Here is a 56,171-nt window from a genome sequence, read left to right as displayed (position 1 = left end):
CCCTGATGCGCCAGCGCCGCCCCGGCGCACGCGAGTCCGGCCTGCTGTTCATCGACCTGGACCGCTTCAAGCTGATCAACGACAGCCTCGGCCACGCCGTCGGTGACCGCGTACTGGTGGAAGTCTCCCAGCGCCTGCTGCGCTGTCTGCGGCCGGGCGATCACCTGGCGCGCTTCGGCGGCGACGAGTTCGTCGTGCTGCTGGACGACCTGGCCAGCCTGGTCGACGCCGAGCAGGTCGCGCAACGCATGCTCGACTGCCTGCGCCAGCCGCTGCACGTGGATGGCCGCACACTGGTGGTCAGCGCCAGCATCGGCATCACCGGGCTGATGACCGACGGCCAGGCCATCGACACCCTGCAGGCCGCGGACCTTGCGCTGTACCGCGCCAAGGAAGCCGGCAAGGCACAGTACGCGCGTTTCAGCCTGGAGCTGCAGGCCGAGGCGCAGCGCCGGCTGGACCTGGAAAGCGCACTGGCCCAGGCACTGCGCCGCGAGGAATTCAGCCTGCACTATCAGCCCATCGTCCGCCTCGACCGCGACTCGCCACACTGGGAAGCGGTGGAGGTGCTGCTGCGCTGGAAGCACAACGGCCAGTCGATCTCGCCGCTGGACTTCATCCCGGCGCTGGAGGAGTCCGGCGAGATCGTCCCGGTCGGCGACTGGGTGCTGCGCCAGGCTTGCCGGCAGACGGCGCTGTGGCAGAGCCAGGGGCATCGCAGCCTGTACTGCTCGGTCAATCTGTCGAGCCGGCAACTGCAGCAGCCGGGATTCGCCGCGCGGGTGCAGCAGATTCTCGCGGAGAGCGGCCTGTCGCCGCGCAGCCTGGTGCTGGAAATCACTGAAAGCCTGCTGATGCAGGACGGCGCGGAAACCCTCGCCTGCCTGCGCGAACTGGCCGCCGAGGGCGTGCGCCTGGCGCTGGACGACTTCGGCACCGGCTATTCCTCGCTGGGCTATCTCAAGCGCTACCCGCTGCACATCCTCAAGGTCGACCGCAGCTTCATCACCCGCGTGCCGGACGACCCAGAGCTCAGCGCCATCTGCCGGGCAATCATCGGCCTGGGCCACAGCCTCGGCCTGGAAGTGGTGGCCGAGGGCGTGGAGCGCCAGGAGCACCTGGACTTCCTGCGCGCCGAAGGCTGCCGCCACGCCCAGGGCTTCCTGTTCAGCAAGCCGCTGGCGCCGGAGCAACTCTTCCAGACCCGCCTGGAGCACCAGCGATGAAGCTCAACATGCCCGTCACCGGGCGCCAGGTAGACGTGCCGGTCAATGCCAACATCCTCTCCACTACCGACCTCAAGGGCGCGGTCACCCATGTGAACCCGGACTTCATTCAGGTCAGCGGCTTCGAGGCCGAGGAGCTGGTGGGCTTCAACCACAACCGCGTGCGCCATCCGGACATGCCACCCGCCGCCTTCGCCCACCTCTGGCAGACCTTGCAGGCCGGGCGCAGCTGGATGGGCCTGGTGAAGAACCGCTGCAAGAACGGCGACCACTATTGGGTCAGCGCCTTCGTCACGCCGATCCGCCATGGCGGCAAGGTCGTGGAGTACCAGTCGGTGCGCACCCGTCCCGGTGCCGAGCAGATCGACGCGGCGGAGCGCCTTTATGCGCGCATGCGCCAGGGCAGGACATTGCGTCGCCCGCGCGTGCCGCTGGTGCTCCAGTTGCTGCTCGGCCTGTTGCTGGCGCAGGCCGGCGGCGCTCTTCTCGCGCTGCTGCTGCCCAAGCTGACTGCACTGGCCTTCCTGTTGGCGCTGGGCGCATCAGGCACTTGGCTGGTACTGCGCCTGCAACCGCTGGGCGCGCTGCTCGGGCGCGCACGGAAGATTGCCGACAACCCGCTGAGCCAGCAGCTCTATTCGGGCCGCGCGGACGAATTCGGCGAGCTGGATTTCGCCTTGCGCATGCTGGAGGCGGAGACCGCCGCGGTGGTCGGGCGCATGGCCGACGCATCCCTGCAGCTGGCCGAGCACTCCGCCGCACTGGCCGACGCCATGGCCGGTGGCAGCGCCGCTTCTCAGTTGCAGCAGCGCGAGACCGAGCAGGTCGCCATCGCCATGCAGCAGTTGGCGCAGAGCGTCCAGGAAGTGGCCCGTCACGCGCAGCACAGCGCGGTGGCGGCGCAGTGCAGCGAGCGCATCACCCAGTCAGGGCATCAGGATGTGCACGGCACGCGCGGGCAACTCGCTGCGCTGGAAGCCGGCGTGCGCGCGGCCAGTGCCGCGGTGGAGCAACAGAAGGAACACAGCGAGGCGATCTCGCGGATGCTCGAGGTGATCCGCGATGTCGCCGGGCAGACCAACCTGCTGGCGCTGAACGCCGCCATCGAGGCAGCGCGCGCCGGGGAAAGCGGACGCGGTTTCGCGGTGGTCGCCGACGAGGTTCGCGCGCTGGCTTCGCGCACGGAGCATTCCGCGCGGGACATCCAGTCGCTGGTCGGCAACCTTCAGCAGGGCGCCGAGGATTCGGTGCGGGCGCTATGGCATTGCTGCGACCAGGCGGTGGCCAGCCTGGCCCAGGCAGGCCAGGCGGCAGGAACGCTGGAACGCATCAGCGAGCAGGTTTCGGCGATCCAGCGGATGAGCCTGGAGATCGCCGAAGCCATCGAGGAACAGGGCGCTGCCAGCGAGGACGTGCAGCGCAGCCTGCACGCCATTCGCGGCTCGGCCGACAGCAACGCGGCGAAGGTCGGCACCTGCCAGCGCAGCGCAGCGCGCATGGCGGAACTGTCGGCGGAGCTGCGGATGCTGGCGGAGCATTTCTGGGAGGGCAGCCGGGCGGGTTAGCGCTTGGCGATGATGTACACGGCGTGGACGATGCCGGGGATGTAGCCGAGCAGCGTCAGCAGGATGTTGAGCCAGAACGCTCCGCCGAAACCGACCTGGAGGAACACGCCCAGCGGCGGCAGAAGGATGGCGATGAGGATGCGGATGAGGTCCATGCGGTGGCTCCTTGTGAGATTGCCTCTTGCATGGAATGGACCGCCGGGCAGCGGAGCGGGTTCAGAGAATCTGGTGCTCCCTGCAGGAGCGGGCCATGCCCGCGATCGCATCCATGGAACGCTCCTACAGGTGGAGTCCGTGCGTGAGCCACCCTCACCCCAGCCCTCTCCCAGAGGGAGAGGGAGCCGTTCGGCATGGCGCCGGGATCAGCGTTCGCCGGGGACCTCGGCTCGCTCCTACAAAGTCCGAAGATCAATGTTGGCCTCGGGCTCTCAGAGGAACCAGCGGTACTCCCGCGCGCTGACTTCGTTCATGAAATCCAGGTGGTCGTGGCGTTTGTTCTCGCAGTAGACGAAGACGAACTCGCTGCCCAGGCCTTCCTTGACCACCGGGTGGTCTTCCATCTCGGCGACGGCGCCGAGCATGTCGCGGGGGAAATCGATGCCGCTGGCGCGGTCTTCGTTCAGCGGCGGGATCGGCTCCTGGCGGGATTCCAGCCCGTGCTCCATGCCGGTGAGGATCGCCGCGAGCACCAGGTAGGGGTTGGCGTCGGCGCCGGCCAGGCGGTGCTCGATGCGCAGGTTCCTGCCATCGGATTCGGGAATGCGGATGCATGCATCGCGGTCCTCGAAGCCCCAGCTGGCCTTGCTCGCGGCGTTCACGCGGGAGCCATAGCGGCGGTAGGCGTTGTGGTTGGCGGCGAAGATCGGCATGCAGTGCGGCAGCAGTTCCAGGCAGCCGGCCACGGCGTGGCGCAGGGCCTGCTGGTTGTCGCGGTCGAGCAGGTTGTTGCCGTCACGGTCGTACAGGCTGACGTGTACGTGCATGCCGCTGCCCGGCGCATGCAGGTAAGGCTTGCTCATGAAGCTGGCGCGGTAGCCGTGCTTGAGCGCCACGCCACGGGTCGCGCGGGTGAACAGCGCAGCCTGGTCGGCGGCGTGCAGGCCATCGTCGCAGTGGGCGAAGTTGATCTCGAACTGCCCCGGACCGATCTCGGCAGTGATGACGTTGGCGTCCACGCCCTGCTCGCGGGAGGCTTCGACGATCTCATGGAGCACATCCGAGAAGCGCGACAGGCGCTCGATGTGCATGTTTGGCTGGTCGTCCTCGTCGTCGCTCAGCGGGTCGCGCGGGTACTGCGGCAGGCCGGCATCCAGCTTCTTGTCGAACAGGTAGAACTCCAGCTCGAAGGCCACCACCGGGCGAATGCCCTTGGACTCCAGGCGCTGCATGACGCGGGCGAGCACTTCGCGCGGCTCGAATTCGATGGGTGCCTCGGTGCCGTCGGAGCTGATCAGCATCTGCCCCAGCGGCTGGTTCTCCCAGCGCACCGGCTTGAGCGAGCCGGGGATCAGGCGGCGCGGCGCATCCGGGTCGCCGTCGTTGAAGCAGTAGTCGCCGATGGGGTGCAGGCCACCTTGCACGCCCAGCAGCACGCAGTTCTGCGGCAGTTTCAGCGGGCTGCCGGCGGCGACTTTTTCCAGCATGTCCACGGGGTAGCGCTTGCCGTAGAAGTGGCCGGGAATGTCCAGGCAGATCAGGTCGACGTAGCGGATGTCCGGGTATTGCTGGCGGAAGGCGCGGACTTCGCTGAGCAGGTCGGGATGCATCGGGCGGTTCATGATGTTCTCTGGGGCCTTTGTGCGGGAGCGGCCGGATCGTTTTCCCAAGCCAACCCTCGCGGGCTGGCTTGGGAAATCAGGTGAAGATCCACAGCACCCGGGTTGGTTTGTCGGTGAGGTTGCCGTAGCGGAACTGGCTGTGCGGCGGCAGCTGGAAACTGTCGTTGGGGTACAGGGTGACGGTGTCGTCCTCGTACCAGAGGGTCAGCTCGCCTTCGAGGACGAAGCCGCCCTGCTCCGAGCTGTCGTCCAGGTGGCCTTCGCCGCTGGTGGCGCCGGGGGCGAGGATGCTGTCGAGCAGGGAGAAGCCGCCGGACATGTTCGGCGAGGCGAGGATGTCGGTGACGCCGCCGGCGTAGTACAGGGTGCGGCGGTCGTTTGGCCGGGTCACCCAGTCGCGCTCGCGGCGGGTGTCGCCGGCGTAGAAGTAGGTGGTCGGTACGCCCAGGGCTTCGCTGATGGCGGTGAGGTCGGCGACGGTTGGTTGCGACAGGCCACGCTCGACCTGGGACAGGAAGCCCACCGAGCGGCCGATCTGCTCGGCCAGCTCGCCCAGGGTGAGGTTCTTGTGCTTGCGCAGGTCGCGGATCAGCGTGGCAAGGTGTTCGTTGGCAACCGTCTGGGTCATGTCAGGGGTCCGGATCAGATGAAATCCCGTAATCGATACCAGGCCTTGCCGACGGCTTCCAGTGGCGCGGCGAAGCGCTGGCCGCCGGGGAACCCGGGATTGCGGATGCGTTGATAGAGGTCAAGCTCGTCGCTGCGGCCGCCCATGGCTTCGCTCACGGCGTGGGCCGCGGCCAGGCTCGGCAGCACGCCGTGGCCGGAATAGCCCTGCAGCCAGTAGAGGTCGCCGCGCCGGCCGATGTCCGGGGTGCGCCGCATGCTGCAGTCGATGTGCCCGCCCCAGGCGTATTCCAGCTCCACACCCTTGAGCTGCGGGAACACCCGCTCGACATAGGGGCGCGTGGCAGCGCGAATGTCCGAAGGCATGCCGCCCAGGTAGGTGCAGCCGCCGCCGAACAGCAGGCGATGATCGGGGGTCAGGCGGAAGTAGTCGAGGACGAACTGGTTGTCGGTGACGCAGCAGTTCTTCGGCAGCAGCGAGCGGGCCAGTTCCTCGCCCAGCGGCGCGGTGGCGACCTGGTAGGTGCCCACCGGCAGGATGCGTTCGGAGACGTCGCGGTCCAACCCGTCGATGTAGGCGTTGCAGGCCAGCACCAGGGAGGCGCAGCGCACGCTGCCATGCTCGGTGGTCACTTCGTAGCCATTGCCGCTCTCGCGGAAGCTCAGCGCGCGGGTCTGCTCGAAGATGCGGCCACCGGCGCGCTCGATGGCGCCTGCCAGGCCGTAGGCCAGTTTCAGCGGGTTGAGGTGCGCGGAATTCGGGTCATACAGGCCGGCCTGGTAGCGGTCGCTGGCGATCCACTGCGGCAGGTCTTCACGGGGAATGAACTGCAGGCCTTCGTAGCCCCAGCGGCGATTGGCTTCGGCCTGCCAGTCGTAGAGCGAACCAACCCGGCGCGGCAGCACGGCGGTCCACAGGTGGCCGATGCGGTAGTCGCAGTCGAAGCCATGGCGTTGCGGCAGGTCGCGCAGTTCGTGGGCAGCCCAGAGCATGCCCTGCCAGAGACGCAGCGCGCCTTCGTGGCCGAGGTCGTCCTCGATGGGGCCCAGGTCGCTGGACCAGCCCGGCAATGCCTGCCCGCCGTTGCGTCCGGAGGCGGCCCAGGCGATGCGGCTGGCCTCGATCATGCAGACCTGGCGGCCGCCTTCGACCAGTTGCAGCGCCGTGTGCAGGCCGCTGAAACCGGCACCGATCACCAGGACTTCGCACTCCAGCGGCTCGCGAAGGGCTTCGCGGGGCTGGATCAGCTCGGGGTTGGCGCCGGCGTAGTAGGTGCCGACCGGTTCGGGCGAACGCAGGAACATCGCTACCTCGTGAAATTGTTCTGATTATTTTTCATGAAAAATAACAGAACAAATTTCACAAGGCTAGCCCGTCGCACTTTTGCGGACGGGGTGCGTTTCAGATCATCAGGAAGACAGCACCGCAGCGCTGCCCTGCTCCTCGCGCTTCTGCCGCACGCTGACCACCACCACCAGCGCCACCAGGATGGCGGCGAGGATGGCCGAGGAGCCGATGGTGCCGAAGTCCAGACCGCCCTTCTCGTGGGACTTGGTCAGCACGTCGCCCAGGGTCGCGCCGAACGGACGGGTCAGCACGAAGGCCACCCAGAACAGCAGCACCGAGGACAACCTGGTGAAGTAGTGCAGCGCCACCACCACGGCGATCAGGCTACCGATCAGCAACGCGCCGCCGGCGAAGCCCAGGCCGGAGTCGTCGGCGAGGAAGTCGCCCAGCGCGGTGCCCAGGGTGTTGGAGAAGAGAATGGCGATCCAGTAGAACATCTCGCCCTTGAAGCTGCGGATGTTGTCCACCGACAGCGAGGTGCCGCTGAAGCGCCAGGCCGCGAAGATCGCCACCAGGATGCTGATGAGGATCGCCGAGCCGGTGGCGTAGCCCAGGCCCAGCGTGCGGTCCATGAAGTCCGACATGGTGGTGCCGGCGGTGCTGGTGGAAAGGATCACCAGCCAATACAGCCAGGGCACGTAGCGCTTGCTGGCAAGCTGGCCGACCAGGGTGACGAGGAACAGGCTGATGAGGATCAGCGAACTGATCGCATAGCCGACATTGAGGGTCATCGACAGCAGGTCGCCGGCGGTTTCCCCCAGGGTGGTGGCGCAGATCTTCATCACCCAGAAGGCCAGGGTGATCTGTGGCAGTTTGTTGTTCACGGGTTTGTCTCCGGAAATGAGCGGGATCGACGCGCGTCGGTCACGTCGCTGCACCCGGAGTTGACGGTCTCCCCCGATACCCCCTGGCGCATGGTCGTGGAGACTGAGGGCGGCGCGGTGAAGAAAGGGTCAAGCCGGTATGAAAAAACCATTGGCCATCGTCGTTTCGGGCCAACCGACGGATGACAGATCACATTGAGTTGCTATGGTTTTACGTGGGGGCGATGCGCCCGAGGACCGCTTCACTTCGCGCGCGGCGCATGGGGACAGGAATGAATCAGATGATCAAACCGCAACCGTACTGCAAGAACTGCCGGCTGGCGCCGCCGACCCTGAGCGACGACAAGGTCATGGAGCTTGAGGCGATCATCAAGCCGGGGCACCTGCTGCACAAAGGGGACTTCGTATTCCGCCAGGGCGACCCGTTCCACAGCGTGTACCTGGTGCGCTCCGGTTCGATCAAGACCTTCACCACCAACGAACAGGGGCTGGAGAAGATCACCGGCTTCTACTTCGCCACCGAGATTTTCGGCTTCTCCGGGATGGGCGAAGGCAGCTACCCGGTGTCCGCGCAGGCGCTGGAAAGCACGCTGTGCAGCGAGATTCCGTTCAGCCAGCTGGAGGAGCTGTCGCTGCAGATTCCGGGGCTGTCGCACCAGATCATGCTGATGATGAGCCGCAAGATTCGCGAGGATCAGCAGATGAAGCTGCTGCTCTCGCGGCTGAACTCCGACTCACGCATCGCCGCCTTCCTGCTGAACATTTCCGCGCACTTCCGCGAGCGCGGCTTCTCCGCCACGCGATTCCGCCTGAGCATGTCGCGCAACGAGATCGGCGATTACCTGGGGCTGGCAGTGGAGACGGTTTCGCGCAGCTTCACCCGCCTGCAGAAGCACGGGTTGATCCGGGTGGATGGGCGGGAGACGGAGATCGTCGACTTCACCGAGCTGTGCGCGCTGGCCGGGGGTGAGGTCGAGCTTTGAGTTTCCACGTGGGGACGGGGTTCGCGAGCAAGCTCGCTCCTGCGAAGATCAATTTGGTGCCAGACCTGTAGGAAAGGCGGGGCGCCTGGCCCATACCCGCGACCAGCCCTGCGCCATGTCTTTCAGGCCGGCGCAGGGCAGATTCCGGCCTGCCGGCCGGTTCGCGGGCATGGCCCGCTCCTACAAGGGAGCACTCGCCATCAGGTACCGATCACACCGCCATCATCCTTGGTGATTACCAGCGTCGTGGAACGCGGGATGCTCTTGCCGTCGCTGGCCGGGAAGCTCAGGGTCGGGTGCTGGATGTTCACCCACAGTGTCTTGCCGTCCGGGGTCTGGGTGATGCCGGTCAGCTCGCAGCCGCGCGGGCCGACCAGGAAGCGCCGCACTTCGCGGCTGTGCGGGTCGGCGCAGAGCAACTGGTTGCAGCCCATGGCCTGCATCGCCGGGACGTCATCGTCGTAGTCGGTTTCGATCCACAGGCGCCCGGCGGTGTCGAAGTACAGGCCATCCGGCGAGGAGAAGATGTCGCCGTTGATGGTACCGATCAGGTTCTCCGGCGCGCTGGCGCCCTGGTGCTCGCCGGCCAGCAGGAAGATTTCCCACTGGAAGCGGGTGGCGGTCGGATCGCCGCCGGCTTCGTTCCAGCGCAGGATCTGCCCGTGGAGGTTTTCCTTGCGCGGGTTGGCGGCGTCCACCGGCTGCTTCTTGCCGCGGGCATCGTTGTTGGTGAGGCTGACGTAGACCTCGCGGGTGGTCTGCTGCACCGCGACCCACTCGGGGCGGTCCATCGGCGTGGCGCCCAGCTTGTCGGCGGCGGCGCGGGCGTTGACCAGCACCTCGGCCTGGCTGGCGAAGCCGTTCTCGGCGCTCAGGCCATTCTGCCCGTGCACCAGCGGCAGCCACTGGCCGCTGCCATCGGCATTGAAGCGGGCCACGTAGAGGGTGCCTTCGTCGAGCAGGTCGACGTTCGCCGCGCGGTTGTTCGCGTCGTATCGGCCGGCCGGGACGAATTTGTAGATGTACTCGCCCTTGGTGTCGTCGCCGTAATAGAACGCCATGCGGTTGTCGGCGCCCAGCGAGAGGGTCGAACACTCACGGCAGAAACGGCCGACGGCGGTGCGTTTCTTCGGCGTGGAGGTCGGATCGAACGGGTCGATCTCCACCACCCAACCGAAGCGGTTCGGTTCGTTGACATGGCCGCCGTGGGGCTGGTCAGCCTTGGGCGTGGCGTCGAAGCGCGCATCCACCGCTTCCCAGGCGTAGTAGTTGCTGAACTGGCCGTTGGACAGGCCGTAGCGCTTGTGCGAGACGCGCTTGGCGTAGTCGTCCTTGTCGCGGTTGACGAAGTACTGGTGCCAGTTCTCTTCGCAGGCCAGGTAGGTGCCCCAGGGCGTGACGCCCATGGAGCAGTTGTTCAGGGTGCCGAGCACCTGTTTGGCCTCGGGGTCGCTGGCGGTGCGCAGCAGGTCGTGGCCGGCCAGCGGGCCGGACAGGTCCAGCGGCGAGCTGCCGGTGATGCGGCGGTTGTAGCTCGAGCCCTCGACGCGCTGCCACTGGCCGCCGGGGTCCTTCTTCACCTCGATCACGCTCAGGCCATGGGCGGCGATTTCCTTGCGTACCTCGCCTTCCGGGCGGCCGCGCGAACCATCAGGGCGGTCCTCGAAGGTCTGGCCTTTGGGGTGCAGCGTCGGGTTGATGTACTCGTGGTTGATGACCAGCAGGCCGTGGTTTTCCGGCGCATCGGGGAAGGGGAAGTAGTGCATGCCGTCATGGTTGTCGCCGGCCTGCAGTTCCTGGGCTTTCCAGTCCTCGCTGGCGTCGCCTTTCCAGGCCGGCGAGCCGCTCACCACGGCGTCGCCCCAGGAGAAGAACGGGCGAGCCGTGTAACCGTCAGCGACGATAACGCGGTCGAACTTCGGGTCCTGCTGCACCGGCACGCCCTTGAAGCCCAGCAGCGCGGTGGGCACCGGGGCGTCGGCGGCGAACAGCGAACGTCCGGGGAACAGGCCGCCGCCGAGGAAGCCGACGGCGCCCAGCACCAGGCTGTTCTTCAACAGGCGGCGGCGCGAGGCGTCGATGATCTCGCTCATCGGCAGGTTGCCGGAGGGGTTGATCGCCTGGTCGTCGAAGGCGGCCAATCGGTCGTGGAAATCCTGGAAACGCTCGCTCATCAGATGGTTCCTTCCGCGCGGCCGTCTTTCTGACGGCTCGGGTTGTCAGTAGAAGCTATCGGCGGAAGGTTAGGAACGCGGTGTTACGTCGGCATGACAACGCCGCCGAGCCCTGTGACAGGCTCGGCGGCGAGGATAAAAGCCGCCCCGCAGGACCAAGACGACGTCCGGGGGCGGGCGCGAGGGCATTTGCGGAATAGTGCGGCTCAGTTCTGCAGGCCGCCCTGCTCCGAACATTCGGGGCCCGCCAGGCGGGCCGTCCAGTCTTCCAGCACGCCACTGGTGAGGCGTTGCGCGGCAGTCTTGCGCCAGCGCAGGGAGAGCGCGTCGCAGGCCATCATCAGGCGCAGGCCGGTACGTTCCAGCGGGTGGCCGAAGTACCAGTCCAGCAGGCTCGCCACGCTGAGCTGCGGGTAGTGCCGCTGCACCAGCTCCAGCGGTGCATCGGGGGCGACCATGCCGGAGCGGCGCACCCGGTAGAACCAGCCGCAGCGCCCCTGCTCCTGCACTTGCTGCGGCAGCTCGGGGAGATTCCAGCGACGCGCCAGGCGGTAGCTGGGCGAGCGCGGCTGGCTCACTTCGATCAGCGCTTCGCCCCAGCGGAACAGGTCGCCGATGCAGACCTCCTGCTCATTGAGGCCGAAGGTCGAGAGGTTTTCGCCGAAGGCCGGCTGTCGCCAGCGCGTCTGCGGGTGCTGCTTGCGCCAGTGGCGGTAGTGCTCGGCCGGGTAGTGGTGCAGCGCGCGGTCCAGGCCGCCGTCGTGGCGCAGGTCGGGCCGTGCGTCCCCCGGCAATCCTTCGGCGCCGAGCCAGACTTCCTGATGCGCTTCCAGCTTGTCGATATCGCTGAGCAGACCTCCCCAGCTTTCTTCGACTTTGCCTATGAAAACGCCCTGGATGACGATGCTTTCCACCTTTGTCTACCCATCTGAGACAGCGGACAAGCGCTAGAGTAGTGGCCTGGATAGCTGACTATCCATTTCGATTTTCCAGTTTCGTTGATAAGCAGACCTTATGGATTTCCGCCAGCTCCGCTATTTCGTCGCGCTCTACGAGGAAGGCCATGTCGGGCGCGCGGCCGAACGCCTGGCGATTTCCCAGCCGGCACTGTCGCAGCAGATACGCCAACTGGAGCAGAACCTCGACGTGGCGCTGTTCCAGCGCAGCGGCAAGCGCCTGCTGCCGACCGCCGCCGCACACACGCTGTACAACCATGCGGTGCCGCTGCTGGAAGGCCTGGAGCGCGCCCGCGAGGCGCTGCGGGGTTTCCGTGGGCAGAGTGCGCGCAGCCTGGCCATTGGCGTACTGCAGACGGTCAATGCGAGCCTGGTACCGCATCTGGTGGAACGCCTGCACGCTGCGCAGCCGCACGTGCAGGTGCGCATTTACGAACTCTCCGGAGTGGAGATCGAGCGCCGCCTGCTGATCGGCCAGCTGGATATCGGCATCGGCTTCCTGCCGCCGCGCCAGCCGGCGTTGCACGGCGTGGAGCTGTACCCGGACGAGCTGCAACTGGTGATCCCGGCGGAGCATCCGCTGAAGGACTTCAAGAAGGTCTCGCTGGCCCAGGCGGCGGAGCTGCCGATGCTGCTGCTCGGCGAGGAATTCCGTGCCCGGCAGATCTGGCAGGAACAACTGGCGGCCATCGGCCGGCGGCCACGGGTACAGGCGGAGCTGAACCACATGGGCGGCATCCTCGACAGCCTGCCGCAGAGCCGCTTCGCCACCGTGCTGCCGGGGCGTGCGCGACAGATGCATGCGCACAAGGACCTGCTCTGGAAGCCATTGAGCGAACCGCGCATTCCACTGAGCGTGGGGCTGGTGTATCGCGATGCACAACGGCAGCAGCCGACGGTGGAGCTGCTGCGCTCGTTGCTGGATGGGGCGGTGTGACGCCCAACATCGCTGATGGGTATCGATGCGGTCGCACGCCCGCACGGAGTTTCTACGTAGGGCGCATAACCTGGAACAGGTTATCCGCCGTCCCGACAACCAGCGGCGGATAACGCTGGCGCGTTATTCGCCCTACGGGAAGCGCAGGCAAGAAAAAACCCCGCTTCTTGCGAAGCGGGGTTTTGCAGACCGATATCCTGACGTCCATGCAGGCCACCATCCATGGTGGAATCCCTATATTTCCGTGTTGTCTTTGGCGCTTCCTGCGCAATGTCCTGACTGAGGAGAAGGTTACCGCCAGAAGCCTTTATCAGAAAGACGCCGATCACCACCGCTGTTTGTAAGCTTTGGCTTACACGGATTCGTACTAGCGCCCTTCGGAAAGGAAATATCCCCATAAAAAAGCCCCGCCGGAGCGGGGCTTTTCAGAGCGAGCGCTTAGAACTGCGCGGCGTCCAGCAGGTACAGCGACTCGCTGCCGGCCTTCACCGAGGCACTCAGCGAGTGGATGCGCGGCAGCAGGCGGGCGAAGTAGAAGCGCGCGGTGCCGAGCTTGCTGGCGTAGAACTCGTCCTGGCCTTCCTTGCCCAGCGAAGCGCGAGCCATCAGGGCCCACATGTACGCGTAGGCGGTGTAGCCGAAGGCGTGCAGGTACTCGACCGAGGCGGCGCCGATTTCATTCGGGTTGCCCTTGGCGCGGTCCAGGACCCAGGCGGTCAGCTCGTCGAGGTTCTGCACGGCGGCGTTCAGCGGGCCGGTGAATTCGGCCAGCTCGGCGGACGCCGAGGCGGTGAAGGCACGGATCTCGTCAGTAAACAGCTTGCAGTAGGCCCCGCCGCTGCCGACGATCTTGCGGCCCATCAGGTCCAGCGCCTGGATGCCGTTGGTGCCTTCGTAGATCTGGGTGATGCGGCAGTCGCGTACCAGTTGCTCCTGGCCCCACTCGCGGATGAAGCCGTGGCCGCCGAAGATCTGCTGGCCGTGGATGGTGGTTTCCAGGCCCATGTCGGTGAGGAAGGCCTTGGCCACCGGGGTCAGCAGGGCGACCAGTTCCTCGGCGCGCTTGCGGGTGGTCGGCTCTTCGCTGTACTTGGCGGTGTCCAGTTGCATGGCGACGTAGCTGGAGAAGGCACGACCGCCTTCGTTCAGCGCCTTCATGGTCAGCAGCATGCGACGCACGTCCGGGTGGACGATGATCGGGTCGGCAGCCTTGTCCTTGGCGACCGGGCCGGTCGGCGCGCGGCTCTGGATACGCTCGCGGGCGTATTCCACGGCGCTCTGGTAGGAGCGCTCGCCGGTAGCCAGGCCCTGGATGCCAACGCCCAGGCGCTCGTAGTTCATCATGGTGAACATGGCAGCCAGGCCCTTGTTCGGCGCATCGACGATCCAGCCGGTGGCGCCGTCGAAGTTCATCACGCAGGTGGCGGAGCCCTTGATGCCCATCTTGTGCTCGATGGAGCCACAGGACACGGCATTGCGCTCGGCCAGGGAGCCGTCGGCGTTGACCATCACCTTCGGCACCAGGAACAGCGAGATGCCCTTGGAACCAGCCGGCGCGTCGGGCAGCTTGGCCAGGACCAGGTGGATGATGTTCTCGGTCAGGTCGTGCTCGCCGCCGGTGATGAAGATCTTGGTGCCGGAAATCTTGAAGCTGCCGTCGGCCTGGGGTTCGGCCTTGGTGCGGATGATGCCCAGGTCGGTGCCGGCGTGCGGCTCGGTCAGGCACATGGAACCGGCCCAGGTGCCGGCGTACATGTTCGGCAGGTACTTGGCCTTCAGTTCTTCGCTGGCGTGGTTGAGCAGCGACAGGCAGGCGCCGGCGGTCAGCATCGGGTACAGGCCGAAGGACAGGTTGGCCGAGTTGACCATTTCCTCGACCTGGGCGCCGATCACCTTGGGCATGCCCATGCCGCCGAATTCCGGCGCGCCGCCCACGCCCACCCAGCCGCCTTCGGCGTAGGTGCGGTAGGCTTCGGGGAAGCCAGCCGGGGTCTTCACGCCCTCGGCGCTCCAGCTGCAGCCTTCTTCGTCGCCGCTGCGGTTCAGCGGGGCGATCACGCCGCCGGTGACCTTGCCGGCCTCTTCGAGGATCGCGGATGCGGTCTCGGCATCGACGGTCTCGGCCAGGGCGGGCAGTTCGGCCCACAGGTTGGCGACCTCGAAGACTTCATTGAGGACGAATTGCATGTCGCGCAGGGGAGCTTTGTAGTCAGCCATGATGGATCCTCGAACGAAAACGACGGCTGATCTGGCAGCCAGCGGTATCAGAATAGGAGGTACACGAAGGTACGCCGCCGGAGTTTACTCCAACAACTTTTCAGACTTTAAGCGTCATGTTGTGACCGTACAACTATAGATTGGTCACAATATGTAGCGAAAAACGAGGAGGCCCGCACGAAGCGGGCCTCCTTGTCTGGCACGCGGATTACAGGGCGAACTGCTCGGCCGACAGGCGCATCAGCACCTCGGAGCCGGCTTCCGCCGCTGCCACGTGAGCCTGCGCGCGCGGCAGCAGGCGGCTGAAGTAGAACTCGGCGGTGGCCAGCTTGGTCTGGTAGTAGGCCGCCTCGCTGGCGCCCTCTTCCAGCTTCTGCTGGGCGACGAGCGCCATGCGCAGCCAGAAGTAGCCGAGGGTGACGTAGCCGGAGAACATCAGGTAGTCGACCGAGGCCGCGCCGACTTCGTCCGGGTTCTTCATGGCGGCCATGCCGACCTTCTGGGTCAGCTCGCCCCACTGCTTGTTCAGCGTCGACAGCTGGGCAACCTGTGCCTTCAGTTGCGGGTGCTCGGCGTGCTGCTGGCAGAGCTGATGGACGAGCTTGGTGAAGCCCATCAGCAACTTGCCCTGGCTGCCGAGGACCTTGCGGCCCAGCAGGTCCAGTGCCTGGATGCCATTGGTGCCCTCGTAGATCGGCGCGATGCGGCAGTCGCGCACCAGCTGTTCCATGCCCCACTCGCGGATGAAGCCGTGGCCGCCGAACACCTGCATGCCGATGTTGGTGACTTCCAGGCCGCTCTCGGTCATGAAGGCCTTGCAGATCGGGGTGAGGAAGGCCAGCAGGCTGGCGGCGCGCTCGCGCTCCTCGGCGTCCTGGGACAGGTGCTCGATGTCCAGCAGTTGCGCGGTGAAGTAGGCCAGCGCGCGGTTGCCTTCGTTGAAAGCCTTCATGGTCAGCAGCATGCGGCGCACGTCCGGGTGGACGATGATCGGGTCGGCGGGCTTCTCCGGCGCCTTCGGGCCGGTCAGCGAACGCATCTGCAGGCGGTCCTGGGCGTAGCGCACGGCGCCCTGGTAGCTGGTCTCGCCAAGGCAGAGGCCCTGCATGCCGGTGCCCAGGCGTGCGTGGTTCATCATGGTGAACATGCAGGCCAGGCCCTTGTTGGCCTCGCCGATGAGGAAGCCGCGGGCGCCGTCGAAGTTCATCACGCAGGTGGCGGACGCCTTGATGCCCATCTTGTGCTCGATGGAGCCGCAGGCCACGGCGTTGCGCTCGCCGGCTTCGCCGTTCGCATCGAGGTTGAACTTCGGCACGATGAACAGCGAGATGCCCTTGGTGCCGGCCGGTGCATCGGGCAGCTTGGCCAGGACCAGGTGGATGATGTTCTCGGAGAGGTCGTGCTCGCCGGCGGAGATGAAGATCTTGGTGCCGGTGATCGCGTAGCTGCCGTCCGCATTGGGCACGGCGCGGGTCTTGATGATGCCCAGGTCGGTGCCGCAGTGCGGCTCGGTGAGGCACATGGTGCCGGTCCAGACCGCGCTGGTCATGCGCGGCAGGTAGGTGTCCTTCTGCTCCTGCGTGCCGTGGGCGTGGATGGCGGCCATGGCGCCCTTGGTCAGGCCGGGGTACATGCCCCAGGAGCAGTTGGACGCGCCGATCATCTCGCTGACCAGCAGGCCGAGAGACGGCGGCAGACCCTGGCCACCGAATTCCGGGTCGCTGGACACGCCGTTCCAGCCGGCCTCGACGTACTGCGCGAAGGCTTCCTTGAAGCCCTTGGGCGTGGTCACTACGCCGTTGTCGAAGTGGCAGCCTTCCTCGTCGCCGGAGCGGTTCAGCGGGGCGATGACCTGCTCGCAGAACTTCGCGCCTTCCTCGAGGATGGCGGCGAACATGTCCGGGGTGGCGTCGGTGGCGCCGAGGGCTTCGTAGCGGCCGGTGAAGTCGAAGACTTCGTCGGTGAGGAAGCGCACGTCGCGCAGGGGGGCCTTGTACTCGGGCATCGCGAATCTCCGTTCGGTTCAGGGCGCCAGCGTGGCGCGGAAAACTCGAACCTAACGGCCCGCCACGATGCGGACAATCACGCTGCACGCGCTGAATGCGCGGTCATAACGCAGGCCGCTCAGGCGGTGCGCACCGCTCCGCGACGCGACTGCCCGTGCACGGCCACGCGGTTGCGCCCGCCGCTCTTGGCCGAGTACAGCGCCTCATCGGCGCCCTTGATGACTTCCTCGGGGCTGCGCCGCTCGCCGTCGCGCTCGGCGACGCCGACGCTGATGGTCACCGAGACCGTCTGCGCCTCCTTGCCGGCGCGCTTGCCGCGGCCCTGGCGGTCGTCCTTGGGGCGGTTGCCACGGTCGCGCAGGTGCATGGCGTAACCCTCGATGGCCTGACGCACGCCATCGAGGTAAGGCAGGCACTGCTCCACGGTCTTGCCGGCGAACACCACGGTGAATTCCTCGCCGCCATAGCGGTACGCCTTGCCGCCGCCACCGGTACGACGCAACTGGCTGGCGACCATGCGCAGCACCTGGTCGCCGACGTCGTGGCCGTGGCTGTCGTTGAATTTCTTGAAATGGTCCACGTCGATCATCGCCAGCACGTACTGCTGGCCCAAGCGCTGGAAGCGCTCGTTCAGCGCGCGGCGTCCGGGCAGGCCGGTGAGCTCGTCGCGGAAGGCCATCTGGTACGCCTCGTGGGCCACCGCGCCGGCCAGGGTGAGCATCACCAGGCTGGTCATCACGGTCAGCGCATGGGGCAGGATGAACACCTTGGGCAGCATCCACAGCAGCCCGAGCAGGCCCAGCAGTTGCGCGGCGTGCAACGGCCGCGGCTGGCGCACGTAGGCGGAGACCAGGGCGACGAAGGCCATCAGGAAACCGAAGTAGGACAGCTGCGCCAGGCTCATCCAGTGGCCGTGCAAAGCCGGCCAGTAGGTGTCGCTGAGCAGCTCCGCCAGCCCCTGCGGGAAGCGCTTGGCCAGTGCTGTCGCCACCCCGGCCACGGCGACCAGCGCGGCGCTGCGGGCGAGCAGGTCCTGCAGCATGTGCATGCGCTCCTGCCAGATGCCGTACAGGCCGTAGAGCAGCGGCAGCAGCACGCAACACAGGTGGAACACCAGCGCCGCTTCCGGCATCACCACGCGGTGCGCCTGGAAGTAGTCGACCTGGGTATCGAGCAGGAAATAGGCGATGTACACCACCGTCAGCATGAACAGCTGGCGCTGGCGGCCATAGACCATGCACAGCGCGCCGCCGAGCAGGAGCAGCAGGGTCGGCAGGACGTTGAACAGGGAGATGAAGAAGTCAGACAGTTCGCCCAGGGAGCCGGCGGCGATGCCGGCCGGAATCAGCAACAGGGGCGTGAGGAAATGGCTGATCCGGTAAGGGGCCGTGGGTCGCACAAAGGGTTCCGCAGAGTGGGTGCCGGTCTTGCCGTCAGTCGATCGGCAAGTGGCGTAATGATGGCATTTTCTGCGGCGTTTTGTGTGGATTCGGATACGAAAAAGCCCGCCTTGCGGCGGGCTTCCTGCTGTTCAGCAGACGGACGGCGAACCGTCCGTCCAGGGCGCTGATCAGTAACCGAGGGCGAAATCTTCCTCGGCCAGGTCCATCAGGTTGTTGGCGCCGGACAGCATGGAGCCAACGTGCGCGCGGGTGCGCGGCAGGATGCGCTGGAAGTAGAAGCGCGCGGTCTTCAGCTTGGCCTGGTAGAAGGCCTCTTCGCTGGTACCGGCAGCCAGCTTCTCGGCAGCCAGGCGAGCCATGTCGGCCCAGAAGTAGGCCAGGCAGGCGTAGCCGGAGAACATCAGGTAATCGACCGATGCAGCGCCGACTTCCTCGCGGTCCTTCATGGCAGCCATGCCGACCTTCATGGTCAGGTCGCCCCACTCCTTGTTCAGCGCAGCCAGCGGTGCAACGAACTCCTTGACGGCTTCGTTGGCTTCGTTGGCCTGGCAGAACTTGTGCACGATCTTGGTGAAGCCCTTGAGCGCTTCGCCCTGGGTCATGAGGATCTTGCGGCCCAGCAGGTCCAGCGCCTGAACGCCGGTGGTGCCTTCGTACAGCATGGAGATGCGGCTGTCGCGGACGTTCTGTTCCATGCCGTGCTCGGCGATGAAGCCGTGGCCGCCATAGATCTGCACGCCGTGGTTGGCAGCTTCGAAGCCCACTTCGGTCATGAACGCCTTGGCGATCGGAGTGAGGAAGGCCAGCATCGTGTCAGCGGCTTTCTTCTCTTCTTCGTCCTGGCTGCGCTGGACGATGTCGACCTGCTTGGCAGCGAAGTACAGCATGGCGCGGTTGCCTTCGGCGAAAGCCTTGGCGGTCAGCAGCATGCGGCGTACGTCCGGGTGCACGATGATCGGGTCAGCGGCTTTTTCCGGAGCTTTCGGGCCGGTCAGCGAACGCATCTGCAGACGCTCGCGAGCGTAGGCGATGCCACCCTGGAAACCGATTTCGGCGTGGGCCAGGCCTTGCAGCGCGGTACCCAGGCGAGCGGTGTTCATGAAGGTGAACATGCAGTTCAGGCCCTTGTTCGGCGGGCCGATCAGGAAGCCGGTGGCGGCGTCGAAGTTCATCACGCAGGTGGCGTTGCCGTGGATGCCCATCTTGTGCTCGATGGAGCCACAGGAAACGGCGTTGCGCTCGCCCACGTTGCCTTCGGCGTTGGGCAGGAACTTCGGCACGATGAACAGCGAAATGCCCTTGGTGCCCTGCGGGGCGTCGGGCAGGCGGGCCAGCACGATGTGGACGATGTTGTCGGCCATGTCGTGTTCGCCAGCGGAGATGAAGATCTTGGTGCCGGTGATCTTGTAGGTGCCGTCAGCCTGCGGCTCGGCCTTGGTGCGCAGCATGCCCAGGTCGGTGCCGCAATGCGGCTCGGTCAGGCACATGGTGCCGGTCCACTCGCCGGAAACCAGCTTGGTCAGGTAGGCGTGCTGCTGCTCCGGAGTACCGTGGGCGTGCAGGGTGTTCATGGCGCCGTGGGACAGGCCCGGGTACATGCCCCAGGACCAGTTGGCCTGGCCGACCATTTCGCTGATGGCCAGACCCAGGGATTCGGGCAGACCCTGGCCGCCGTGCTCGACGTCATGGGCCAGGCTCGGCCAGCCGCCTTCGACGAACTGCTGGTAGGCCTCTTTGAAGCCGGTCGGAGTCTTGACGCCTTCCGGGCTCCATTTGCAGCCTTCCAGGTCGCCAGTGCGGTTCAGCGGAGCGATTACCTGTTCGCAGAACTTCGCACCCTCTTCGAGGATGGCATTGACCATGTCCGGGGTGGCGTCTTCGGCGCCCGGCAGGTTCTGGTAGTGCGCTTCGTAGCCCAGCAGCTCGTCGCGAACGAAACGGATATCACGCAAGGGGGCCTTGTAATCAGGCATAGCGGTAAACCTCTACGAAGGGTTCTGGTTAATGGGCGACCGGTTGCTGCGGTCGCAGTGCGGGAGCATTCCCGGCCGCCCAGTCGGTGCGCGTGCGCATCCGGACAGTCAAACAGGCGTTTGAAACATACGTTTACGCCATACCCTTGTCAAGCGTGCAAACCGACCGCCTGGTCACGCTCGCAGGGCTGTCCGCGGGGTGTATTGGCAGCGAGGCCCTGAGGCTAATTAAAGCCCATGGCAGAGCGGCCGGCGTGTCACAAGGACAGCCGGCCGCGCGGAAGAATTCAGGGTGGGGAAAGCGTCGCGTCAGGCGCGGATATCGATGAGGGTGCCGAGCGTTTCGTCGGCAGCCTGGATGACCTTGGCGTTGGCCTTTACCTCGTGCTCGCCGCGGCGCAGGTCCACCAGACGGTCGTTGAGCACTTCGCTGGGCGCGCTGCCCGCGGTAGCGATGTCGGTGCTGGCGCGGTCGACGCGGCGCTGGCCGTTCTGCACGCCGTACAGGCCCGCAGAGAAAGCATTACCGGAGATTTCCATCGACACGCCTCCACAGCAAAAAGCAGCAAGTGGCCACTATTCAAGCAGACGGAGTCCGTCAGGCCAAGGCCCGGTTACAAATCCAGGATGCCCATGTCCAGGTGCGCGGCCACTGCCGCCGGGGTCGCGCGGGCCAGGCGCGGCACGCGTCCGATGCAGGGTGCGGGCAGGCGTTCGGCGAGGGTCGCGAGGTTTTCTTCCAGACGGGAGGTCTGCGGGTCGACGATGTTCGCCACCCAGCCGGCCAGCAGCAGGCCGTCGCGCTGGATCGCCTCGGCGCTGAGCACCGCATGGTTGATGCAACCCAGGCGCACGCCGACGACGAGGATCACCGGCAACTCCAGGGCGATGGCCAGGTCGGAAAGGTTCTCCTCCCCCGCCAGCGGCACGCGCCAGCCCCCGGCGCCTTCCACCAGGGTGAAATCGGCGCCCAGCTCCAGCACCGAACGAACCGGCCCCTTGAGCGCTTCCACTGTCAGCTTCACGCCCATTTCGCGGGCAGCGAGGTGCGGCGCAATGGCCGGCTCAAAGGCGAAGGGGTTCACCTGTTCGTAGGCCAGCGGCACGCTGCATTCACCCAGCAGCGCCAGCGCATCGGAATTGCGCAGGCCCTCGGGGCTGCGCTCGCAACCGGAAGCCACCGGCTTGGCAGCCGCCGTGGACAACCCGGCCAGCCGCGCCGCATGCAGCAGGCCGGAGGCGATGGTGGTCTTGCCGATTTCGGTGTCGGTGCCGGTGACGAAGTAGGCGTGGGACATGGTTTCCTCGGTCAGTGCTTGCGCAGGACGGCGTAGACCACCCGGTAGGTCGCCGGCAACCCTTCGGGCTGGCGGAAGCGCTCGTAGGCGGCGATCAGCGCACGCACCCGCTCGCGCCCGGTGAGGCCGTCTGGCCGGCCGGGATTGAGGTTGTGCGCGCCGAGCGCCTTGAGTTCATGGGTCAGGCTGCGCAGGTCGGGGAAGTGCAGGACACGGTCCTCCGTGCGCAGCTCCAGCACTTGCAGGCCGCTACCCGCGCAGTGCTGCTGATACTGCTCGAAGGCGCGGAAGCGGTTCACGTGGACGAAGCCGTCCACCGCTTCCCAGCTCTGCCGCAGCTCGCCCAGCGTGCCGATGCACAGGCTGCTGAACGCCGCGACGCCACCAGGACGCAGCACGCGGCGCGCCTCGTCCAGCACCGCCGGCAAGTCCCCGCACCATTGGATCGCCAGGCTGGAGAACAGCAGGTCAGTGGCGCCATCGCGCAACGGCAGCCGTTCGGCATCGCCGCCGATGAAGTGCTGCGCACCGCCCTGCTCGCGGGCGTGGCGCAGCATGCCTTCGGCGATATCGACGGACAGGCCCTGCGCCTGTGGATAACGCGCCGCCAGGGCGCGGCTGAAATAACCGGTGCCGCTGCCCAGGTCGATCCAGCGCTGCGGCGCGACCTGCGCCGGCAGAAGCTCCAGCAGACGACCGCCGACGGCGCGCTGCAGTTCGGCCACCGCGTCGTAAGTCGACGCGGCGCGGGAGAAGGAGGCGGCTACCTGGCGTTTGTCGGGCAGCGCGCTGGTACTGCAATCAGGCATCGTCGCCCTCGTGGATGAACTTCAGGATGGCGCTCGCCACTTCGTCGGGCTGCTCCAGCGGCAGGCCGTGACTGGCACCGGGCAACAGGCTGACTTCGACGTCCGGCAGCCACTCCAGCAGCGCATCGGCGGCACTGGCCGGGACCAGCGCATCGTTGGCGGCGAACAGGTGCAACTGCGGGCCGGGATAGCGACCGAGGGCGGCGCGGGTATCGAGCTGCCCCAGCAGTTGCAGGCCGGCGGTCAGACCTTCGGCGTTCAATTGCGGCAGCGCCACCTGCAGCTGGCGTGCGAGGGTGCGCGGGTCGCGGGCGCCCTGGCTGACCAGCAGGGTGAAGCGCTTGCGCACCAGGTGCGGCTCCAGCAGGAAGGCCTCGAAGAAATCCTCGAAGACGTCATTGGCCATCGCGTCCGGCCAGTCCTCGCGGCGGCGGAAGCAGAGGTTGCTGGCGATGGTCACCAGCCCCCGACAGGACTCGCCCCGACGCGCCGCCAGTTCGGCACCCAGCATGCCGCCCAGCGACCATCCGGCGATCCAGGCGTCGTGAGCGACGTTGTCGTCCAGCTCGTCGAGCCAGGCATTGGGATCGGTATCCGCCGGCAGCGGCTCGATCTGCACATTCAAATGCGGGGCCTGTTCCAGCAGCGCATCGCGCAGCGGCTCCAGCGGCGCACTCCCCAGGCCCCAGCCCGGCAGCAGGATCAGTTGGTCACGCATCATCGCCCTCCTCGGCATCGATCTCTGCCAGAAGGCTAGACGACACGCGCTGCCAGCTTTCGGCGAGCGCCACCAGCAGGCGGTCGACTTGCGCCTCGGTGTGCGAGGCGGACAGGGTCACGCGCAGGCGCGCGGTGCCGGCCGGCACGGTGGGCGGGCGGATCGCGCCGACGAGGATGCCGCGCTGGCGCAGCTCCGCCGACAACGCCATGGCCTGGGCGCTGCCACCGATGAGGATCGGCTGGATCGGCGTCGGGCTGTCCATCAGGCTCAGGCCGATGGCCTCGGCGCCGGCGCGGAAGCGCGCGATCAGCGCATTCAGGTGATCGCGGCGCCAGCTCTCGGCGCGCAGCAGCTCCAGGCTTTTCAGCGTGGCGCAGGCCACCGCGGGCGGCTGGCTGGTGGTGTAGATGTAGGGGCGGGCGAACTGGATCAGCGTCTCGATCAGCTCCTCGCTGCCGGCAACGAAGGCGCCAGCGGTGCCGAAGGCCTTGCCGAGGGTGCCGACCAGCACGGGCACATCATCCATCCCCAGGCCGAAGTGCTCGACGATGCCGCCACCGTTCGCGCCCAGCGGGCCGAAACCATGGGCGTCGTCGACCATCACCCAGGCGCCCTTCTCCCGGGCCCTGGCGCAGAGCACGGGCAGGCTGGCCAGGTCGCCGTCCATGCTGAACACGCCGTCGGTGACCACCAGCGTGTTGCCTTCAGCCTTGTCCAGGCGGGAGGCGAGGCTGGCGGCGTCGTTGTGCAGGTAGCGCGAGAAGCGCGCACCGGAAAGCAGGCCGGCGTCCAGCAGCGAGGCGTGGTTGAGGCGGTCCTCCAGCACGCTGTCGCCTTTACCGACGAGGGCGGTGACGGTGCCGAGGTTGGCCATGTAGCCGGTTGAGAACAGCAGCGCGCGCGGGCGGCCGGTGAACTCGGCGAGCGCCAGCTCCAGCTCGTGGTGCGGGCCGCAGTGGCCGTTGACCAGGTGCGAGGCGCCACCGCCGACGCCCCAGCGCTCGGCGCCGGCACGCAGGGCGGCAATCACCTCGGGGTGATTGGCCAGGCCCAGGTAATCGTTGGAACAGAAGGCCAGCATCGGCTGGCCGTCGATGACCACTTCCGGCCCCTGCGGCGATTCCAGCAGCGGACGGCGGCGGTAGAGGTCCTCCGCCTGGCGCAGGGCCAGGCGGGCGGCGAGATCGAAAGGCATGCGCAACCCCGTGTCGGCGGTGGTCCTGCGAGGCGAGGACCTGTAGGAGCGAACTTGCTCGCGAACCGCCCGGCACCGAAGTACTCGGGAAGACTGTTCACGAGCAAGCTCGCTCCTACATGAAGAAAAGCGGCTCTATCAGGCCGAAGCCGCGTTATAGAACAGCTGGGAGTCGCGTTGTTCCACCAGCGCCTGCTCGATGGCGGCCTGGTGCACCTCGTCGGCGTGCTCCTCGCGCTCTTCGGGCTTGATGCCCAGACGCGCGAACAGCTGCATGTCCTTCTCGGCCTGCGGGTTGGTGGTGGTCAGCAGCTTCTCGCCGTAGAAGATCGAGTTGGCGCCGGCCATGAAGGCCAGGGCCTGCATCTGCTCGTTCATCTGCTCGCGGCCGGCGGACAGGCGCACGTGGGATTTCGGCATCATGAGGCGGGCGACCGCCAGGGTGCGGATGAAGTCGAACGGATCGACATCCTTCTCTTCGGCCAGCGGGGTGCCCTTCACTTTCACCAGCATGTTGATCGGCACCGACTCCGGATGCTCTGGCAGGTTGGCCAGCTGGATCAGCAGGCCGGCGCGGTCGTCCACCGACTCGCCCATGCCGAGGATGCCGCCGGAGCAGATCTTCATCCCCGCCTCGCGCACGTACGCCAGGGTCTGCAGGCGCTCGCTGTAGGTGCGGGTGGTGATGATGTTGCCGTAGAACTCCGGCGAGGTATCGAGGTTGTGGTTGTAGTAGTCCAGGCCCGCTTCAGCCAGCGACTGGGTCTGCTCCTGGGTCAGCTTGCCCAGGGTCATGCAGGTTTCCAGGCCAAGCTTCTTCACGCCCTTGACCATTTCCAGCACGTAGGGCATGTCCTTGGCCGACGGATGCTTCCAGGCAGCGCCCATGCAGAAGCGCGTGGAGCCGATGGCCTTGGCTTCGGCAGCGGCCTGCAGCACCTTCTGCACTTCCATCAGCTTTTCCTTGTCCAGGCCAGTGTTGTAGTGGCCGGACTGCGGGCAATATTTGCAGTCTTCCGGGCAGGCGCCGGTCTTGATCGACAGCAGGGTGGACACCTGTACGCGGTTCGGGTCGAAATGCGCGCGGTGCATGGTCTGCGCCTGGAACAGCAGGTCATTGAAGGGCTGTTCGAACAGGGCGCGGACTTCGGCAAGGGTCCAGTCGTGGCGGGTTACTTGGGCTGCGGTGGCACTCATCGGCAAAGTCCTTCGACGCTTGGGGGCGCCTCTTGTCTAGGGTGCCCCGGCGGCGCGCCACCGGGGAAATCAGGCTCAAGGCATCATATGTGGAGCTGTGACGCTGTCAACCACTCTCGCGACACAGGTCGACAAGTGACCATTTATTGATCAGTAACGGCGATCTCGTTGCGGCTGCGGCTGAACCGATCCGCTCCATTGCCGCTCCAATCAGGCAGAACACTCAGGAGTCAGACCCCAGATGGGAACAGAAGGATTCTTCGACGGCCTTGGCCAGATGGTCGGCAAGGCCATCCGCTTCATCGTCGATCTGCTATCGGGCGTGCTCGGCGGCCTGTGGCGCGCCATGGACGACTTCTTCCACGGCCTGGCGCGGGCTGTGGGAATCGACGTCTCGATCTTCAGCTTCGTCCTGCTCTTCATCGGCCTGCTGCTGCTCTACAGTGGCATCCGCGCCTTCCTGCGGCGCTCGATCTTCGGCGGACTGATCTGGACGGTGCTGGGCCTGGTGGTATTGAGCTGGCTGATTCACTGAGCCGCTAACCCCTGAACGCCCCGCCCATGGAGGGGCTGAATGTGGATATCTCAATGGGGCCCCGTCTGGTGGCGCCCTCGCGTGCAATGTCTTCTTTGCGGCGGGGCGGCGGAACAGGCCGCCCTGCCCCTCTGCGCCGGCTGCGACGATGACCTGCCGTGGCTCGCCGGGCACTGCGCGGTCTGCGCCCTTCCCCTCCCAGCTTCCGGACTGACCTGCGGCCAGTGTTTGCGCCGCGCTCCGGCTTTTCACCGGGTCGAGACACCGCTGCGCTACGGCTTCCCCGTCGATGCGCTGGTCACCCGCTTCAAGCACCAGGCCAATGCCCCGCTCGGACGTCTGCTCGGCCAGTTGCTCGAACGCCACCTGCTGCATGCCTTTGATGAAGGATTGCCGCGCCCGGACCGGCTGATCCCCGTACCACTGTCACGCCGGCGCGAGCGGCAACGGGGCTTCAACCAGGCGCAACTGTTGGCCGACTGGCTGGCCGCGCCGCTGCATCTGCCTGTGGATAACCAGCTCGTCCGCCGCACGCAGGACACCCCGGCCCAGCAAGGCCTGGACGCCGTCACCCGCAAGAAGAACCTGCGCAACGCCTTCACCCTGGCCGCTGGCGCGAGCGTCGAAGGCCTGCACCTGGCGCTGGTGGACGACGTGCTGACCACTGGCGCCACCGCCGAGCGCATCGCCCGCCTGTTGCGTCGTGCTGGTGCGCGGCGGGTCGACGTCTATTGCCTGGCGCGCACGCCGGCCCCGGAATAGACGACCGTTCGGCCACATTCCCGACATCTGCCCCTTGCGTTTTGCACGCCAGCAACGGAGCCTCGTCGCATACCAATAAGTACCCGCGAAACCATGACCACCCTCAGCCTGTTGACCCAACACGTTACCCGCCGCCCGCAGCGCATCGCCCTGCTGGCGCAGATCGCCCAGCTCGGCTCGATCACCCACGCCGCCAAGGCCGCCGGGATGAGCTACAAGACCGCCTGGGACGCCATCGATGAACTGAACAACCTCTCCGACCGGCCACTGGTGGAACGCAGCGTCGGCGGCAAGGGCGGTGGAGGCGCGCGCCTGACCGCCGAGGGCGAACGCCTACTGGCGCTCTACCAGCGCCTGGAAGCCCTGCGCGAGCACATTGTCGAGCACGTCGAGCACCAGGCCGACCTGGAACTGATCGGCCGCCTGATGATGCGCACCAGCGCGCGCAACCAGCTTCACGGGCGCGTCTGCTCGGTGGAGCCGTCCGGCCTCAACGACCTGGTGTGCATCGAACTGCCTGGCGGCTCGCGCATCCAGGCGCGGGTCACCCGCGAAAGCACCGAGAAGCTGGAACTGGCCGACGGCGTGCCGGTGGTGGCGCTGATGAAGGCCGGCTGGCTCTACGTCGACCTGCCGCACATCCCCTGCCCGGAGGGCCTGAACGCGCTGGAAGGCCACGTCGATGACATCCGCGAAGCCGAAGACGGCCCCAGCGAAGTGCGCATCCAGCTGCCCAGCGGCCAGATGCTCTGCGCCCTGACCGACCCGGAGCGCATCGAAATCCTCGGCCTGCAAGCCGGTTCGGCGGTGCGCGCGCAGTTCTCCCCGGCGCAGGTGATCCTCGGCACGCCGCTGTAGTCGCCCCGGCAAATGGGTTTCCCTGCCTCATATCAAGCCCGACGAGTGCGCGGCGCGCTCCAATAACCGCCTGAGTCCCGCCCGAGGTCGGGCGGGGCCGTGGTCAATCGGAGCTCCCACCATGCGCCGCTCGCTCGCCCTGCTTGCCCTGCCGTTCCTGCTTTCCCTGCCCCTGGCCAGCCAGGCCGGCCCCGATGTCCTGCGGGTCGGCGCCAGCACCGAACTGATGCCGACGCTGGAACCACTGGTTGACCAGTACCAGCTCGCCACCCACAACAAGGTCCTGCTGATCGGCGGCGGCGAAGGCGAACTCGCCGAACAGATCCGCCAGGGCACACCCTACGACCTGCTGCTGACGCCGCTGCACAATACCGACAAGCCCTCGCAAAGGCTCGAGTGCAAAGCCCGCTCAATGCAGAAACTGACCCTGGTGAAGGGCGAGCGCCGGGCGCTGGCCACGGACTTCGTCGAGTACCTGAAAAAACACTGCTCCGACCGCTGAGGCGACTGCGCACCCAAAGGGGGCGGACTGGGTAAACTAGGCAGCTTTACCATTGCCGGAACGTCGCCATGTCCCATCCCTTCTCCGACCTCACCCCCGACCTGGTGCTGGATGCGGTGGAAAGCATCGGTTTTCTCAGCGACGCCCGCGTACTCGCGCTCAACAGCTACGAGAACCGCGTCTACCAGGTGGGCATCGAGGACAGCGAGCCGCTGATCGCCAAGTTCTACCGCCCCGGCCGCTGGACCACCGAGGCGATCCTCGAGGAGCACGCCTTCTCCGCCGAACTGGCCGAATGTGAAGTCCCGGTGGTGGCGCCGCTGGTGCACGAGGGCAAGACCCTCTTCGAACACGCCGGCTTTCGCTTCACCCTGTTCCCCCGTCGTGGCGGCCGCGCGCCGGAGCCGGGCAACCTCGACCAGTTGTATCGCCTCGGCCAACTGCTCGGCCGCCTGCACGCCGTGGGCGCCAATCGCCCGTTCGAGCACCGCGAGGCGCTGACGCCACAGAACTTCGGCCACCAGTCCCTGGCCACCCTGCTGGACGGCAACTTCATTCCCAGGAGCCTGCTGCCGGCCTACGAGTCCGTGGCCCGCGACCTGCTGAAGAAGATCGACGACCTCTACGCCCGGACGAAGTACTCGCCCATCCGCATGCACGGCGATTGCCACCCCGGCAACCTGCTGTGCCGCGACGAGACCTTCCACGTCGTCGATCTCGACGACTGCCGCATGGGTCCGGCCGTGCAGGACCTGTGGATGATGCTCGCCGGCGAGCGCCAGGAGCGCCTCGGACAGCTCTCGGAACTGGTCGACGGCTACCAGGAATTCCACGACTTCGACCCGCGCGAACTGCCGCTGATCGAGGGCCTGCGCGCCCTGCGCCTGATGCACTACAGCGCCTGGCTGGCGCGCCGCTGGGACGACCCGGCATTCCCACCGAGCTTCCCCTGGTTCGGCACCGAGCGTTACTGGGGCGAACAGGTGCTGGTGCTGCGCGAGCAGCTGGCAGCGCTGGATGAGGAACCGTTGCGGCTGTTCTGATTTCCGCGTTTCTTCACCCAACCGGATATCCGACTGACTCCCTGCAGGAATGCCCCATGGGCGCGATCGCGGGCATGGCCCGCTCCTACAGGTCGACTTCGCTGGCGTGGCGTTATCCACAACCCGTAACGGCATCGTTACGCACATTCGCCAGCGCCACCGGGACATCCAGCGAAGCGGCACAGACAAGCCAGCACGAGCGCCCTAGAATTGTGCAGCCACTCATTAGCTGCCTAACCAAGGATGTTCCATGGCCACCGCCAACCCCCGCCGGGGCTACGCCCTGGGCTTGACTGCCTACGTCATCTGGGGACTCTTCCCGATCTACTTCAAGCTGCTCGAACGCATCCCCGCCCTGGAAATCATCACCCACCGGGCCATCTGGTCGGCGGTGTTCGGCGCCCTGCTCCTGCTGGTGTGGAAACACCCCGGCTGGTGGCGCGAGCTGCGCGAGAACCCCAAGCGCATCGCGGTGCTCACTGCCAGCGGCCTGCTGATCGCCAGCAACTGGCTGGTCTACGTCTGGGCGGTGAACAACGGCCACATGATCGAGGCCAGCCTGGGCTACTACATCAACCCGCTGATCAACGTATTGCTGGGCCTGGTGATCCTGCGCGAACGCCTGCGCCCGCTGCAGTGGGTCGCGGTCGGCCTCGCCGCGCTGGGCGTGGCGCAGCAGCTGTGGCAACTGGGCAGCCTGCCCTGGGTATCCCTGGCGCTGGCGCTGACCTTCGGCTTCTACGGGCTGATCCGCAAGCAGGCGCCAGTCGCCGCGCTGCCGGGGCTGGTGGTGGAAACCTGGATCCTGCTGCCGCTGGCGATCGGCTACCTCGTGCTGTTCGCCGATGGCCCGAGCGTGCATGCGGACTTCTGGACCACCAAGGACGCCATCTGGCTCGCCGCCGCCGGCCCGATCACCCTGGTGCCGCTGGTGTGCTTCAACGCCGCCGCACGCCACCTTCCTTATGCAACCCTCGGCTTCCTGCAGTACCTGGCGCCGACCCTGGTGCTGCTGCAGGCGATCCTGCTGTTCGGCGAACATCTGGACACCACACGGCTGATTTCCCTCTGCTGCATCTGGGCAGGCCTGGTCGTCTACAGCGTGGACATCTGGTACCGCCTCGCCCGCGGAGACTGATCATTAATTGATCCACTGCCTGGAAGCCACGCCAGCCGTGACTTGCAGGCAGTCACCCGCAGATTGTCCACAGCTCTATCCCGCGATTGCGGGGATAACGGCCAGCTCTTCCACAGGCCGTCCTGCCAAGCGTTTCACACCGCCCCTTTCCCCAGGCGCGAGCCGGCTCCTGATCAAGAATTGATCAACACCTCAGAAGCCCCGCAAGCTCTGGCCTGCATGAATATTCCCCCAACTTTTCCACAGGCTGATCCCCGCTTCGTGTGGATGCAGCAGAGCCGTCCGCGCAGAAAGTGGACAACCCTGTGAAACCCAGAGCCAACGTGCCCTGCAGCGTTTCATGAACGGCTTCTCCACAGATTCTTCCAGTGTATTTGTGCACAGCGGTTGTCTGGCCCGCAGCGCCCTATTCGCCGCGCGCCATCTGTACGAAAAATGACCACATCGCCCAAGACCACGGTAATAGCGGGATGCAGAGACTTATCAACAAAATGCCCACGGCGCGATCCCCGCAATCTGTGCACAGCCGCGAAGCAGGAAGTGGATAAACGGATTGGCGTGAAGCCCATGTAAAATGGGCCATCTGTCGATCCATCAACAGAGAGCCCACAGGTTTTTCCACAAGAATCGTACTCAGAGTGAGGCCGTCATTCCCCGCTGTGGAAATTCAGCTCCACCATCAGGTCATCGGCCAGCTCTTCCAGCTTCTGCTGCAGGGTTTCCAACGGCAGGGTCAGCGGCACGGCCAGCAGCGCCTCGGCATGGAACAGCGGCTCGCTGCTCATGGGCGCGGGGAGCACCTCGGTGGTCAGGCTCTCCAGGTTCACGCCATGCTCGGCCAGCAGCTGGGTGATATCGCGGACGATGCCGGGGCGGTCGTTGCCCACCAGGTCGAGATGGATCGGCTTCCAGTTGCAGGCCGGCTCGATGCCGCTCTCCGCCAGCAGCACGCGGATGCCGTGCTCGCTCAGCTCCTGCAGACCTTCCACCAGCTCGTCATAGCCCTCGGCGGGCACTGCTACGCGAAGGATCCCGGCGAACTGCCCGGCCATGCGCGACATGCGGCTCTCCAGCCAGTTGCCGCCGTGGGCGGCGATGCATTTGGCCACGCGCTCCACCAGACCGGGCTGGTCCTGGGCGATGACGGTCAATACGAGGTGGTCCATGAGCAGTCTCCGCGAAGGGCTAGGCCGTGAGGTCCAGCCAATAGGTGTAGAACTTGTCGTCCCGCTTGTAACCCAGGCGCTCATAAAGCGACTGGCCAGCGTGGTTGGTCTTCGCCGTCTCCAGCATCAGGCCGCAGGCGCCGGTGGCTTCGCCGTGGGCGCGGGCGGCGTTCATCAGCGCCTCGCCATAGCCATCGCGGCGCGCAGCGGGCAGCACGTAGAGGTCACTGATCAACCACGACGCCTGCAGCGCCAGGGAAGCGAAGAACGGGTACAGCTGCACGAAGCCTACCGCCAACCCATCGATGCTGCGCGCGATGAATACCGTGGACTGCCCGCTGCCGATGCGCGCCCCGAGAAACTCGCGAATCCTCGCGTGGGGCGCCGGCACCTCGTAGAAATCGAGGTAGCCGGAAAACAGCGGAACCAGGTCATCCAGATCGGTGGGGGTGGCAAGCGTCACGGACATGCGGGATTCTCCAGGAGGGAAGAAGCAGTATAGGCACGGCGAGGTTAGCCGGCTGCGACGGGCCGCCACAGGTACCCATCCGGGTAATACGTGTACAGTTTTAAGATTTATCTGGAACAATCCAGATGATATTTGCGAACATAAGACCTGCTACGTGACTGATATGCGTACTTTGGTCTAACCGCGACGCTAGCCCACTGATTTTTCCCACGGCATCATGTAGTATTCCGCGGCTCGGACTACAAGGCGTTTTGCCTGTGTCCAGAGCTGGTCCTGAGCAGAGTGAGGCAAGCAATGACTGAACGCGTTCAAGTCGGTGGCCTGCAGGTCGCCAAAGTCCTTTTCGACTTCGTGAACAACGAAGCCATTCCCGGCACCGGCATCGAGTCCGGCAAGTTCTGGGCGGGCGTAGAAACCGTAATCAACGACCTGGCCCCCAAGAACAAGGCCCTGCTCGCCAAGCGCGATGACATCCAGGCGAAAGTCGATGGCTGGCACCAGGCCCGCGCCGGCAAGCCGCATGATGCGGTCGCCTACAAGGCCTTCCTGCAGGAAATCGGTTACCTGCTGCCCGAGCCGGCCGACTTCCAGGCCAGCCCGCAGAACGTCGACGACGAAATCGCCCGCATGGCCGGCCCGCAGCTGGTAGTGCCGGTGATGAACGCGCGCTTCGCCCTGAACGCCGCCAACGCCCGCTGGGGCTCGCTGTACGACGCACTGTACGGCACCGACGCGATCAGCGAAGAGAACGGCGCCGAGAAGGGCAAGGGCTACAACAAGGTCCGCGGTGACAAGGTGATCGCCTTCGCCCGCGCCTTCCTCGACGAAGCCGCCGCACTGGAATCCGGCTCCCACGTCGACGCCACCGCCTACGTCGTGAAGAACGGCGCACTGGCCGTGACCCTGAAGAACGGCAGCGAGACCGGCCTGAAGAACGCCGCCCAGTTCCTCGCCTTCCAGGGCGAAGCCGCCAAGCCGAAGGCCGTGCTGCTCAAGCACAACGGCCTGCACTTCGAAATCCAGATCGACCCGACCAGCCCGATCGGCCAGACCGATGCCGCTGGCGTGAAAGACGTCCTGATGGAGTCCGCGCTGACCACCATCATGGACTGCGAAGACTCCGTGGCCGCCGTCGACGCCGACGACAAGGTCGTGGTCTACCGCAACTGGCTGGGCCTGATGAAAGGCGACCTCGCCGAGCAGGTTTCCAAGGGCGGCAGCACCTTCACCCGTACCATGAACCCCGACCGCGTCTACACCAGGGCCGACGGAACCGAGCTGAGCCTGCATGGCCGCTCCCTGCTGTTCGTGCGTAACGTTGGCCACCTGATGACCAACCCGGCGATCCTCGACGCCCAGGGCAACGAAGTGCCCGAAGGTATCCAGGACGGCCTGTTCACCAGCCTGATCGCCATTCACAACCTGAACGGCAGCGCGACCCGCAAGAACAGCCGCACCGGCAGCGTGTACATCGTGAAGCCGAAGATGCACGGCCCGGAAGAAGTCGCCTTCGCCGCCGAGATCTTCAGCCGCGTCGAGGACCTGCTGGGCCTGCCGCGCAACACGCTGAAAGTCGGCATCATGGACGAAGAGCGCCGCACCACCGTCAACCTGAAGGCCTGCATCAAGGCCGCCGCCGAGCGCGTGGTGTTCATCAACACCGGCTTCCTCGACCGCACCGGTGACGAAATCCACACCTCCATGGAAGCCGGCGCCATGGTGCGCAAGGGCGCCATGAAGACCGAGAAGTGGATCGGTTCCTACGAGAACAACAACGTCGACGTCGGCCTGGCTACCGGTCTGCAGGGCAAGGCCCAGATCGGCAAGGGCATGTGGGCCATGCCCGATCTGATGGCCGCCATGCTCGAGCAGAAGATCGCTCACCCGCTGGCCGGCGCCAACACCGCCTGGGTTCCGTCGCCGACCGCCGCCACCCTGCATGCGCTGCACTACCACAAGGTCGACGTGTTCGCTCGTCAGGCCGAACTGGCCAAGCGCGCGCCGGCTTCGGTGGACGACATCCTGACCATTCCGCTCGCCCCCAACACCAACTGGAGCGCGGAAGAGATCAAGAACGAGCTGGACAACAACGCCCAGGGCATCCTCGGCTACGTGGTCCGCTGGATCGACCAGGGCGTCGGCTGCTCCAAGGTGCCGGACATCAATGACGTCGGCCTGATGGAAGACCGCGCCACCCTGCGTATCTCCAGCCAGCTGCTGGCCAACTGGCTGCGCCACGGCGTAGTCACCCAGGAGCAGGTGCTGGAAAGCCTCAAGCGCATGGCGTCGGTGGTGGATCGCCAGAACGCCGGTGACGCCCAGTACCGCGCGATGGCGCCGAACTTCGACGACAACGTGGCGTTCCAGGCTGCACTGGAACTGGTCCTCGAAGGTGCCAAGCAGCCCAACGGCTACACCGAGCCGGTCCTGCACCGCCGCCGCCGCGAGTTCAAGGCCAAGAACAGTCTGTAAGAACATCGCCAAGCGTTGAAGAAACCGCCCTCCGGGGCGGTTTTTTTATGGCTGCTGATCGGGAATCGACACTACGCCCAGCCAATGGTGGACGCCCCCGCGAGGCATTCCGACCACAGGGAATCGGACACGTAACGCATGTGCACAATTATTGTGTACAAAATCCCCACCCCGCACATCCGAGAATCACAGCCAACCTGACTCGCAAGTCAATGATTGCTATGGAAATTTAATTTCCTGACCACCTGGACAGCCACCAAGACCGCACCAATAAAGGGCTCAAGCGGGATTCGAAGCTGCCTGCAGCGGGGTCTGGAAGGCGGCGGAGCGTTGCACTGGCATGGAATTGGCTTTGAACACAAACCACAAAAAGCCGTGCATACAAACCGAGCAGCCCATGAACTCCAGCCCTACCCACCTGTCCGGCGTTTCCCCTGCCCAACCTGTCGATGGCGCGGCCTGCGCGAAGACTGCCGCGCCAACCCTGAGCCCGCGCCTGTACAGCGCCGACCTGGCCCCGACCAGGGCCGCCGGCCGCAACTGGGGGCGCTACAGCCTGTTCGCGCTGTGGACCAACGATGTACACAACATCGCCAACTATTCCTTCGCCATCGGCCTCTTCGCGCTGGGCATGAGCGGCGCGCAGATCCTCGCCGCCTTCGCCCTCGGCGCGCTGGTGATCTACGGCCTGATGAACCTGTCCGGCTACATGGGCCAGAAGACCGGCCTGCCCTATCCGGTGATGTGCCGCATCAGCTTCGGCATCCACGGCGCGCAGTTGCCGGCGCTGATCCGAGCGGTGATCGCCATCGCCTGGTTCGGCATCCAGACCTACCTCGCCTCGGTGGTCCTGCGCGTGCTGCTCAGCGCCATCGCGCCGAGCCTTGCGGCCTACGACCAGGACTCGATCCTCGGCCTGTCGACCCTCGGCTGGATCACCTTCCTCGGCATCTGGTGCGTGCAGCTGGTGATCTTCGCCTACGGCATGGAGATGGTGCGCCGCTACGAATCCTTCGCCGGCCCGATCATCCTGGTGGCATTCGCCAGCCTCGCCGGCTGGATGTACTGGCGCGCCGGCCTGTCGATCTCCTGGTCCAGCGGCAATGCGCCGACCGGCTCGGCCATGTGGCTGAAAGTCCTGGGCGCCGCCGCGCTGTGGGTCTCGCTGTACGGCACCATGATCCTGAATTTCTGCGACTTCACCCGCAACTGCCCGGACCGCCGCACCATCAGCGTCGGCAACTTCTGGGGCCTGCCGGTGAACATGCTGGGCTTCGCGCTGATCGCCGTGGTGCTGGCCGGCGCGCAGTTCAGCATCGACGGCAAGCTGGTGCAGAACCCCACGGAAATCGTCGCCGCGATCCCCAACACCTTCGGCCTGGTGCTGGCCTGCCTGGCCTTCCTGATCGTCACCGTGGCGGTGAATATCATGGCCAACTTCGTCGCCCCGGCCTACGTGCTCACCAACCTCGCGCCGAACCTGCTGAACTTCCGCCGCGCCGGCCTGCTCAGCGCCACCATCGCGGTGCTGATCCTGCCCTGGCACCTGTACAACAGCCCGGCGGTGATCGTGTATTTCCTCGGCGGCCTGGGCGCGCTGCTCGGCCCGCTGTACGGGATCATCGTCACCGACTACTACCTGGTGCGCCGCAGCCGGGTGAACCTGCCCGAGCTGTACAGCGAGAGCCACGACGCCAGCTACCACTACAGCGGCGGCGTGAACCTGCGCGCGGTGGCGGCGTTCGTCCCGGCCGCGCTGATCGCCATCGTGCTGGCACTGATTCCGGCGTTCGATGCGCTGTCGCAGTTCTCCTGGTTCTTCGGCGCCGGCCTCGGCGCGCTGATCCACTACACCCTGGCCGATCGCAAGCGCCGCTACGCGGACGTCTCCGGCGAGCCCATCGCGGTGGATGCTGCACATCACTGATGCTTGTGGACAAACGACAAGGCCGCCCTCGGGCGGCCTTGTTCGTTCAGGGCGCCAGCAGGAAATCCAGCACCGCCCCTTCGAACTCGCGGGGAAACTCGATGTTCGACAGGTGCACCGCCGGCAGCGTGAACAGGCGCGCGCCGGGGATCGCCCGGGCTATCAGCTCGCTGTGGTCCGCGGCGGTCACCGTGTCGAACTGACCGGCGATCACCAGCGTGGGCAGGCGCACGTCACGCAAGGCGCTGCGCAGATCGGTTTCCTGCACAGCAGCAAAGGAGCCGGCCAGCCCATGTCGGTTGGTCGCCAGCAGCGTGGCACGGAACGGCTCCACCTCCGGCCGCCGCGAATCCAGCCAGGCTGCCGGGAACCAGTTGGCGAGGAAGGTCGCCGCGGTGCCCTGCATATCCTCCGCCGCCAGTACCTCGGCGATGCGCTCATCCCACTGATCCTGCGGCCCGAGCCAGGCGGAGGTGTTCGCCAGCACCAGTCGCCCGATGCGCTGCGGAGCATTCAGCGCCAGCCACTGGCCGACGAAACCGCCGAGGGAAAGGCCGAGGAAATGCGCACGCTGAACGCCGAGCGAATCGAGCAGCTCGATCACGTCTTCTCCCAACCGCGCCAGTGAATAGGGACCAGCGGGAACGCTGGAGGCGCCGTGCCCGCGAGCGTCGTAGCGCAACACGCGGAAGTGTTCGCTCAACGCAGCGACCTGCCCGCCCCACATGTGCAGGTCGGTGCCGATGGAGTTGGACAGCACCAGCAGGGGGCGTTCGGCGGGGCCGTCCAGGCGATAGGCGATGCGGGCGTTGTCGCGGGTAGTCAGATAGTGCAGCGGGCTCATGGCAGCCTCTCCTCAAGGGGTGTGAGACGAGGCTAGTTGCAGCGCACTCTGGAAGAAATTACAAAGACCGGACGATCTCTGTCAGGAAAGCTGACATGCACGACTTCACCCTGCACGACCTGCAGTGCTTCGACGCGGTGGTCGAAGCCGGTGGCTTCCAGGCCGCCGCCCAGCAATTGCATCGTTCTCACCCGGCGGTTTTCGCCGCCGTGGCCCGCCTGGAGCACCAGCTCGGCTTCGAGCTGCTGGACCGCAGCGGCTACCGCGTCGCCCTGACCGCCGCCGGCGAATCCTTCCACCGCCGCGCCCGAGGCCTGCTGCGCGAGCTGGGCGGCCTGCGCGACCACGCTGCGCACCTGGCAGCCGGTGAAGAAAGCGAACTACGGGTGGTGCTCGGCGACTTCTGCCCGCGCCCCTCCCTGCTGGAAAAGCTTGCACGCTTCTTCGCCACGCAACCCCGCACGCGGCTGCAGCTGTACTTCGAAAGCGTCAGCGGGCCACTGGAGCGGCTGCTCGATGGCGAGGCCGAATTGGTCCTGCACCGCGTGGACAAGGCCGACCCACGCCTGGAGTGGCTGGACCTGGGCGAAGTGGACTTCATCCCGGTGATAGCGCCGGGGCTGCTGACGGACATCACGGACCTACGCCCGGAGCACCTGCGTTCGCTCACCCAGTGCGTGATGCGCGACAGCGCCCGGCACTCGCCGCCGGTGGACTTCTTCACCCTGGAAGGTGCGCCGCAATGCACGGTGCCGGACCAGGCGATGAAGAAGGAGCTGGTGCTGCACGGCCTCGCCTGGGGCCATCTGCCGCGCCACCTGATTGCCGAGGAGCTGGCCGACGGTCGCCTGCGCGATCTCAGCGGCCCCCACCTGCCCGGCCGTCGCGAGGAGCTGGTCGCCGCGCGCCTGCGCGACCGCGCCCACGGCCCGGTCGCGCAACGACTCTGGAGCTTTCTGCAGCAGGCCTGATCAGCTGCGGCTCATCGGCCCGCGCACCGGCTGTTCGCGCATATGGCTGACTTCACTGACCGGCGCGCCGGCGGCAATCAGCGCCTCGCGCTGCTGGGCGATGGGCGTGCGGGCAATGGCGCGTTCGAACTGGTTGAGCTTCTGGAACGCCGGCAGCGCGAAGGCCGCGGCAAGCATGGCCGCCAGTTTCGGCCAGCGCCGGGCATCCAGCTCGTAGCGGGCGAACTGCGCGTTGCGCATGAAGCAGGCGACACCGATGTCGGCGATGGACAGCTCACCGAACAACCAGCCGTTCTCCGGCAACTGCGCCTCCAGGTAATCGAATACTGCCGGCAGGTCGTGCTGGTAGGTCTTCTCCAACACGGCGGCGTCCGGCTCACGGCCCCACACGCCGCGACCGATCACCAACTGGTCGAACAGCTGCCAGATCAACACCTGGCCCATGCGGCTGTCGGCGAATTCCTCGATCCAGCGCGCACGGGCGCGATCGGCGATATCCGCCGGGTACAGCGCCGGCTGTGGATAACGCTCTTCCAGGTACTGGCAGATCACCGAGGAGTCGTTCAGCACCAGCTCGCCGTCCACCAACACCGGCACCTGGCGAAGCGGGCTGAGGCGCTCGAAGGCCTCGTTGCCGAAGAACGGCACGACGGAGTCGACGCGGTAATCGACGCCCTTCATTTCCAGCAGGACCAGCGCCTTGCGCACATAGGGCGAGAGGAAGGAACCGATGATCAGCACAGGGTCGGACATGGCGAGGCTTTCCGCGAAAAGGGTCGTCCGATTGTAGAACGACGCCGAAAAGCGGGCGACCGGCAGCAAAAGCCGACGGGTGCCAATTGCGCGCATGACTGCACTTTGCGATCATTTGCGAATGGTTATCGTTTTTTAACTTGATCCCATTCGAGATCATTGGGGGAGTAGCTTGTCGGCCATCCAGATGGGTAGCGGCGAACTCGTTGGCGCCTTGTATCGCGATCACCGCGACTGGTTGACTGCCTGGCTGAATCGCAGCCTGGGCTGTCCGCAGCGCGCCGAAGACCTGAGCCAGGACACCTTCGTTCGCGTGCTCGGCCGTCGCGAGCTGCCCTCCCTGCGCGAACCGCGCGCCTTCCTGGTGACCGTCGCCAAGGGCCTGCTGGTGGACCACTGGCGCCGCGTGGCGCTCGAACAGGCCTACCTCGACGAACTGAAATGCCTGCCCGAAGCAGTGCAGCCCTCCGCCGAAGACCACTGCCTGATCCTCGCCGACCTGCGCGAGATCGACCGTCTGCTGGGCAAGCTGTCCACCCGCGCGCGCAGCGCCTTCCTGCTCAACCGCCTGGACGGCCTGGGCCACGCCGAAATCGCCGAGCAACTGGGCGTTTCCGTACCGCGCGTGCGCCAGTACATCGCCCAGGGCCTGCGCCAGTGCTACATCGCGCTGTACGGCGAGCCGACGTGAAGGGACCGGTTTCCCTGCAGATACTGGACGAGGCGATCAGCTGGCAGCTGCGCCTGGGCTCCGGCGAATCGCGTCCGGACGATGAAGCCGCTTTTGCCCGCTGGCACTCGGCCCACAGCGAACACGCCCGCGCCTGGAGCCAGCTGGGCATGCTCGACCGCAGCCTCGCCGGCGCCGCGCCCAAGGCGGCACGCAACGCCTTGCTGCGCTCGCCGGGCGAATCCCGGCGCAAAGTCCGGCGCCTGGCTGGCACCAGCTTGTCGTTGCTGCTGGTCGGCGCGCTGGCGCTGGGTGTCGGCAACCGCTACACGCCGGTGCGCTATGCCTTCTCCGACCTGGTGACAGCCACCGGCGAGCAACGCGAACTGCGCCTGCCGGACAACACCCGGCTGGTGCTCAACAGCCGCACCGCCGTCGATGTGCGCTTCGACGCCGAGCAGCGGCGCATTGTCCTGCTCAGCGGCGAAATCCTGGTGGAGACCGCCCACGGCGACAGCCGCCCGTTCATCGTCGAAACCGACGAAGGCCGCCTGCGCGCCCTCGGCACGCGCTTCCTGGTGGAGCGCGACGACAGCGACAGCACCTTGCTGAGCGTCCTGCAGTCCGCCGTAGCCGCACGCCCGGAGCGACTGCCGGATGAACGCGTGGTCAACCAGGGCCAGCAGGTGCGTGTGCGCGCCGACGGCTTCGGCGCGCTAGAGGCCAACAGCGCCACTGCCGATGCCTGGACCCACGGCATGCTGGTAGTGGACAACGTGCGCCTGGGCGAGCTGATCGACCAGCTGGCGCGCTACAGCCCCGGCTACCTGGCAGTGGACCCGGCGCTGGCGGACCTGCGCATCACCGGCAGCTTCCCGCTGAAGAACATCGACCTGGCGCTCAGCTCGCTGGAGCCGACGCTGCCGGTGCGCATAGAGAAGCACGGCCAGTGGTGGTCGCGCGTGGTGCCGCGCGGCTGAGAAAGCCCGTGCCCTCACGGAAATCCTGCGCGGCCGCGGCCCTCTCCCCCGCCCTCGCCCTGAAGGGAGAGGGTTAGGGAGAGAGAAGCCCAGCTCGGACGATCAGATCAGGACCGGCCCAGAAAGAACCTGCCGAACTGAGGGGGTTCAATCCGCAAAATTATTTTCACCCAGCCCTATCACTTTTCAATTCTCGTCCGGCAAGGAGGCATCGAGAACCGTTTTCATTCAGGAGTCGTTTTCAATGCGCCGCCCGTTCGAACTGTCGCTCCGCCCCTGCCTGCTGGCCACCGCTATCCTGCTGGCCACCTCTTCGGCCGTCGCCGCCGAAGCCGTGCGTGACTACCAGGTACCCGCCGGCCCGCTCGCCAGCACCCTCAACCGCATCGCCGCCGAAGCCGGTCTGTCGCTGAGCCTCGACCCGGCGCTGGCCCAGGGCCGCAGCGCACACGCCGTGCAGGGTCGCTACGATGCCGCCGGCGCGCTGCGCCAGGCGCTGCAGGGCAGCGGGCTGGAACTGGTGGAAAGCGAATCGGGCAGCTACAGCCTGCGCCCGGTGCCCAGCGACACCCTGTCGATGTCGGCCACCACCATCAGCGGCACCCAGGAAGATCCGGACGGCCCGACCGTCGGCTACCTTGCCACCCGCACCCGCGCCGGCACCAAGACCGACACCCCGCTGCTGGAAGCCCCGCGTTCCATCTCCGTGGCCACCCGCGAGCAGATGCAGGACCGCAACGTGCAGAGCCTGGACGACGCGGTACGCTACATGCCCGGCGTGATCGCCAGCAGCTACGGCAACGACACCCGCGCCGAATGGCTGAAGGTGCGCGGCTTCGAACCGACCCAGTTCCTCGACGGCCTGCCGCTGCCCAAGGGCTCCTACGTGATGCCAAAGCTGGAAACCTGGGACCTGGAGCGCGTCGCCCTGCTGCGCGGTCCGGCGTCCTCGCTTTACGGCCAGACCCCGCCCGGCGGCCTGCTGGACATGACCAGCCGCCGCCCCGAGGCCGAGAGCAGCCATGAAGTGCAACTGCAGGTCGGCAGCTACGAGCACAAGCAGATTTCCTTCGACAGCACCGGCAAGGTCGACGATGCCGGCAACCTGCTCTACCGCGTCAGCGGTGTGGTGCGCGACAGCAACACTCAGGTCGATCACGTCGACAACAAGCGCTACAACATTGCCCCGAGCCTGACCTGGAACTTCGACGAAGACACCAAGCTGACCTTCCTCTCCCAGTTCAACCGCGACGACACCGGCATCACCAGCCAGTTCCTGCCGCTGCAGGGCACCAAGCTGTCCACCCCGGCAGGCGAGGTGAAGTACCACGAGAACCTCGGTGACCCGGACTGGGAGTTCTACGACAAGACCTACTACGCCCTGGGCTACGCCTTCGAGCACCGCATCAACGACGTCTGGCAGTTCCGTCAGAACCTGCGCTACACCAAGAGCGACCTGTCCTTCCAGGGCATTACCGCCGGCGGCAGCGCGACCTCGGTGGCCGACGACGGCACCCTGTCCCGTGGCGCCAACGTGGTCGACGAAGACATCAGCCAGTTCGCCATCGACAACAATCTGCAGGCCGACTTTTCCACCGGCCCGCTCAAGCACACCCTGCTGCTGGGCCTGGATCACCAGCGCGCCAACACCAACTACAAGTGGCTGTACGGCGCCGCGCCGACCAGCAACATCAGCAAGCCGATCTACGGCCAGGACTTCAGCAACGTCGTCTACACCGCGTACAACGACTACAACCAGAAGATGCGCGATACCGGCCTGTACGCGCAGGACCAGATCGCCCTCGACAACTGGCGCCTGACCCTCGGCGGACGCCAGGACTGGGCCCACACCGGTTCGAAGTTCTATAACGCCGATGGCGCTACCGATACCCGCCGCGACAGCAATTTCAGCGGCAATGCGGCACTCAGCTACGTGTTCGACAATGGCGTGGCGCCCTACGTGTCCTATGCCGAGTCGTTCCAGACCGAAGCCGGTGGCACCAACGGCGCGGCCTTCGAGCCGAGCACCGGCAAGCAGTACGAACTGGGCGTGAAATACCAGCCAGTGGGCACCGACCTGATGCTCAGCGCCGCCGTCTACGACCTGACCCGCAAGAACATCGTCCTCACCGGCAGCGACTTCATCAGCCGCCCGGTGGGTGAAGCGCAGGTCCGCGGCTTCGAACTGGAGGCCGTCGGCAACGTCAACGAGAACCTCAAGGTGACCGCCGCCTACACCTATGCCAACAGCAAGATGACCAAGGTCGCCAATCCGCTGGACAAGAACCGTCCGCTGCCGCTCACCCCGGAAAACCAGGCCTCGCTGTGGGCCGACTATACCTGGCATGACGGTCTGCTCGACGGTTTCGGCCTGGGCTTCGGCACCCGCTACGTCGGCGAGACCCACAACATCGCCATCGGCAGCATGGGCTACGTGCGCGACAAGTCTGACGGCGACACCGGCTCCTACACCCTCTATGACGCTGCGGTGCACTACGACCTCGGCCGCCTCGACAACAGCCTCAACGGCCTGAACGTCGCGCTGAACGCCAACAACGTATTCGACAAGGAATACATCTCCACCTGCGACGGCTTCTACTGCTACTACGGCGACCGTCGCAACGTGGTTGCCAGCGTCAACTACAAGTTCTGACGCCCACGCAGCGCCACAGGCACCCGTAGGGCGCATAACGCGCCAGCGTTATCCGCCGGCACAACGGCGGATAACCTGTTCCAGGTTATTCGCCCTACGCTCCCGGTGGCCCGCGCAACGCGGGCCCTGCTCAACGCACCACTTCTCCCCAGACCACGCTCGCATCGTCATGGATCTTCAGACGCGGATAATCCAGCGCCTGGTCATCGGCGCTTTCCAGCGCGCGCAGTTCATCGATCAGCGCCTCTACGCCCCGCTCGGGTAAAGCTGCGAACAGCGCATCCAGATCGTAGCGACGGAAATCCAGTAACCGGTCGAAGCCATCGGTGACCAGCATGAACGCCTTCAGCCCCGCAGGGGCGAGCACCCGGCGTTGCACGTGGGGAATCCAGCGCTCGCTCGGGTCGAGGCACCAGTAGCCTTCCGGCGTGTTGGCCAGCGTACGGTTGCGCCGCACCCATTCGCGACTGGCCTGCCAGAGTTGCGCATGGCTCCAGTCCGGATTCGCCTCGCGCAGCGCCAGCAGGCGCTGCACTGACTGGCGATCGATCTCTTCCAGCGGCGTATCGCCGAAGCTCTCGACGCAGCCATCGTCCCAGGCCAGGTGGATGCAGGTATCGCAGAGATTGAGCAACTCCAGCGAGCCGTCGCCCAGTACCCGCAGCAGGCTCAGGCAAGCGGTGGGCAGGTTGAGATCCAGGCTCACGGCCACGCCGGAGTCACGCTGGAAGTCCGCAGCGATGCCCGCCTGCAATTGCGCCAGCAGCTCGTCGGTCGGTCGATACGGCTGCTCCTCCAGCAAGCGCTGCAGGTGCGCATTGGCGCTCTGTGCGAGCCAGCGCGCGTCACTCTCGCCACCCACCAGCCCCTGCCCGAGACTGGTCGCACCATCCAGCACCCAGGCCGCCTGCGCGGTGTAGCCGATGGCATCGTCGTTCACCGGCGAACCCTGGCGGCAGGCCGCCCCGCGTACGGAAATCGTCGTCACAAGCCCTTCTCCTTCGTTTCGTCGGCCACACTGACCGGCGTACAGTCTCACCTGATTCCGGACCCTGCCAAGGAGAGCCCCATGCTTCGCGTCCTGTCCCGTCCCCTGAGCGGCCTGCTCCTGACCGGCCTGCTGCTGGCCACCGGCGCCCATGCCGCCGAGGTGAAGTACTTCGACCTGCCCAAGGGCTCCGGCCCGCACGATGTGGCGCCCACCGAGGACGGCAAGGTCTGGTACACCGCGCAGAAGCTCGGCGTGCTCGGCCGGCTCGATCCGCAGACCGGGCAGACCGAACAGATCAGCCTGGGCAAGGGTTCCAGCCCCCACGGCGTGATCGCCGATGGCAACGGCGATGCCTGGATCACCGACAGTGGCCAGAACGCCATCGTCCATGTGGATGCGCAGCGCCTGGGGGTGGAAGTCATCCCGCTGCCCAAGGAGGCGGCCAACGCCAACCTCAACACTGCGGTATTCGATGACGACGGCGTGCTGTGGTTCACCGGGCAGAACGGTTTCTACGGTCGTCTCGACCCGGACAGCCGCGACCTGAAGGTCTGGCCGGCGCCGCGCGGCAAGGGCCCGTACGGCATCGCCGTGGCTCCGGATGGCGGCCTCTGGTACGCCTCGCTGGCGGGCAACTACATCGGCCAGATCGACGGCATCGAAGGCAGCGCCACCCCCTTCGATGCGCCAAGCAAGGACGGCGGCCCGCGCCGGCTCTGGGCGGATTCCGTGGGGCGACTCTGGGTCAGCCAGTGGAACGCCGGGAGCCTGGCGCGCTTCGACCCCAGCGACAACCAGTGGAAAACCTGGAAGCTGCCGGGCGATCATCCGCAGCCTTATGCGGTCTACGTCGATGCCATGGACCAGGTATGGCTGAGCGATTTTTCCGCCAATGCGCTGCTGCGCTTCGACCCGCAGAGCGAGAAATTCACGGCCTTCCCCAGCGATCACGAACACGCCAACGTCCGCCAGCTGCTTGGCCGCCCCGGCGAAGTGTGGGGCGCCGAATCCGGCACCGATCGCCTGGTGCTGATCCGCGATTGAACCGATGACCGAACCCCAGGAGTTGCTGTCGATGAGTACCCGCCCCGTCCTGTTCCACGCCGCCGCTTCGCCCTTCGTGCGCAAGGTCATGGTCCTGCTGCACGAGACCGGCCAGGTCGACTCTGTGGAGCTGTACGCCGCCGTCCACACGCCCATCGCACCAGACGCCGGCGTGCTGCATGACAACCCTGCCGGCAAGATTCCCGCCCTGCACCTGGCCGATGGCCAGAGCCTGCACGACAGCCGGGTGATCCTCGAATACCTCGACCAGCAGCATAGTGGCGAGCCGCTGATCCCCCGCGAGGGCGCAGCACGCTGGCGTCGCCTCACCCTCGCCTCGCTGGCGGACGCGGTGCTCGATGCGGCCGTGCTGATCCGCTACGAAACCGCCATGCGCCCGCAGGAAAAACACTGGGACAAATGGCTGGACAACCAGCAGCTGAAGATAGTCCGCACCCTCGCCTACTTCGACGGCCCGGCCCACGCCGAACTGGCCGGGCGCTTCGACATAGCCGCCATCGGCGTGGCCTGCGCCCTGGGCTACCTGGACTTCCGCCAGCCGCACTGGGACTGGCGCGCCGACCACCCACAGCTGGCCCAGTGGTTCGCCGAGGTCAGCCAGCGGCCGTCGATGCAGGCGACGGTGCCGGGCTGACGCTCGCCGCTACAGAGAACAACGCCAGCTCCGGCTAATCGAGCTTTCAGGCGCAGGCCACACTCGCCAGCCGGCGCCCCCCAGCCCCCTCTCCCTCTGGGAGAGGGTTGGGGTGAGGGGGAAGGCTCCGCGCCAGAAACCACGGTGAGCTACCGACCTCCGCACTACCCTGCGCTCAAACCGCTCATCGCGCACCACTCGCCGCTTTAGCCCCTGCTCGAACAACCCGGCGATCTGCCGCGCCAGCCGCCGGCCCACTTCGCGCTCCTCGCGCAATCCGCTCCAGGCACTCATCACTTCTTCCCCAGTCGGTAGATCGGCAACGCCAGCAGCAGGCCGAGCTGTGCCACGCCCATGCACATCTCCAGGAAGGAGCGCACATGGGGATTGTTCGCCGCATCCTCGACGCCGGTGAGTTGCGTCCACAGCTCGCCCGGCAGCAAGAGCGCGAGGTGCGCCAGGGGCTTGCCGGTGGCCACCAGCAGGGCGATCCAGTCGAAGCGGCCGAGCAGCATCAGCACCGGCAGGCACAGGCCACTGACCAGCAGGCCGGCGAACAGACACAGGGAAAAACGCATCAGGTTGGGCATTTGTCTTCTCCTCAGCGCTGCACGCGCACGTCTTCCAGGGAAAATTCCAGGTCGTCTGCGCGGGGCTTGCCGATGCCGTACCAGTCCAGGTGACGGGTCAGCACCATCACGCCACCGAGCACGCCGAACAGCAGCAGCGAACCCATCAGCAACGCGTAGTCCTCGGCGCTGAGCAGCGCGTAGAGCATCCCGTAGAGCCCGGCCAGCCCGAGGCTGAACCCGGCTCCGCGCCACAGGCTGCGCAGCACGTGGCAGAGGTAGAAGCCGATCAGCCCGACACACGCGCCAGCGGACAGCAGGTAGGCCAGCTCGAAGCCGACATGCTCGGAGAGCGACAGCAGCAGCAGGTAGAACAGCGCCAGCGCCATGCCCACCAGGGCGTACTGGATCGGGTGCACCGACAGGCGCTTGAGCACTTCGAAGAGGAAGAAGCCAGCGAAGGTGAGGACGATGAACAGCAGCGCGTACTTCACCGCGCGGTCGGTCTTCAGGTACTGGTCCACCGGGTCCACCAGCGCCACGCCGAAGCGGTGCTGGCCGAACTCGCTGCACTCCGCCGAACTGGCACGGGAGGCATCCGGGTCGACCGCTTCGACCGCACGGGCGACATCGGCCTGGGCCGGCGCGGTGCAGGCACGCAGCTGGTCCTCCAGGTTGGTGGCGAAGAAGCTGGTGCGCCAGCGTGCGCTGAAGCCCTGGTCGGTGACGCTGCGTTCGGTGGGCAGGAACTCGCCGCCGAAGCTGGGGTGCGGCCAGTCCGAGACCAGGTTGACCTGGCTATCGCGGCCGACCGGGGTGATGTCCAGGCGGCTGCTGCCCAGCAGCGACAGTTCGAAGGCGTAGTCGAAGCGCTGCTCGTGATCGCTGGCCTTGAGTGGCAACACCGCATGCACGCCGTTGCCGAGGAACTGGCTCTGGGTGCCCGGCTGGAAGTCGCGCAGTTCGTCACCGACCTTCAGCTTCGGTGCGTTCTCGATGCCGCGCACGTCGCTGATGCCCACCGCCAGCAGCGGGTCGTCGAAACGGTAGCTGCCCAGGTCGCTGGTGATGCCGTAGTTGGCCGGCAGGACGAAGCTGCCGCTGACCTGGCTCTCGGCATGGAACAGGCGCGCCTCGTAGATGCCGCGATGGCGCAGCTCGGTGCGCATCTGCCCATCGAGGCTGAAGACTTCCGGCAGGAAGTACAGCCGCCCGCGCACCTCGCGCTCCTGCAGCACGCGCTGCTGGCTTGCCTTGTCCAGGCGCCAGCCGCGAATGGTGCGGGTGTAGGGCACGACCACCAGCGGGCCGGTGAGCTGCTGGCTGTAGCTGGCGCTGCGGGCGATGTCCTGCAGGACTTCGTCGCGGTAGTTCTGACGCTCGTCGACGAGGCCGTCGATCATCAGCAGGGGTATCAGCAAGAGGACGATCAGCAGCGCGATGGCGCCCAGTTTTACAGCCAGTGTGCGATTCATGGGAGGGAGTCTCGACTCGATGAACGAGTCAATACTCTCTCGCCCGCTCATGGAAGCATCGCGGGCGTTTCATGGAGATTGTGTGAAGAGTTCAGGGTGGGCAAATCACCATTGAGAGAGATTTCCTACAGCTCCGCCCGGTCATCCTGATATACCACCTTATCGAATCCTTCGAATATCGCAGCCTCATTAACCACCAACCGCCTAATGAGGCTAGCACCATGTCTACTCTAGAAATTTCCGACAAAATCAACGCAATGGGCGACCTGAGCGAAAAATGGAAGCACCGCTTCTCTTTCTTCGAAAAGAACGGGCTCCCCTATGGATTCTGGAAAGTTCCGGATAACTATAAAGCTGCCCTGAACGCTTTGCCCGCCGGCCAGCGCCTGAAAGTTGCCGTGAACTTCTTCGCGATCTTCTTCGGTGTCATCTATCTGCTGATTCTCGGCCTCTGGAAAAAAGCCCTGGTAGTATTCGGCGTGGCAGTGCTCGCACAGATCATTTTCGGCCTGTTGGGCCTGGGAGTCATCGGCAACGGCATTTCAACCGCCCTGATGATCATCTGCGGTATTCGCACGAACGCCTACTACTACGAGCTGCGCGTCCTCGGCAAACAGACCTGGTCGCTGTAATGCACACACTATCGGCTCGCCAATCCAGCCTTTTCCTGGCTGTGCTCACTTGGCTTCTGCTGGTGGCTACCGGCGCGTTCGCAGGAACGCGCCAGGAGCTCAATGGACTCAGCGTCGAGTTTCCCGGAGAGCCACACGCCATTCAATCCGAGGATTTCGCTGGTTGGGAATACCAGCCCACCCCAGACGCAATCTACACACTGACGGAAATAAAACTTCCACTCTGGTTACACTGGATGCACTGGATCGTGAGATCTGCACCCGATGCGGCCATAGAGATGTGGGCCGATAGAACCCCCGAAATGCTTGATGGCATAGCGTTGAAGAACAACGACCAAGCCGCCGAAAAAAGCTACGAGATTGAGTATCGCCAAGGTTTCCCAGCAGTGGCATTCACAGTGGACGCGTCCACGGATGCAGTGAAAAAAACCCATCTCTCAGGCCAAATGCTGCTTGTGGATGGCCATTTTTACTTGCTCAGCGCCGCTGGAAAGCAACCATCCCCGGAGCAGCAACGCTTCATCGACTCCCTGACCCTGCCTTATGTTCGGACCCCTGGCGATGCAGACGAACAATACGAAGCTCTGTGCAAATTGAGCGGCCAGATACTCGCAGGCGCACTGATTCTGCTGATTCTGCTGATCGTACTCATCGTCGTTGCCGTGAAACGGTTCAAACGCCGCCGGCAGAACTGAGCAGCTCAGAGGCTCGTCGGCACCGACAGACTCGCGCGCACACCACCCTCGATGTTCTCGACGCTCAGCTCACCGCCATGCAGCGCCGCCACCTCGGCAACGAAGTTGAGGCCCAGGCCGGTGCTCTTGCGCCCACTCAGCGGGCGCGGCAGTGAGTAGAAACGCTCGGTCAGGCGCGGCAGGGCGAACTCCGGAATCGCTTCGCCCTGGTTGAACAACTCCACACGCCAGCCTTCGCCGTCAGGCTGCGCATCGAAGCGAATCACGCCACCGGTCGGGGTGAAATCCAGCGCATTGTCCAGCAGGTTGCCCAGCGCCTGGCGCAGCAGGAAACGCTCGCCCACCACGCTTGCCTGCTGTGGAATCGCGTTCTCCAGCAGCACGCCCTGCACACGGGCCATGCGTTCGTCGATCAGCTCATTCGCCAGCTCGTGCAACGCCACCGGCACATGCTCCTCCAGTCCCTGGCGCTGCTCCACCTGGGCGAGGTTCAGCAGGCGCTCGATCAGTTGTTGCAGGCGCTCACTCTCCCCGGCGATGTTGCCGACGAAGCGCGCACGCTGCTCGGCAGGCATCTCGCTTTCGAGCAGTTCCGCCGCTCCGCGAATCGCCGCCAGCGGGCTCTTCAATTCGTGGGTCAGGGTATGCACGTAGCGCTCGACGTAATCCTTGCCCTCCAGTTGCACGCGCATGCGCTCCACCGCGCCAGCCAGCTGCGCCATCTCGCCACCGCGGTAGCGCGGCAGCTCGGCGCGCCGGCCCTCGCTCACCGCCTGGGCGTAGCGGGTCAGGCGATCCAGCGAGCGGCTCAGCCACCAGGACAGCCCCGCGCCCACCAGCAGGCCGAGCACGATCAGCCCAGCGCCGAGCCACGCCAACCGGCGCTGCGAGCGGTCGATGTAGGGCTGCAGTGTGCGGTTGGGCTTGGAGACCGAGACCACGCCGATGATCCTCTCGCCGTCGCGGATCGGCGCGGCGACGTACATCACCGAGGACTCCGGATCGTCCGCCGACTCGCGGCTGGAACGTGCACCGTACTCGCCGTTGAGCGTCCGATAGACGTCATTCCAGCGCGAATAGTCCTGGCCCACCGCCTTGCCGAGGGAGTCCAGCAGGACGATGCCGCGCGCATCGGTGACGTAGATGCGGTGGTTCACCGCCGTCTTGTTCACGCCCCAGATGTCGGCCCGCGGGCTGCGCGCGCCGTAGGCGCGGAGCATGTCGGGCAGCCGGCTCTGGTCGAGGGTGCCACTCTTCACGTCGGCCTGGAGAATCTCGGCCAGCAGGTTGGCGGTATCCACCAGCGTCTCTTCGCTGGACTGCCGCACACCGGGGCGAATCTCGTCCATCACCGTGCGCAGGACGAACCAGCCGGTCAGCCCGACGAAGAAGAAGTAGACCAGGAATATCCGCAGCGACAGGCGCATCAGCTCTTGTCCGGCGCGTAGCTGTAGCCCAGGCCGCGGTGGGTCTGGATCGGTTCGGCGGCGGGGACGACCTGGCGCAGCTTGGCGCGCAGGCTCTTGATGTGGCTGTCGACGTTGCGCTCATAGCCCGCATCGGCGGCGACACCCAGCGCATCGAGCAACTGCTCGCGGCTGAAGACGCGTTCGGGGCGCGCCAGCAGCGTTTGCAGCAGGCGGAATTCGTGGCGGGTCAGGGCCAGCGAGTGGCCGTGGTAGCGAATCTGGAAGCGCTCTTCGTCCACCTCGAACGGGCCGTTGCCGGCGGGCACCGTGGCCGGCGCCTCACGCGGCGCGGTGCGCTTGAGGATGGCTTTCACCCGCGCGGCGACTTCGCGCGGGCTGAAGGGCTTGACCACATAGTCGTCCGCGCCGATCTCCAGGCCCACCACGCGATCGATCTCGGCGTTGCGCGCGGTGAGGAAGATCACCGGCACCTCGGAGAAGCGCCGCAGTTGCTTGCAGGCTTCGAAGCCGCTGATGTCGGGCAGGCCGACGTCGAGGATGACCAGGTCGAATGCGTCACGCTGCAGGCGTTCGAGGGCGGGGCCGGCGAGGTTCAGCCAGGTGGTCTCGAAGCCCTCGGCCTGCAGGGCATAGAGCAGCGTGTCGGCGATGGCGGCTTCATCTTCGACGATGAGGATGTGGGGCATGGGATTCCGATTCCCGGGAAAGTTCCGGAAGGGTCCATCATGCCCCGCGCCGCGTCAATCGAGGATCAGGAGCAGCTCGGCTTGCCGGCGACGAAGCGCTCGCCCGGGTCCACCGCGACGTGGAATTTGCGCAGGCCCTTGGTGCCCATCAGGAACGGGTAGTTGAAGTGGCTGCGATCGGTGAGGTTGACCTCGATGGTGCGCTGGTCGCCGCCCAGGCACACCGGCAGCTCGATCACCGGGCGCTGGCTGAGGCCGGGGCTGGCCTCTTCCTCTTCGTCCTCGCCGGCGGATTCGGTGCGGTTCTTGATCTTCGAGATGCGCGAGAGCTTGTGCTCGTACACCGAGTCGCCGCCGTCCTTGGTGGCCAGCTTGAAGCGCACCCAGTCCTCGCCGTCGCGCTGGAAGATCTGGATGTCCTTGGCCGACAGCGACGAGGTGTAGGCGCCGGTGTCCATCTTGGCCTGCAGGGTCTGGTCGAGTTCGGGCAGGCTGACCCATTCGTAGCGGCCGTAGAGCTTGGTCTCGGCGGCCAGGGCGAGGCCGGGCAGTGCGATGCCGGCCACAGAGAGAAGCGAAAGCAGAGCGAGGGCGCGTTTCACGCGAAATCTCCGGGGTGGATTACGTCGCATAGGACTAGCACGGCAGCCATTGGTTCGCCATACCCGCGCCGCTTGGGCCGGGACAATTGTCTGCGTATCATGGCCGCGCCACCGTCGCACAAGGAATGGACCCCATGCCGGCAGTCAAAGGCGTCATCGCCAGCCTCCTGCTGTTGCTCAATACCCTGATCCTGATCGGGCCGATGATGCTGATCGCGCTGCTCAAGCTGGTCATCCCCGGCCAGGCCGCGAAGGACGCCTGCTCACGCGGGGTGATGTGGATCGCCGAGACCTGGGCGGAGATCGACAAGGCCATCTTCGCCCTGATGACCCCGACCGTGTGGGACATCCGCGGCGCCGCCCAACTGCGCGGCGACACCTCCTACCTGGTGATCAGCAACCACCAGTCCTGGGTCGACATTCCGGCGCTGGTGCAGGCGTTCAACCGCAAGACGCCCTACTTCAAGTTCTTCCTGAAGAAGGAGCTGATCTGGGTGCCCTTCCTCGGCCTGGCCTTCTGGGCGCTCGACTATCCCTTCATGAAGCGTTACAGCAAGTCCTTCCTGGAGAAGCACCCGGAGCTCAAGGGCAAGGACCTGGAGATCACCAGGGCGGCCTGCGAGAAGTTCAAGCGCATGCCGGTGACCGTGGTGAACTACCTCGAAGGCACGCGCTTCACCCCGGCCAAGCAGGCCCAGCAGCAGTCGCCCTACCAGAACCTGCTCAAACCCAAGGCCGGCGGCGTGGCCTTCGTCCTGGCGGCACTGGGTGAGCAGCTCGATACCCTGCTGGACGTCACCCTGGTCTATCCGAAGGGCCCGCGACCGGGCTTCTGGGACCTGCTGTGCGGACGCGTGCCGCGCGTCATCGTCGATATCCAGGCGCGCGAGATCGACCCCGCGCTCTGGCAGGGCGATTACGAGAACGACCCGGAATTCCGCCAGTACGTGCAACACTGGGTGTCGCAGTTGTGGGAGCAGAAGGATGCGCGCATCGAGCAACTGCGCCAGGAGTTCTGACGCTCCCTACGCGCCTCGTCCGGCGACCGGCGCAGCCGGCGTCAGCGGGGCCGCCGGCGTCCCCCAGAGTCCGCCGAGCGTCCCCAGCAACTGGCTGCTCAGGCCCTGCTCGGTGAAGTAGTCGAGGATCACCCCGGCGAAGCGGCCGATCATCGACTGGTCCATGCCCAGTACGCCGAAGATCTGGTCGACGTCCTGCAGGTTGTTGATCCCGCCAAGCAGCGCCGCGGCGTTGCCCAGTCCACCGAAACCGCCCAGCGCCCCGCCCAGATCACCCAGCGAGCTGTTGCCGGCGAGCTGGTCGAGGTTCGGCAGGGATTTCTGCAGTTGCGCCGTGTCGGTTTCCTTCAGGCTGTTCATTGCCATCGCCAGCATGGCGCCGGTGCCGCCGATAGCCTGCTGCTCGCTGACACCCAGCTGCCTGGTGAGGTTGCCCAGCAGCGCACTGGCGGCCGGCGGCACGCTCTGCGCCTGCGTGGTGGGCTCGCTGGTGTCGGTGAAGGTGGCGGCGAACACGGGGGAAACGGCCAGGCAGGCGGCCAGGAAGACGACGGAACGGGTGGGCATCGACGGCTCCGGAAAACGGATGTCCGGCCCCAGGGCGGGGCCGGATCGTCGATAGGACCGGGGCGCGGCGCGGCGGTTCCGCGCCGGCTGGCGGATATCAGGCGCCGGTGCCCCAGAGGCTGCCCAGGGTGCCGAGCAGGTTGCTGTTCAGGCCCTGCTTGCCGAGGTAATCCAGCAGCACGCTGGAGAATTTGCCGGTCATCTCCTGGTCCATGCCCAGCGCGCCGAAGGCCTTGCTCACGTCGCCCATGCTGCTGACGTTGCCCAGCAGGCCGTTGGAAGCGCCGCCACCCAGGTCGCCAAGCTGGCCACCGAGGCCGCCCAGCGCATTGCTGCCGGTGAGCTTGTCGAGGCCGGGAACGGTCTTCGCCAGCTGCGAGTAATCGGCGGTGCTCAGTTTGTTCTTCGCCAGGCCCAGCAGCGCGCCGGTACCGCCGAGCGCCTGTTCGTCGCTGACGCCGAGCTGGCCGGTCAGGGCGCCGAGCAGGCCGCTGGTCTGCGGCGTGGATGCCACGCGCGAGGTGTCGGCGCCGGTCGCGCCGGACACCGCCTTGGCGGCATCGCCCAGGTTGAAGGCGAACGCGGAGGAAGTCGCCAGCAGGGCGGCCAGTGCTAGGGTGACACGGGGTTTGACGGACATCGCTGTCTCCTGGGGGTTCCGGACGCCATATCGACCGGGAGGCAGGGCCATTGTTCCGCCCTGGAAGGCGCAGCGGAGGAAAAACGCGCTCCGTTCACAGGGACATAAATGTCCGGCGTCGTGGGGCCGCGCCGGGGAACTCCCGGCCTGCCGGCAATGAAAGGTCATTCGTCCAATCACTCCGGCTGGCGACGAGGGAGAATCGTCTCGCCACTGCCGCGGCGATTTTCCCCGCGATCGGCAAAGATTCCCTAAGCTAGAGCCATCCCCGCCCGACGGACCGACCATGAGCGAACCCTTCATCCTCACGCCCCGCGTGGCCCGCCTGCTGCCCTGGCTGGTGGCCATCGCCTTCTTCATGCAGGCCCTGGACGGCACCATCCTCAACACCGCGCTGCCGAGCATGGCCCGCTCGCTGGAAGAAGACCCGCTGCGCATGCAGGGCGTGGTGATCGCCTACCTGCTCACGGTGGCGCTGCTGATTCCCTCCTCCGGCTGGATTTCCGACCGCTTCGGCACCCGCCGGGTATTCCTCTTTGCGATCTTCCTGTTCAGCCTCGGCTCGCTGCTCTGCGCGCTCTCGCCCAGCCTCGGCGCCCTGGTCGGCGCCCGCGTGGTGCAAGGCATCGGCGGCGCGCTGATGATGCCGGTGGGGCGCCTGGTGATCCTGCGCGTGTACCCGCGCACGGAGCTGGTGCGCATCCTCAGCTTCGTCACCATCCCCGGCCTGCTCGGTCCACTGGCCGGACCGACCCTGGGTGGCTGGCTGGTGGAGTACGCCAGCTGGCACTGGATCTTCCTGATCAACCTGCCGGTGGGGCTGGTCGGCTTCATCGTCGCCCTGCGCCTGATGCCGGACCTGCGCGGCGTGCGCGCGACGCGTTTCGACTCGATCGGCTTCCTGCTGTTCGGCGGCGCCATGGTACTGATCACCATCGCCCTGGAGGGGCTGGGCGAGCTGCACATGCCCCATGTGCGCGTGGTCCTGCTGCTGGTGGGCGGGCTGGTGCTGCTGGCGGCTTACTGGCTGCGCGCGCTGCGCATCGAAGCGCCACTGTTCCCGCCCTCGCTGTTCGCCACGCGGACCTTCGCTGTGGGCGTCCTGGGCAATCTGTTCGCCCGACTGGGCAGCGGCTCCCTGCCCTTCCTCACGCCACTGCTGCTGCAGATCGGCCTGGGCTTCTCGCCGTCGCGGGCGGGCATGACCATGATCCCGATGGCGCTGGCGGCCATGGTCATCAAATCGCTGGCGCGACCACTGCTGGACCTGTTCGGCTACCGCAAGCTGCTGGTCGGCAACACGCTGTTGCTGGGCGCGATGATCGCCAGCCTCGGCCTGGTGGACCAGAACACTCCCTACGCGCTGCTGCTGGTGCAACTGGCAGTCCTGGGCGGGATCAACTCGCTGCAGTTCACCGCGATGAACACCCTCTCGCTGATCGACCTGCGCGATGACAACGCCAGCGCCGGCAACAGCCTGCTCTCGGTGGTCATGCAGCTGTCCATCGGCATGGGCATCGCCTGCGCGGCGGCGCTGCTGGGCGGCTTCAACGGCGATCAGGAAAGTGCGCAGGGCGACGTGCTGTCAGCCTTCCACGCGACCTACTTCAGCGTCGGCATCCTCTCGATGCTGGCGGCGGCGATCTTCTTCCAGCTCAATGCCGACGACGGTCGCACCACGCCACGCCGGGTCGAGCCGGAACATGGCGTCGACGAACACTGATCAGGGCTTGCAGGTGGGCGCGACGGTCTGGGTCTTCGAGGCGTCCACCGCGCCCAGGTGTTCCAGGGTACGGCGGCCGAGCAGCACCGGGTAGTCCAGGGTCTGGCGGTCACGCAGGGTGAACTGCTCGCGGTAGACCTTGCCACCCAGGCACACGTCCATCAGCACCACCGGGCTGCGCTCGACGCCGCTCTCGTTCTTGAACTTGAGCACGCGCTCGACGCGCCGCTCGAAGGGCAGGCGCTGCTCCTTGCCGGTGGCCGGGTCGGTGAGCATCACGTCGTACTGCACCCAGCGCTCGCCGTTCTTCTTGATCCGGACGATGTTGCGCGCATCCATCACCGAAGTCTGCGCGCCGGTGTCCAGCTTGGCCTTGAGCGGCGCCTGCTCGGGCATCAGCATGAGCGTTTCCACCCAGCCCCAGGTAGCGGGCTGCGCGGGGGCGTCGGCGGCAAGGACACTG

52 protein-coding genes (2 of these 52 only partly in view) are annotated in these 56,171 nt (G+C 66.1%); 22 read left to right on the top strand and 30 right to left on the bottom strand.

Annotation, left to right across the window (positions count from 1 at the left end):
* On the top strand, window positions 1–1,226 hold the 3' portion of the coding sequence (locus IB261_RS02675) for a putative bifunctional diguanylate cyclase/phosphodiesterase (RefSeq protein ID WP_151189111.1). The gene continues 955 nt to the left of window position 1, outside the view; only the last 1,226 of its 2,181 coding nucleotides appear in the window; its start codon lies beyond the left edge, outside the window; the stop codon is at window positions 1,224–1,226.
* Window positions 1,223–2,791 carry a methyl-accepting chemotaxis protein gene (locus IB261_RS02670; protein ID WP_192383296.1) on the top strand — a complete coding sequence of 523 codons (1,569 nt, stop codon included), beginning with the start codon at window positions 1,223–1,225 and terminating at the stop codon, window positions 2,789–2,791. Before IB261_RS02675 ends, IB261_RS02670 begins: the two co-directional genes overlap by 4 nt.
* Here IB261_RS02670 and IB261_RS02665 read toward each other — a convergent pair.
* The 5 genes from IB261_RS02665 to IB261_RS02645 form a co-directional block, all read right to left on the bottom strand.
* Window positions 2,788–2,946, bottom strand: a complete 159-nt coding sequence (locus IB261_RS02665; protein WP_003084988.1) for a YqaE/Pmp3 family membrane protein — start codon at window positions 2,944–2,946, stop codon at window positions 2,788–2,790. The genes IB261_RS02670 and IB261_RS02665 overlap by 4 nt on opposite strands.
* Before the next feature lie 273 nt (window positions 2,947–3,219).
* A complete protein-coding gene (locus tag IB261_RS02660) occupies window positions 3,220–4,569 on the bottom strand; it encodes a glutamine synthetase family protein (RefSeq protein ID WP_192225435.1) in 1,350 nt (449 codons plus the stop codon).
* Between the two features lie 76 nt (window positions 4,570–4,645).
* Window positions 4,646–5,197 carry a helix-turn-helix domain-containing protein gene (locus tag IB261_RS02655; protein WP_192383297.1) on the bottom strand — a complete coding sequence of 184 codons (552 nt, stop codon included), beginning with the start codon at window positions 5,195–5,197 and terminating at the stop codon, window positions 4,646–4,648.
* Window positions 5,198–5,211: 14 nt separating this feature from the next.
* Window positions 5,212–6,501 carry an NAD(P)/FAD-dependent oxidoreductase gene (locus tag IB261_RS02650; protein ID WP_192383298.1) on the bottom strand — a complete coding sequence of 430 codons (1,290 nt, stop codon included), beginning with the start codon at window positions 6,499–6,501 and terminating at the stop codon, window positions 5,212–5,214.
* Window positions 6,502–6,606: 105 nt separating this feature from the next.
* Window positions 6,607–7,326, bottom strand: a complete 720-nt coding sequence (locus IB261_RS02645; protein WP_081520818.1) for a COG4705 family protein — start codon at window positions 7,324–7,326, stop codon at window positions 6,607–6,609.
* 323 nt (window positions 7,327–7,649) lie between these two features.
* On the opposite strand from IB261_RS02645, the gene fnr reads away from it, so the two are divergent.
* The gene (fnr, locus tag IB261_RS02640; RefSeq protein ID WP_139791708.1) at window positions 7,650–8,351 is read left to right on the top strand and encodes a fumarate/nitrate reduction transcriptional regulator Fnr; all 702 of its coding nucleotides are present in this window, start codon (window positions 7,650–7,652) and stop codon (window positions 8,349–8,351) included.
* Window positions 8,352–8,551: 200 nt separating this feature from the next.
* Here the strand turns inward: fnr and IB261_RS02635 are convergent, their stop codons facing one another.
* Window positions 8,552–10,525 (bottom strand): PhoX family protein, encoded by a 1,974-nt coding sequence (locus IB261_RS02635; RefSeq protein ID WP_192383299.1) that lies wholly within the window; start codon window positions 10,523–10,525, stop codon window positions 8,552–8,554.
* Window positions 10,526–10,731: 206 nt separating this feature from the next.
* A complete protein-coding gene (locus tag IB261_RS02630; RefSeq protein ID WP_192383300.1) occupies window positions 10,732–11,439 on the bottom strand; it encodes an MOSC domain-containing protein in 708 nt (235 codons plus the stop codon).
* A 100-nt stretch (window positions 11,440–11,539) separates the two neighbouring features.
* Between IB261_RS02630 and IB261_RS02625 the strand changes: the two genes are divergently transcribed.
* Window positions 11,540–12,418: a LysR family transcriptional regulator gene (locus IB261_RS02625; protein WP_081519682.1), complete on the top strand. Its 879-nt coding sequence runs from the start codon at window positions 11,540–11,542 to the stop codon at window positions 12,416–12,418.
* A gap of 438 nt (window positions 12,419–12,856) precedes the next feature.
* Here the strand turns inward: IB261_RS02625 and IB261_RS02620 are convergent, their stop codons facing one another.
* From IB261_RS02620 to bioB, 10 genes are all read right to left on the bottom strand, one after another.
* Window positions 12,857–14,635 (bottom strand): acyl-CoA dehydrogenase C-terminal domain-containing protein, encoded by a 1,779-nt coding sequence (locus IB261_RS02620; RefSeq protein ID WP_081519681.1) that lies wholly within the window; start codon window positions 14,633–14,635, stop codon window positions 12,857–12,859.
* Between the two features lie 208 nt (window positions 14,636–14,843).
* Complete coding sequence (locus tag IB261_RS02615) at window positions 14,844–16,640, bottom strand: acyl-CoA dehydrogenase C-terminal domain-containing protein (protein WP_081519680.1); 1,797 nt, start codon at window positions 16,638–16,640, stop codon at window positions 14,844–14,846.
* 119 nt (window positions 16,641–16,759) lie between these two features.
* Window positions 16,760–18,040 carry a GGDEF domain-containing protein gene (locus IB261_RS02610; RefSeq protein WP_192210388.1) on the bottom strand — a complete coding sequence of 427 codons (1,281 nt, stop codon included), beginning with the start codon at window positions 18,038–18,040 and terminating at the stop codon, window positions 16,760–16,762.
* A 171-nt stretch (window positions 18,041–18,211) separates the two neighbouring features.
* Window positions 18,212–20,017: a phenylacyl-CoA dehydrogenase gene (locus IB261_RS02605; protein WP_192383301.1), complete on the bottom strand. Its 1,806-nt coding sequence runs from the start codon at window positions 20,015–20,017 to the stop codon at window positions 18,212–18,214.
* Between the two features lie 309 nt (window positions 20,018–20,326).
* The gene (locus IB261_RS02600) at window positions 20,327–20,557 is read right to left on the bottom strand and encodes a hypothetical protein (protein WP_081519677.1); all 231 of its coding nucleotides are present in this window, start codon (window positions 20,555–20,557) and stop codon (window positions 20,327–20,329) included.
* 74 nt (window positions 20,558–20,631) lie between these two features.
* Window positions 20,632–21,315 (bottom strand): dethiobiotin synthase, encoded by a 684-nt coding sequence (gene bioD / locus IB261_RS02595; RefSeq protein ID WP_192383302.1) that lies wholly within the window; start codon window positions 21,313–21,315, stop codon window positions 20,632–20,634.
* Between the two features lie 11 nt (window positions 21,316–21,326).
* Window positions 21,327–22,124 (bottom strand): malonyl-ACP O-methyltransferase BioC, encoded by a 798-nt coding sequence (gene bioC / locus IB261_RS02590; RefSeq protein WP_192383303.1) that lies wholly within the window; start codon window positions 22,122–22,124, stop codon window positions 21,327–21,329.
* Complete coding sequence (locus tag IB261_RS02585; RefSeq protein ID WP_081519674.1) at window positions 22,117–22,842, bottom strand: alpha/beta fold hydrolase; 726 nt, start codon at window positions 22,840–22,842, stop codon at window positions 22,117–22,119. The genes bioC and IB261_RS02585 overlap by 8 nt, the downstream gene beginning before the upstream one ends.
* Complete coding sequence (gene bioF, locus IB261_RS02580) at window positions 22,835–24,040, bottom strand: 8-amino-7-oxononanoate synthase (protein ID WP_192383304.1); 1,206 nt, start codon at window positions 24,038–24,040, stop codon at window positions 22,835–22,837. Before bioF ends, IB261_RS02585 begins: the two co-directional genes overlap by 8 nt.
* A 138-nt stretch (window positions 24,041–24,178) precedes the next feature.
* Window positions 24,179–25,237, bottom strand: a complete 1,059-nt coding sequence (bioB, locus tag IB261_RS02575; protein ID WP_138213038.1) for a biotin synthase BioB — start codon at window positions 25,235–25,237, stop codon at window positions 24,179–24,181.
* A gap of 241 nt (window positions 25,238–25,478) precedes the next feature.
* Between bioB and IB261_RS02570 the strand changes: the two genes are divergently transcribed.
* The 6 genes from IB261_RS02570 (at window position 25,479) to rarD (ending at window position 30,075) form a co-directional block, all read left to right on the top strand.
* Window positions 25,479–25,772: a hypothetical protein gene (locus IB261_RS02570; protein ID WP_081519671.1), complete on the top strand. Its 294-nt coding sequence runs from the start codon at window positions 25,479–25,481 to the stop codon at window positions 25,770–25,772.
* A gap of 39 nt (window positions 25,773–25,811) precedes the next feature.
* Window positions 25,812–26,534, top strand: coding sequence for a ComFC family protein (locus IB261_RS02565; protein ID WP_192383305.1), 723 nt, complete (start codon window positions 25,812–25,814; stop codon window positions 26,532–26,534).
* A gap of 93 nt (window positions 26,535–26,627) precedes the next feature.
* Window positions 26,628–27,392, top strand: coding sequence for a TOBE domain-containing protein (locus IB261_RS02560; RefSeq protein ID WP_138213040.1), 765 nt, complete (start codon window positions 26,628–26,630; stop codon window positions 27,390–27,392).
* Window positions 27,393–27,513: 121 nt separating this feature from the next.
* Window positions 27,514–27,894, top strand: coding sequence for a substrate-binding domain-containing protein (locus IB261_RS02555; RefSeq protein ID WP_192383306.1), 381 nt, complete (start codon window positions 27,514–27,516; stop codon window positions 27,892–27,894).
* Window positions 27,895–27,962: 68 nt separating this feature from the next.
* The gene (locus tag IB261_RS02550; RefSeq protein ID WP_081519667.1) at window positions 27,963–28,937 is read left to right on the top strand and encodes a serine/threonine protein kinase; all 975 of its coding nucleotides are present in this window, start codon (window positions 27,963–27,965) and stop codon (window positions 28,935–28,937) included.
* Between the two features lie 250 nt (window positions 28,938–29,187).
* A complete protein-coding gene (gene rarD / locus IB261_RS02545) occupies window positions 29,188–30,075 on the top strand; it encodes an EamA family transporter RarD (protein WP_081519666.1) in 888 nt (295 codons plus the stop codon).
* 647 nt (window positions 30,076–30,722) lie between these two features.
* On the opposite strand, the gene IB261_RS02540 is transcribed toward rarD, so the two are convergent.
* Both IB261_RS02540 and IB261_RS02535 read right to left on the bottom strand, forming a co-directional pair.
* Window positions 30,723–31,241: a glycine cleavage system transcriptional repressor gene (locus IB261_RS02540; protein ID WP_045212798.1), complete on the bottom strand. Its 519-nt coding sequence runs from the start codon at window positions 31,239–31,241 to the stop codon at window positions 30,723–30,725.
* Window positions 31,242–31,260: 19 nt separating this feature from the next.
* Window positions 31,261–31,710, bottom strand: coding sequence for a GNAT family N-acetyltransferase (locus IB261_RS02535; protein WP_081519665.1), 450 nt, complete (start codon window positions 31,708–31,710; stop codon window positions 31,261–31,263).
* Between the two features lie 294 nt (window positions 31,711–32,004).
* On the opposite strand from IB261_RS02535, the gene IB261_RS02530 reads away from it, so the two are divergent.
* On the top strand, window positions 32,005–34,182 hold the full coding sequence (locus tag IB261_RS02530) for a malate synthase G (protein ID WP_192383307.1): 2,178 nt from the start codon (window positions 32,005–32,007) through the stop codon (window positions 34,180–34,182).
* A 397-nt stretch (window positions 34,183–34,579) separates the two neighbouring features.
* Window positions 34,580–36,109, top strand: coding sequence for an NCS1 family nucleobase:cation symporter-1 (locus IB261_RS02525; RefSeq protein ID WP_192383308.1), 1,530 nt, complete (start codon window positions 34,580–34,582; stop codon window positions 36,107–36,109).
* A 46-nt stretch (window positions 36,110–36,155) separates the two neighbouring features.
* Here IB261_RS02525 and pcaD read toward each other — a convergent pair whose 3' ends face one another.
* On the bottom strand, window positions 36,156–36,953 hold the full coding sequence (gene pcaD, locus IB261_RS02520) for a 3-oxoadipate enol-lactonase (protein ID WP_192383309.1): 798 nt from the start codon (window positions 36,951–36,953) through the stop codon (window positions 36,156–36,158).
* A gap of 95 nt (window positions 36,954–37,048) precedes the next feature.
* On the opposite strand from pcaD, the gene IB261_RS02515 reads away from it, so the two are divergent.
* Window positions 37,049–37,924, top strand: a complete 876-nt coding sequence (locus IB261_RS02515; protein ID WP_192383310.1) for a LysR family transcriptional regulator — start codon at window positions 37,049–37,051, stop codon at window positions 37,922–37,924.
* On the opposite strand, the gene IB261_RS02510 is transcribed toward IB261_RS02515, so the two are convergent.
* A complete protein-coding gene (locus IB261_RS02510; protein ID WP_192383311.1) occupies window positions 37,925–38,677 on the bottom strand; it encodes a glutathione S-transferase family protein in 753 nt (250 codons plus the stop codon).
* A gap of 187 nt (window positions 38,678–38,864) precedes the next feature.
* Between IB261_RS02510 and IB261_RS02505 the strand changes: the two genes are divergently transcribed.
* The 3 genes from IB261_RS02505 (at window position 38,865) to IB261_RS02495 (ending at window position 42,980) form a co-directional block, all read left to right on the top strand.
* Window positions 38,865–39,368 (top strand): RNA polymerase sigma factor, encoded by a 504-nt coding sequence (locus IB261_RS02505; protein ID WP_412548100.1) that lies wholly within the window; start codon window positions 38,865–38,867, stop codon window positions 39,366–39,368.
* A complete protein-coding gene (locus IB261_RS02500; protein ID WP_192383312.1) occupies window positions 39,365–40,327 on the top strand; it encodes a FecR domain-containing protein in 963 nt (320 codons plus the stop codon). Before IB261_RS02505 ends, IB261_RS02500 begins: the two co-directional genes overlap by 4 nt.
* A 244-nt stretch (window positions 40,328–40,571) precedes the next feature.
* Window positions 40,572–42,980: a TonB-dependent siderophore receptor gene (locus IB261_RS02495; RefSeq protein WP_081519657.1), complete on the top strand. Its 2,409-nt coding sequence runs from the start codon at window positions 40,572–40,574 to the stop codon at window positions 42,978–42,980.
* Window positions 42,981–43,110: 130 nt separating this feature from the next.
* On the opposite strand, the gene IB261_RS02490 is transcribed toward IB261_RS02495, so the two are convergent.
* A complete protein-coding gene (locus IB261_RS02490) occupies window positions 43,111–43,968 on the bottom strand; it encodes a protein phosphatase 2C domain-containing protein (protein WP_192383313.1) in 858 nt (285 codons plus the stop codon).
* Between the two features lie 81 nt (window positions 43,969–44,049).
* Here IB261_RS02490 and IB261_RS02485 point away from each other — a divergent pair, with 81 nt between their 5' ends.
* Window positions 44,050–45,015 carry a Vgb family protein gene (locus IB261_RS02485; protein ID WP_192383314.1) on the top strand — a complete coding sequence of 322 codons (966 nt, stop codon included), beginning with the start codon at window positions 44,050–44,052 and terminating at the stop codon, window positions 45,013–45,015.
* Between the two features lie 31 nt (window positions 45,016–45,046).
* The gene (locus IB261_RS02480) at window positions 45,047–45,670 is read left to right on the top strand and encodes a glutathione S-transferase family protein (RefSeq protein ID WP_192225455.1); all 624 of its coding nucleotides are present in this window, start codon (window positions 45,047–45,049) and stop codon (window positions 45,668–45,670) included.
* 293 nt (window positions 45,671–45,963) lie between these two features.
* On the opposite strand, the gene IB261_RS02475 is transcribed toward IB261_RS02480, so the two are convergent.
* Window positions 45,964–46,260: a hypothetical protein gene (locus tag IB261_RS02475; RefSeq protein WP_081519652.1), complete on the bottom strand. Its 297-nt coding sequence runs from the start codon at window positions 46,258–46,260 to the stop codon at window positions 45,964–45,966.
* Window positions 46,261–46,271: 11 nt separating this feature from the next.
* The gene (creD, locus tag IB261_RS02470; RefSeq protein WP_192383315.1) at window positions 46,272–47,714 is read right to left on the bottom strand and encodes a cell envelope integrity protein CreD; all 1,443 of its coding nucleotides are present in this window, start codon (window positions 47,712–47,714) and stop codon (window positions 46,272–46,274) included.
* Between the two features lie 221 nt (window positions 47,715–47,935).
* On the opposite strand from creD, the gene IB261_RS02465 reads away from it, so the two are divergent.
* Together IB261_RS02465 and IB261_RS02460 are read left to right on the top strand one after the other, a co-directional pair.
* Complete coding sequence (locus tag IB261_RS02465; protein WP_192383316.1) at window positions 47,936–48,346, top strand: DUF2628 domain-containing protein; 411 nt, start codon at window positions 47,936–47,938, stop codon at window positions 48,344–48,346.
* On the top strand, window positions 48,346–49,041 hold the full coding sequence (locus IB261_RS02460) for a hypothetical protein (RefSeq protein WP_192383317.1): 696 nt from the start codon (window positions 48,346–48,348) through the stop codon (window positions 49,039–49,041). Before IB261_RS02465 ends, IB261_RS02460 begins: the two co-directional genes overlap by 1 nt.
* 5 nt (window positions 49,042–49,046) lie before the next feature.
* On the opposite strand, the gene creC is transcribed toward IB261_RS02460, so the two are convergent.
* From creC to rloA2, 3 genes are all read right to left on the bottom strand, one after another.
* Window positions 49,047–50,468, bottom strand: a complete 1,422-nt coding sequence (gene creC / locus IB261_RS02455) for a two-component system sensor histidine kinase CreC (RefSeq protein ID WP_192383318.1) — start codon at window positions 50,466–50,468, stop codon at window positions 49,047–49,049.
* On the bottom strand, window positions 50,468–51,157 hold the full coding sequence (creB, locus tag IB261_RS02450; RefSeq protein ID WP_192225459.1) for a two-component system response regulator CreB: 690 nt from the start codon (window positions 51,155–51,157) through the stop codon (window positions 50,468–50,470). Before creB ends, creC begins: the two co-directional genes overlap by 1 nt.
* 65 nt (window positions 51,158–51,222) lie before the next feature.
* A complete protein-coding gene (gene rloA2, locus IB261_RS02445) occupies window positions 51,223–51,759 on the bottom strand; it encodes a retropepsin-like aspartic peptidase RloA2 (protein ID WP_081519648.1) in 537 nt (178 codons plus the stop codon).
* Between the two features lie 134 nt (window positions 51,760–51,893).
* Between rloA2 and yihG the strand changes: the two genes are divergently transcribed.
* Window positions 51,894–52,778: a 1-acylglycerol-3-phosphate O-acyltransferase, YihG family gene (gene yihG, locus IB261_RS02440; RefSeq protein WP_192383319.1), complete on the top strand. Its 885-nt coding sequence runs from the start codon at window positions 51,894–51,896 to the stop codon at window positions 52,776–52,778.
* A gap of 6 nt (window positions 52,779–52,784) precedes the next feature.
* Here yihG and IB261_RS02435 read toward each other — a convergent pair whose 3' ends face one another.
* Both IB261_RS02435 and IB261_RS02430 read right to left on the bottom strand, forming a co-directional pair.
* Window positions 52,785–53,345: a DUF2780 domain-containing protein gene (locus IB261_RS02435; protein WP_192383320.1), complete on the bottom strand. Its 561-nt coding sequence runs from the start codon at window positions 53,343–53,345 to the stop codon at window positions 52,785–52,787.
* A 97-nt stretch (window positions 53,346–53,442) separates the two neighbouring features.
* A complete protein-coding gene (locus tag IB261_RS02430) occupies window positions 53,443–53,985 on the bottom strand; it encodes a DUF2780 domain-containing protein (RefSeq protein WP_192383321.1) in 543 nt (180 codons plus the stop codon).
* 286 nt (window positions 53,986–54,271) lie between these two features.
* Between IB261_RS02430 and mdtD the strand changes: the two genes are divergently transcribed.
* Window positions 54,272–55,708: a multidrug transporter subunit MdtD gene (mdtD, locus tag IB261_RS02425; protein ID WP_081519644.1), complete on the top strand. Its 1,437-nt coding sequence runs from the start codon at window positions 54,272–54,274 to the stop codon at window positions 55,706–55,708.
* On the opposite strand, the gene rloA3 is transcribed toward mdtD, so the two are convergent.
* Window positions 55,709–56,171, bottom strand: the 3' portion of a protein-coding gene (rloA3, locus tag IB261_RS02420; RefSeq protein WP_151189080.1) for a retropepsin-like aspartic peptidase RloA3. It continues 47 nt past the right edge of the window; 463 of the gene's 510 nt are visible here — the last part of the coding sequence; the start codon falls outside the window, past its right edge — the gene reads right to left on this strand; its stop codon occupies window positions 55,709–55,711.

Source organism: Pseudomonas sp. PDM20, assembly GCF_014852575.3.
Lineage (GTDB): Bacteria > Pseudomonadota > Gammaproteobacteria > Pseudomonadales > Pseudomonadaceae > Pseudomonas.
Note: the sequence above shows the minus strand (reverse complement) of the source record. Positions and strands in the feature narration are given on the sequence as shown.

Excerpts from the sequence above, each read along its gene's own strand:
- IB261_RS02495 (WP_081519657.1), top strand. The coding sequence starts at position 40,572 with ATGCGCCGCCCGTTCGAACTGTCGCTCCGCCCCTGCCTGCTGGCCACC.
- IB261_RS02485 (WP_192383314.1), top strand. The coding sequence starts at position 44,050 with ATGCTTCGCGTCCTGTCCCGTCCCCTGAGCGGCCTGCTCCTGACCGGC.
- IB261_RS02665 (WP_003084988.1), bottom strand. The coding sequence starts at position 2,946 with ATGGACCTCATCCGCATCCTCATCGCCATCCTTCTGCCGCCGCTGGGC.
- IB261_RS02435 (WP_192383320.1), bottom strand. The coding sequence starts at position 53,345 with ATGCCCACCCGTTCCGTCGTCTTCCTGGCCGCCTGCCTGGCCGTTTCC.
- IB261_RS02465 (WP_192383316.1), top strand. The coding sequence starts at position 47,936 with ATGTCTACTCTAGAAATTTCCGACAAAATCAACGCAATGGGCGACCTG.
- creB (WP_192225459.1), bottom strand. The coding sequence starts at position 51,157 with ATGCCCCACATCCTCATCGTCGAAGATGAAGCCGCCATCGCCGACACG.
- IB261_RS02555 (WP_192383306.1), top strand. The coding sequence starts at position 27,514 with ATGCGCCGCTCGCTCGCCCTGCTTGCCCTGCCGTTCCTGCTTTCCCTG.
- IB261_RS02585 (WP_081519674.1), bottom strand. The coding sequence starts at position 22,842 with ATGCGTGACCAACTGATCCTGCTGCCGGGCTGGGGCCTGGGGAGTGCG.
- IB261_RS02430 (WP_192383321.1), bottom strand. The coding sequence starts at position 53,985 with ATGTCCGTCAAACCCCGTGTCACCCTAGCACTGGCCGCCCTGCTGGCG.
- rarD (WP_081519666.1), top strand. The coding sequence starts at position 29,188 with ATGGCCACCGCCAACCCCCGCCGGGGCTACGCCCTGGGCTTGACTGCC.
- IB261_RS02625 (WP_081519682.1), top strand. The coding sequence starts at position 11,540 with ATGGATTTCCGCCAGCTCCGCTATTTCGTCGCGCTCTACGAGGAAGGC.
- IB261_RS02560 (WP_138213040.1), top strand. The coding sequence starts at position 26,628 with ATGACCACCCTCAGCCTGTTGACCCAACACGTTACCCGCCGCCCGCAG.
- IB261_RS02670 (WP_192383296.1), top strand. The coding sequence starts at position 1,223 with ATGAAGCTCAACATGCCCGTCACCGGGCGCCAGGTAGACGTGCCGGTC.
- bioB (WP_138213038.1), bottom strand. The coding sequence starts at position 25,237 with ATGAGTGCCACCGCAGCCCAAGTAACCCGCCACGACTGGACCCTTGCC.
- IB261_RS02460 (WP_192383317.1), top strand. The coding sequence starts at position 48,346 with ATGCACACACTATCGGCTCGCCAATCCAGCCTTTTCCTGGCTGTGCTC.
- IB261_RS02540 (WP_045212798.1), bottom strand. The coding sequence starts at position 31,241 with ATGGACCACCTCGTATTGACCGTCATCGCCCAGGACCAGCCCGGTCTG.
- creC (WP_192383318.1), bottom strand. The coding sequence starts at position 50,468 with ATGCGCCTGTCGCTGCGGATATTCCTGGTCTACTTCTTCTTCGTCGGG.
- IB261_RS02565 (WP_192383305.1), top strand. The coding sequence starts at position 25,812 with ATGTGGATATCTCAATGGGGCCCCGTCTGGTGGCGCCCTCGCGTGCAA.
- bioF (WP_192383304.1), bottom strand. The coding sequence starts at position 24,040 with ATGCCTTTCGATCTCGCCGCCCGCCTGGCCCTGCGCCAGGCGGAGGAC.
- mdtD (WP_081519644.1), top strand. The coding sequence starts at position 54,272 with ATGAGCGAACCCTTCATCCTCACGCCCCGCGTGGCCCGCCTGCTGCCC.
- bioC (WP_192383303.1), bottom strand. The coding sequence starts at position 22,124 with ATGCCTGATTGCAGTACCAGCGCGCTGCCCGACAAACGCCAGGTAGCC.
- IB261_RS02655 (WP_192383297.1), bottom strand. The coding sequence starts at position 5,197 with ATGACCCAGACGGTTGCCAACGAACACCTTGCCACGCTGATCCGCGAC.
- IB261_RS02615 (WP_081519680.1), bottom strand. The coding sequence starts at position 16,640 with ATGCCCGAGTACAAGGCCCCCCTGCGCGACGTGCGCTTCCTCACCGAC.
- pcaD (WP_192383309.1), bottom strand. The coding sequence starts at position 36,953 with ATGAGCCCGCTGCACTATCTGACTACCCGCGACAACGCCCGCATCGCC.
- IB261_RS02505 (WP_412548100.1), top strand. The coding sequence starts at position 38,865 with ATGGGTAGCGGCGAACTCGTTGGCGCCTTGTATCGCGATCACCGCGAC.
- IB261_RS02550 (WP_081519667.1), top strand. The coding sequence starts at position 27,963 with ATGTCCCATCCCTTCTCCGACCTCACCCCCGACCTGGTGCTGGATGCG.
- IB261_RS02515 (WP_192383310.1), top strand. The coding sequence starts at position 37,049 with ATGCACGACTTCACCCTGCACGACCTGCAGTGCTTCGACGCGGTGGTC.
- IB261_RS02480 (WP_192225455.1), top strand. The coding sequence starts at position 45,047 with ATGAGTACCCGCCCCGTCCTGTTCCACGCCGCCGCTTCGCCCTTCGTG.
- IB261_RS02530 (WP_192383307.1), top strand. The coding sequence starts at position 32,005 with ATGACTGAACGCGTTCAAGTCGGTGGCCTGCAGGTCGCCAAAGTCCTT.
- IB261_RS02605 (WP_192383301.1), bottom strand. The coding sequence starts at position 20,017 with ATGCCTGATTACAAGGCCCCCTTGCGTGATATCCGTTTCGTTCGCGAC.
- yihG (WP_192383319.1), top strand. The coding sequence starts at position 51,894 with ATGCCGGCAGTCAAAGGCGTCATCGCCAGCCTCCTGCTGTTGCTCAAT.
- IB261_RS02620 (WP_081519681.1), bottom strand. The coding sequence starts at position 14,635 with ATGGCTGACTACAAAGCTCCCCTGCGCGACATGCAATTCGTCCTCAAT.
- IB261_RS02660 (WP_192225435.1), bottom strand. The coding sequence starts at position 4,569 with ATGAACCGCCCGATGCATCCCGACCTGCTCAGCGAAGTCCGCGCCTTC.
- IB261_RS02600 (WP_081519677.1), bottom strand. The coding sequence starts at position 20,557 with ATGGAAATCTCCGGTAATGCTTTCTCTGCGGGCCTGTACGGCGTGCAG.
- IB261_RS02570 (WP_081519671.1), top strand. The coding sequence starts at position 25,479 with ATGGGAACAGAAGGATTCTTCGACGGCCTTGGCCAGATGGTCGGCAAG.
- fnr (WP_139791708.1), top strand. The coding sequence starts at position 7,650 with ATGATCAAACCGCAACCGTACTGCAAGAACTGCCGGCTGGCGCCGCCG.
- IB261_RS02650 (WP_192383298.1), bottom strand. The coding sequence starts at position 6,501 with ATGTTCCTGCGTTCGCCCGAACCGGTCGGCACCTACTACGCCGGCGCC.
- IB261_RS02635 (WP_192383299.1), bottom strand. The coding sequence starts at position 10,525 with ATGAGCGAGCGTTTCCAGGATTTCCACGACCGATTGGCCGCCTTCGAC.
- creD (WP_192383315.1), bottom strand. The coding sequence starts at position 47,714 with ATGAATCGCACACTGGCTGTAAAACTGGGCGCCATCGCGCTGCTGATC.
- IB261_RS02645 (WP_081520818.1), bottom strand. The coding sequence starts at position 7,326 with ATGAAGATCTGCGCCACCACCCTGGGGGAAACCGCCGGCGACCTGCTG.
- IB261_RS02535 (WP_081519665.1), bottom strand. The coding sequence starts at position 31,710 with ATGTCCGTGACGCTTGCCACCCCCACCGATCTGGATGACCTGGTTCCG.
- bioD (WP_192383302.1), bottom strand. The coding sequence starts at position 21,315 with ATGTCCCACGCCTACTTCGTCACCGGCACCGACACCGAAATCGGCAAG.
- IB261_RS02510 (WP_192383311.1), bottom strand. The coding sequence starts at position 38,677 with ATGTCCGACCCTGTGCTGATCATCGGTTCCTTCCTCTCGCCCTATGTG.
- IB261_RS02475 (WP_081519652.1), bottom strand. The coding sequence starts at position 46,260 with ATGCCCAACCTGATGCGTTTTTCCCTGTGTCTGTTCGCCGGCCTGCTG.
- IB261_RS02525 (WP_192383308.1), top strand. The coding sequence starts at position 34,580 with ATGAACTCCAGCCCTACCCACCTGTCCGGCGTTTCCCCTGCCCAACCT.